Origin of the sequence: Flavobacterium aerium, from assembly GCF_030766725.1 — a bacterium.
In the GTDB taxonomy this organism is placed as follows: domain Bacteria; phylum Bacteroidota; class Bacteroidia; order Flavobacteriales; family Flavobacteriaceae; genus Flavobacterium; species Flavobacterium aerium.
In genome coordinates, this window is record NZ_JARQWR010000015.1 from 1 (window position 1) to 52032 (window position 52032).

At 32.4% G+C, this 52032-nt stretch carries 53 protein-coding genes, 4 tRNA genes and 1 riboswitch; of the genes, 30 read left to right on the forward strand and 27 right to left on the reverse strand.

Going from position 1 to position 52032, the window contains the following annotated elements; translation table 11 throughout:
* The first annotated feature begins 657 nt into the window (after positions 1-657).
* From P6733_RS17145 to rplT, 6 genes are all read left to right on the forward strand, one after another.
* Positions 658-1236: an NAD(P)H-dependent oxidoreductase gene (locus P6733_RS17145; protein ID WP_306354186.1), complete on the forward strand. Its 579-nt coding sequence runs from the start codon at positions 658-660 to the stop codon at positions 1234-1236.
* A 6-nt stretch (positions 1237-1242) separates the two neighbouring features.
* A complete protein-coding gene (locus P6733_RS17150; RefSeq protein ID WP_306354187.1) occupies positions 1243-1863 on the forward strand; it encodes a biopolymer transporter ExbD in 621 nt (206 codons plus the stop codon).
* A gap of 237 nt (positions 1864-2100) precedes the next feature.
* Positions 2101-4053 (forward strand): threonine--tRNA ligase, encoded by a 1953-nt coding sequence (thrS, locus tag P6733_RS17155; protein ID WP_306354188.1) that lies wholly within the window; start codon positions 2101-2103, stop codon positions 4051-4053.
* A gap of 16 nt (positions 4054-4069) precedes the next feature.
* The gene (gene infC / locus P6733_RS17160; RefSeq protein WP_372339314.1) at positions 4070-4624 is read left to right on the forward strand and encodes a translation initiation factor IF-3; all 555 of its coding nucleotides are present in this window, start codon (positions 4070-4072) and stop codon (positions 4622-4624) included.
* A 36-nt stretch (positions 4625-4660) separates the two neighbouring features.
* Complete coding sequence (rpmI, locus tag P6733_RS17165) at positions 4661-4858, forward strand: 50S ribosomal protein L35 (RefSeq protein WP_306354189.1); 198 nt, start codon at positions 4661-4663, stop codon at positions 4856-4858.
* 97 nt (positions 4859-4955) lie between these two features.
* Positions 4956-5300 carry a 50S ribosomal protein L20 gene (gene rplT / locus P6733_RS17170; protein ID WP_306354190.1) on the forward strand — a complete coding sequence of 115 codons (345 nt, stop codon included), beginning with the start codon at positions 4956-4958 and terminating at the stop codon, positions 5298-5300.
* Between the two features lie 94 nt (positions 5301-5394).
* On the opposite strand, the gene P6733_RS17175 is transcribed toward rplT, so the two are convergent.
* The 7 genes from P6733_RS17175 to tgt form a co-directional block, all read right to left on the reverse strand.
* Positions 5395-6306 (reverse strand): glutaminase, encoded by a 912-nt coding sequence (locus P6733_RS17175; RefSeq protein WP_306354191.1) that lies wholly within the window; start codon positions 6304-6306, stop codon positions 5395-5397.
* A 35-nt stretch (positions 6307-6341) separates the two neighbouring features.
* The gene (locus P6733_RS17180) at positions 6342-7619 is read right to left on the reverse strand and encodes an asparagine synthetase B (RefSeq protein WP_306354192.1); all 1278 of its coding nucleotides are present in this window, start codon (positions 7617-7619) and stop codon (positions 6342-6344) included.
* Between the two features lie 132 nt (positions 7620-7751).
* Entirely contained in the window at positions 7752-9296 is a 1545-nt protein-coding gene (gene dnaB / locus P6733_RS17185) for a replicative DNA helicase (protein WP_306354193.1), read from the reverse strand.
* A gap of 141 nt (positions 9297-9437) precedes the next feature.
* Positions 9438-10391 carry an acetyl-CoA carboxylase carboxyltransferase subunit alpha gene (locus tag P6733_RS17190; RefSeq protein WP_306354194.1) on the reverse strand — a complete coding sequence of 318 codons (954 nt, stop codon included), beginning with the start codon at positions 10389-10391 and terminating at the stop codon, positions 9438-9440.
* A 79-nt stretch (positions 10392-10470) separates the two neighbouring features.
* Positions 10471-11355: a DMT family transporter gene (locus tag P6733_RS17195; protein ID WP_306354195.1), complete on the reverse strand. Its 885-nt coding sequence runs from the start codon at positions 11353-11355 to the stop codon at positions 10471-10473.
* Positions 11342-12418: an LptF/LptG family permease gene (locus P6733_RS17200; protein WP_306354196.1), complete on the reverse strand. Its 1077-nt coding sequence runs from the start codon at positions 12416-12418 to the stop codon at positions 11342-11344. Before P6733_RS17200 ends, P6733_RS17195 begins: the two co-directional genes overlap by 14 nt.
* Before the next feature lie 22 nt (positions 12419-12440).
* Positions 12441-13571: a tRNA guanosine(34) transglycosylase Tgt gene (gene tgt, locus P6733_RS17205; protein WP_306354197.1), complete on the reverse strand. Its 1131-nt coding sequence runs from the start codon at positions 13569-13571 to the stop codon at positions 12441-12443.
* A 297-nt stretch (positions 13572-13868) separates the two neighbouring features.
* Here tgt and P6733_RS17210 point away from each other — a divergent pair, with 297 nt between their 5' ends.
* The 3 genes from P6733_RS17210 to P6733_RS17220 are packed head-to-tail and all read left to right on the forward strand — an operon-like array spanning position 13869 to position 16352.
* Positions 13869-14717, forward strand: a complete 849-nt coding sequence (locus P6733_RS17210; RefSeq protein WP_306354198.1) for a transketolase — start codon at positions 13869-13871, stop codon at positions 14715-14717.
* A gap of 1 nt (position 14718) precedes the next feature.
* Positions 14719-15387, forward strand: coding sequence for a hypothetical protein (locus P6733_RS17215; RefSeq protein ID WP_306354199.1), 669 nt, complete (start codon positions 14719-14721; stop codon positions 15385-15387).
* 11 nt (positions 15388-15398) lie between these two features.
* The gene (locus P6733_RS17220; RefSeq protein WP_306354200.1) at positions 15399-16352 is read left to right on the forward strand and encodes a transketolase family protein; all 954 of its coding nucleotides are present in this window, start codon (positions 15399-15401) and stop codon (positions 16350-16352) included.
* Between the two features lie 153 nt (positions 16353-16505).
* Here P6733_RS17220 and P6733_RS17225 read toward each other — a convergent pair whose 3' ends face one another.
* Entirely contained in the window at positions 16506-17459 is a 954-nt protein-coding gene (locus P6733_RS17225; RefSeq protein WP_306354201.1) for an FKBP-type peptidyl-prolyl cis-trans isomerase, read from the reverse strand.
* Between the two features lie 79 nt (positions 17460-17538).
* On the opposite strand from P6733_RS17225, the gene P6733_RS17230 reads away from it, so the two are divergent.
* Together P6733_RS17230 and P6733_RS17235 are read left to right on the forward strand one after the other, a co-directional pair.
* The gene (locus P6733_RS17230; RefSeq protein WP_306354202.1) at positions 17539-17931 is read left to right on the forward strand and encodes an RNA-binding S4 domain-containing protein; all 393 of its coding nucleotides are present in this window, start codon (positions 17539-17541) and stop codon (positions 17929-17931) included.
* A gap of 44 nt (positions 17932-17975) precedes the next feature.
* Complete coding sequence (locus P6733_RS17235) at positions 17976-18473, forward strand: phosphoribosyltransferase domain-containing protein (protein WP_306354203.1); 498 nt, start codon at positions 17976-17978, stop codon at positions 18471-18473.
* Here the strand turns inward: P6733_RS17235 and P6733_RS17240 are convergent.
* Positions 18465-18983: a shikimate kinase gene (locus P6733_RS17240; RefSeq protein WP_306354204.1), complete on the reverse strand. Its 519-nt coding sequence runs from the start codon at positions 18981-18983 to the stop codon at positions 18465-18467. The genes P6733_RS17235 and P6733_RS17240 overlap by 9 nt on opposite strands.
* Positions 18984-19111: 128 nt before the next feature.
* Here P6733_RS17240 and P6733_RS17245 point away from each other — a divergent pair.
* The 3 genes from P6733_RS17245 (at position 19112) to P6733_RS17255 (ending at position 19421) form a co-directional block, all read left to right on the forward strand.
* Positions 19112-19184: transfer RNA gene (locus tag P6733_RS17245), tRNA-Lys, on the forward strand.
* Positions 19185-19222: 38 nt separating this feature from the next.
* Positions 19223-19295 (forward strand) — tRNA-Lys (locus P6733_RS17250).
* 43 nt (positions 19296-19338) lie between these two features.
* Positions 19339-19421, forward strand: a tRNA-Leu gene (locus tag P6733_RS17255).
* A 149-nt stretch (positions 19422-19570) separates the two neighbouring features.
* On the opposite strand, the gene P6733_RS17260 is transcribed toward P6733_RS17255, so the two are convergent.
* Positions 19571-20506, reverse strand: coding sequence for a YncE family protein (locus P6733_RS17260; RefSeq protein ID WP_306354205.1), 936 nt, complete (start codon positions 20504-20506; stop codon positions 19571-19573).
* A 420-nt stretch (positions 20507-20926) separates the two neighbouring features.
* Positions 20927-21295 (reverse strand): winged helix-turn-helix transcriptional regulator, encoded by a 369-nt coding sequence (locus tag P6733_RS17265; RefSeq protein ID WP_306354206.1) that lies wholly within the window; start codon positions 21293-21295, stop codon positions 20927-20929.
* 194 nt (positions 21296-21489) lie between these two features.
* Between P6733_RS17265 and P6733_RS17270 the strand changes: the two genes are divergently transcribed.
* Positions 21490-22020 carry an NAD(P)H-dependent oxidoreductase gene (locus P6733_RS17270; protein WP_306354207.1) on the forward strand — a complete coding sequence of 177 codons (531 nt, stop codon included), beginning with the start codon at positions 21490-21492 and terminating at the stop codon, positions 22018-22020.
* 98 nt (positions 22021-22118) lie between these two features.
* Here the strand turns inward: P6733_RS17270 and P6733_RS17275 are convergent, their stop codons facing one another.
* Complete coding sequence (locus P6733_RS17275) at positions 22119-22967, reverse strand: hypothetical protein (protein WP_306354208.1); 849 nt, start codon at positions 22965-22967, stop codon at positions 22119-22121.
* 18 nt (positions 22968-22985) lie between these two features.
* Positions 22986-23348, reverse strand: coding sequence for a peptidase associated/transthyretin-like domain-containing protein (locus P6733_RS17280; protein WP_306354209.1), 363 nt, complete (start codon positions 23346-23348; stop codon positions 22986-22988).
* A 185-nt stretch (positions 23349-23533) separates the two neighbouring features.
* On the opposite strand from P6733_RS17280, the gene P6733_RS17285 reads away from it, so the two are divergent.
* The 5 genes from P6733_RS17285 (at position 23534) to P6733_RS17305 (ending at position 27893) form a co-directional block, all read left to right on the forward strand.
* Positions 23534-24067: a GNAT family N-acetyltransferase gene (locus P6733_RS17285; RefSeq protein ID WP_306354210.1), complete on the forward strand. Its 534-nt coding sequence runs from the start codon at positions 23534-23536 to the stop codon at positions 24065-24067.
* Between the two features lie 89 nt (positions 24068-24156).
* Complete coding sequence (locus P6733_RS17290; RefSeq protein WP_306354211.1) at positions 24157-25056, forward strand: MerR family transcriptional regulator; 900 nt, start codon at positions 24157-24159, stop codon at positions 25054-25056.
* Between the two features lie 58 nt (positions 25057-25114).
* On the forward strand, positions 25115-26575 hold the full coding sequence (locus P6733_RS17295) for a phytoene desaturase family protein (RefSeq protein WP_306354212.1): 1461 nt from the start codon (positions 25115-25117) through the stop codon (positions 26573-26575).
* Positions 26576-26596: 21 nt separating this feature from the next.
* Complete coding sequence (locus tag P6733_RS17300; protein WP_306354213.1) at positions 26597-27436, forward strand: phytoene/squalene synthase family protein; 840 nt, start codon at positions 26597-26599, stop codon at positions 27434-27436.
* A gap of 13 nt (positions 27437-27449) precedes the next feature.
* Entirely contained in the window at positions 27450-27893 is a 444-nt protein-coding gene (locus P6733_RS17305; protein WP_306354214.1) for a sterol desaturase family protein, read from the forward strand.
* A gap of 57 nt (positions 27894-27950) precedes the next feature.
* On the opposite strand, the gene P6733_RS17310 is transcribed toward P6733_RS17305, so the two are convergent.
* The 10 genes from P6733_RS17310 to P6733_RS17355 all read right to left on the reverse strand — a co-directional run bounded on the left by P6733_RS17310 (position 27951) and on the right by P6733_RS17355 (position 41744).
* Positions 27951-28499: a DUF4252 domain-containing protein gene (locus P6733_RS17310; protein WP_306354215.1), complete on the reverse strand. Its 549-nt coding sequence runs from the start codon at positions 28497-28499 to the stop codon at positions 27951-27953.
* Between the two features lie 5 nt (positions 28500-28504).
* Positions 28505-29032, reverse strand: a complete 528-nt coding sequence (locus P6733_RS17315) for a DUF4252 domain-containing protein (RefSeq protein WP_306354216.1) — start codon at positions 29030-29032, stop codon at positions 28505-28507.
* A 7-nt stretch (positions 29033-29039) separates the two neighbouring features.
* Entirely contained in the window at positions 29040-29477 is a 438-nt protein-coding gene (locus P6733_RS17320; protein WP_306354217.1) for a hypothetical protein, read from the reverse strand.
* Positions 29464-29973 carry an RNA polymerase sigma factor gene (locus P6733_RS17325; protein WP_306354218.1) on the reverse strand — a complete coding sequence of 170 codons (510 nt, stop codon included), beginning with the start codon at positions 29971-29973 and terminating at the stop codon, positions 29464-29466. The genes P6733_RS17320 and P6733_RS17325 overlap by 14 nt, the downstream gene beginning before the upstream one ends.
* A gap of 241 nt (positions 29974-30214) precedes the next feature.
* Entirely contained in the window at positions 30215-30682 is a 468-nt protein-coding gene (locus P6733_RS17330) for a hypothetical protein (RefSeq protein ID WP_306354219.1), read from the reverse strand.
* A gap of 4 nt (positions 30683-30686) precedes the next feature.
* The gene (locus tag P6733_RS17335) at positions 30687-37031 is read right to left on the reverse strand and encodes an FG-GAP-like repeat-containing protein (RefSeq protein ID WP_306354220.1); all 6345 of its coding nucleotides are present in this window, start codon (positions 37029-37031) and stop codon (positions 30687-30689) included.
* A gap of 3 nt (positions 37032-37034) precedes the next feature.
* Positions 37035-37490: a T9SS type A sorting domain-containing protein gene (locus tag P6733_RS17340; RefSeq protein ID WP_306354221.1), complete on the reverse strand. Its 456-nt coding sequence runs from the start codon at positions 37488-37490 to the stop codon at positions 37035-37037.
* A gap of 304 nt (positions 37491-37794) precedes the next feature.
* Complete coding sequence (locus P6733_RS17345) at positions 37795-38775, reverse strand: T9SS type A sorting domain-containing protein (RefSeq protein WP_306354222.1); 981 nt, start codon at positions 38773-38775, stop codon at positions 37795-37797.
* 73 nt (positions 38776-38848) lie between these two features.
* The gene (locus P6733_RS17350; protein ID WP_306354223.1) at positions 38849-39904 is read right to left on the reverse strand and encodes a YncE family protein; all 1056 of its coding nucleotides are present in this window, start codon (positions 39902-39904) and stop codon (positions 38849-38851) included.
* Between the two features lie 4 nt (positions 39905-39908).
* A complete protein-coding gene (locus P6733_RS17355; RefSeq protein ID WP_306354236.1) occupies positions 39909-41744 on the reverse strand; it encodes a TonB-dependent receptor plug domain-containing protein in 1836 nt (611 codons plus the stop codon).
* 29 nt (positions 41745-41773) lie between these two features.
* Positions 41774-42052: riboswitch (cobalamin riboswitch) on the reverse strand.
* Positions 42053-42147: 95 nt separating this feature from the next.
* Between P6733_RS17355 and P6733_RS17360 the strand changes: the two genes are divergently transcribed.
* The 4 genes from P6733_RS17360 (at position 42148) to P6733_RS17375 (ending at position 46071) form a co-directional block, all read left to right on the forward strand.
* Positions 42148-43290, forward strand: a complete 1143-nt coding sequence (locus tag P6733_RS17360) for an ABC transporter substrate-binding protein (RefSeq protein WP_306354224.1) — start codon at positions 42148-42150, stop codon at positions 43288-43290.
* 1 nt (position 43291) lies between these two features.
* Positions 43292-44323 carry an iron ABC transporter permease gene (locus P6733_RS17365; RefSeq protein ID WP_306354225.1) on the forward strand — a complete coding sequence of 344 codons (1032 nt, stop codon included), beginning with the start codon at positions 43292-43294 and terminating at the stop codon, positions 44321-44323.
* Positions 44323-45108 (forward strand): ABC transporter ATP-binding protein, encoded by a 786-nt coding sequence (locus tag P6733_RS17370; protein ID WP_306354226.1) that lies wholly within the window; start codon positions 44323-44325, stop codon positions 45106-45108. The genes P6733_RS17365 and P6733_RS17370 overlap by 1 nt, the downstream gene beginning before the upstream one ends.
* Positions 45109-45198: 90 nt before the next feature.
* On the forward strand, positions 45199-46071 hold the full coding sequence (locus tag P6733_RS17375) for a pirin family protein (protein WP_306354227.1): 873 nt from the start codon (positions 45199-45201) through the stop codon (positions 46069-46071).
* Positions 46072-46153: 82 nt separating this feature from the next.
* Here the strand turns inward: P6733_RS17375 and P6733_RS17380 are convergent, their stop codons facing one another.
* Both P6733_RS17380 and P6733_RS17385 read right to left on the reverse strand, forming a co-directional pair.
* Positions 46154-46660 carry a ClbS/DfsB family four-helix bundle protein gene (locus P6733_RS17380; RefSeq protein ID WP_306354228.1) on the reverse strand — a complete coding sequence of 169 codons (507 nt, stop codon included), beginning with the start codon at positions 46658-46660 and terminating at the stop codon, positions 46154-46156.
* Between the two features lie 128 nt (positions 46661-46788).
* On the reverse strand, positions 46789-47001 hold the full coding sequence (locus P6733_RS17385; protein WP_306354229.1) for a hypothetical protein: 213 nt from the start codon (positions 46999-47001) through the stop codon (positions 46789-46791).
* Between the two features lie 243 nt (positions 47002-47244).
* Here P6733_RS17385 and P6733_RS17390 point away from each other — a divergent pair.
* Both P6733_RS17390 and P6733_RS17395 read left to right on the forward strand, forming a co-directional pair.
* Positions 47245-47321 (forward strand) — tRNA-Arg (locus P6733_RS17390).
* Between the two features lie 153 nt (positions 47322-47474).
* Positions 47475-48695 (forward strand): tyrosine-type recombinase/integrase, encoded by a 1221-nt coding sequence (locus P6733_RS17395; RefSeq protein ID WP_306354230.1) that lies wholly within the window; start codon positions 47475-47477, stop codon positions 48693-48695.
* Here the strand turns inward: P6733_RS17395 and P6733_RS18010 are convergent.
* Positions 48675-48776, reverse strand: a complete 102-nt coding sequence (locus tag P6733_RS18010) for an IS3 family transposase (RefSeq protein WP_372339315.1) — start codon at positions 48774-48776, stop codon at positions 48675-48677. The two genes, P6733_RS17395 and P6733_RS18010, sit on opposite strands and share 21 nt — an antisense overlap.
* 54 nt (positions 48777-48830) lie before the next feature.
* Positions 48831-49598, reverse strand: a complete 768-nt coding sequence (locus P6733_RS17400) for an XRE family transcriptional regulator (protein ID WP_306354231.1) — start codon at positions 49596-49598, stop codon at positions 48831-48833.
* Between the two features lie 475 nt (positions 49599-50073).
* On the opposite strand from P6733_RS17400, the gene P6733_RS17405 reads away from it, so the two are divergent.
* From P6733_RS17405 to P6733_RS18015, 4 genes are all read left to right on the forward strand, one after another.
* A complete protein-coding gene (locus P6733_RS17405) occupies positions 50074-50424 on the forward strand; it encodes a helix-turn-helix domain-containing protein (RefSeq protein WP_306354232.1) in 351 nt (116 codons plus the stop codon).
* Positions 50424-50876 carry a hypothetical protein gene (locus P6733_RS17410; protein WP_306354233.1) on the forward strand — a complete coding sequence of 151 codons (453 nt, stop codon included), beginning with the start codon at positions 50424-50426 and terminating at the stop codon, positions 50874-50876. The genes P6733_RS17405 and P6733_RS17410 overlap by 1 nt, the downstream gene beginning before the upstream one ends.
* Before the next feature lie 14 nt (positions 50877-50890).
* Positions 50891-51217, forward strand: a complete 327-nt coding sequence (locus tag P6733_RS17415; protein ID WP_306354234.1) for a hypothetical protein — start codon at positions 50891-50893, stop codon at positions 51215-51217.
* A gap of 155 nt (positions 51218-51372) precedes the next feature.
* Entirely contained in the window at positions 51373-51474 is a 102-nt protein-coding gene (locus P6733_RS18015) for an HNH endonuclease (protein WP_372339316.1), read from the forward strand.
* The last annotated feature ends 558 nt before the right edge of the window (positions 51475-52032 follow it).

The window sequence follows — 52032 nt, forward strand, 5'->3', positions numbered from 1 at the left end:
TTCGGGTCGGCAAAGCTAAATCTTTTTTACATCTCTCGCAAATCTTTTTTTATCTTTTTTCTAAAAGCTAAATCCCAATCTGACTGCTGTATTTCTGATGAACTTGTGCGCTGTTGCGGGTGCAAAAGTAATACTCTTTTTGTTTTCTGCAAATTTATTTTGAAGTTTTTTCAAACTTTATTTTTAAACCCGCATTCCTCAGTATTTCTTATGAACTTCGCTCTTATTGCGGGTGCAAAACTACCACCTTTTTCTACATTTCCAAGCCTTTTTTTGAATTATTTTTAAATTATTTCAATAAAAAATCATAACTCACTGATTTACCGTTTTTTGAAACGCATCTTTTTCAAACAATATTATCAATTTAGCCCGCCTTACCCCGAATTCCTACCCATCGCAAGCAGACAGACAACCCAAAACCTATTCTTATTCTATACTATATAGGTAAAAAGCATAATATTCAATCCATACAACATACTCTCCTTCCTCCTATTATATAAACAACAAAGCTTATTTCCTCTCTTAATAACACCTAACCTTATTCTTCTACCTATATATAGGTAAAAGAATCTCTTTTCATATCACCACTTTTATAGACATATGTCTAATAGAATAGTACCCCTTCCAATATACTTTTGTTTTCAAATATTATCAAACATGAAAAAGATACTAATCATCAATGGACATCCTAATCCTAATAGCTTATGCTTCTCTTTAGCAAAAGCATATAAAGACGGAGCTATTGAAGCAAATGCAATGGTAAAAGAAATCACAGTTACAACATTAAGCTTTAATCCAAATCTTGCATACGGTTATCAGAAAAGAACAACACTAGAACCAGACTTAGAAGAAGCGTGGGAAAAAATACTTTGGGCACAACACATCGTTTGGATTCATCCTGTATGGTGGGGTGGAGTTCCAGCTGTACTAAAAGGTTTCATCGATCGTCTTTTCCTTCCCGGTAGAGCTTTTCAATATATTGAAAACTCTTATCAATGGGAAAAACTCCTCAAAGGAAAGACAGCACATATCATCACTACACTAGATCAGCCTGGTTGGTACTATTATTTATTCTACGGAAAACCAAGCGTCAATCAGCTTAAGAAATCAACTTTAGAGTTTTGTGGAATCACCCCAGTAAAAGTTACCTATATAGGTATTGTAAAAAACTCAACACAAGAGAAACGATCTAAATGGATTGCTCAAATAAAAAAGCTTGGTCAACAATTAAAGTAAAGCCTCATGAATACTAAAAAATCATCCACCAAAAAAAGCACTGCTATCGATATGACCGCAATGGTAGATATTGCTTTCCTACTACTGACCTTTTTAATATTAACTGCTCAAGCCAAAAAACCTGAAATTCTTCCAGTAGATTTGCCATTATCTGCCGTCAATTCTAATCTACCAAAAGAAACTGCTATTATAACAATAAGCAAAGGGAAACTATTTTTTAGCATCGAAAATGAACGCATTAGAAAAAGAGCTTTGGAAAGAATCTCTGAAAAATACAATATCACTTTTACGGAAGATGAAAAATCAAGCTTCAGTAAAATGGACGGACATGGTATTCCGCTTTCACAAATGAAGCAAGTTTTAAATCTGCCACATAACAAAAGACCCGAAGCTTCCTTTCACAATGGAATACCTACAGATTCTATAGGCACGAATCCATCCGAGCTTTACGATTGGATAAAAGAAACACGTATAGCTACAAAAGAAATCAATAACATACAACTAGAATTCGCAATCAAAGGTGATGCCAATGAATCTTACCCTACTGTTAAAAAGGTCATTGATATACTACAGAGCCAAAACATCAATCGTTTTCATTTAATCACAAACCTTAGACGCACAATGTAACCATCAAAAATAAAGCACATCAAAGCACCTTTTGAAACAACAAGGAAAAAACATAGCACCTTCACTATTACTCCTTATATAATAAGTAATCAGATTCCTTCATTATATCTATATACAATAAAGGCTAAAAATCATTTTATTTCATAAAAAACCAATAGAAATAATCACACATTCTGTGATTTATACATCTATTTTAGTAGATTAATATTATATTTGCGTTCATAAAATTTTGAATTAATGATAAAGATTACGCTACCGGATGGTTCGGTAAAAGAGTTTACTAAAGGTGTTACACCTATAGATGTAGCAAAGAGCATCAGTGAAGGATTTGCTCGAAATGTAATTTCAGCATCTCATAATGGTACAACAATAGAAACGACCACGCCTTTAACGGAAGATGGTGCACTCATATTATATACATGGAATGACAAAGAGGGTAAAAAAGCTTTTTGGCATTCTACCTCTCACGTATTGGCGCAAGCTTTACAAGAAACTTACCCTGGAATCAAATTAACGATAGGACCTGCTATAGAAAATGGTTTCTATTATGATGTTGATTTTGGTGAGCATACTTTTACAGATAAGGATTTTAAATCTATTGAAGATAAAATCTTAGCAATCTCGAGAGAGAAACATGAATTCAAAATGCGTTCTGCTACAAAAGCAGAAGCACTTGCTTTTTACAAAGAAGACAATAACCCTTATAAAACAGAATTGATAGAGAATCTTGAGGATGGCACTATCACTTTCTGTGATCATGCAACTTTTACTGACTTATGTCGTGGTGGTCATATTCCAAACACTGGACTTATTAAAGCTGTAAAAATCATGAGTGTTGCTGGTGCTTATTGGAGGGGTGATGAAAAGAACAAACAACTTACAAGAGTTTATGGTATTTCATTTCCAAAACAAAAAGATCTAACAGAATATCTTGAATTACTGGAAGAGGCAAAACGTCGCGACCACAGAAAACTAGGTAAAGAATTAGAATTATTTGCTTTCTCTTCAAAAGTAGGTCAGGGTTTACCTTTATGGTTACCCAAGGGAGCAGCTTTAAGAGATCGTCTAGAGCAGTTTTTGAAAAAAGCACAGAAAAAAGCAGGATACGAACAAGTTGTTACACCTCATATTGGACAAAAAGAGCTTTATGTTACTTCTGGTCATTATGCTAAGTATGGTGCTGATAGCTTCCAACCTATACATACTCCTAATGAAGGAGAAGAGTTTTTATTAAAACCAATGAACTGTCCTCACCATTGTGAGATATACAATACAAAACCTTGGTCTTATAAAGACTTGCCAAAACGTTATGCAGAATTTGGAACTGTATATCGTTATGAGCAAAGTGGTGAATTGCATGGTTTAACACGTGTTAGAGGATTTACTCAGGATGATGCTCATATTTTCTGTACACCAGAGCAATTGGATGAAGAATTTAAAAAAGTAATTGACCTTGTACTTTATGTATTTAGCTCATTAGGTTTTGAAAACTTTACTGCTCAGATTTCATTGAGAGATCAAGAGAACAGAGAGAAGTATATTGGTTCTGACGAAAATTGGGAAAAAGCTGAAAATGCAATTATCAACGCTGCCCGTGATAAAAATTTAAACACTGTTATAGAATATGGTGAAGCTGCATTCTATGGACCAAAATTAGATTTCATGGTAAAAGATGCTTTGGGAAGACAATGGCAATTAGGAACTATCCAAGTTGATTATAACTTACCAGAACGTTTTGACCTTACCTATAAAGGCTCAGATAACGAATTACACCGACCAGTAATGATCCATAGAGCACCTTTTGGATCGATGGAACGTTTTATCGCTATTTTACTAGAACATACTGGAGGAAATTTCCCACTTTGGCTGATGCCAGAGCAAGCTATTATATTATCTCTCAGCGAGAAATATGAGAAATATGCGAAAAAAGTTTTAGATTTGCTAGAAAATCACGAAATTCGCGCCCTGATTGATAACCGAAATGAAACTATCGGGAAGAAAATCAGAGATGCAGAAATGCAGAAAACCCCATTTATGCTGATTGTCGGAGAGGAAGAGGAGAAAAACGGAACGATTTCTATACGCCGTCACGGTGATTCAGGAAAAGGAAATATTAGCGTTACAATAGAAGAATTTGCTTCAATTGTGAACGAAGAAGTAAATAAGACATTAAAAACATTCAAAGTTTAACTTAAATTTTAAAGCCATAGCAATAAGAAACAACAGGGGTTACCAACCCCGAGTAGAAAAGAAAGATGCACACAGAATTAACAGTGCAATACGTGTTCCTGAGGTAAGACTTGTGGGAGAAAACGTGGAGCCTGGAGTTTTCAAAACTTCAGTAGCTTTACAAATGGCAGAAGGTTTCGAACTTGACCTAGTTGAGATTTCACCAAATGCTGAGCCTCCTGTATGTAAAATCATGGATTACAAAAAGTTTCTTTATGAACAAAAGAAACGAGACAAAATGCTAAAGGCAAAATCTACTCAAATTGTAGTTAAAGAAATCAGATTTGGTCCACAAACTGACGAACATGATTATGAGTTTAAGAGAAAGAATGCTGAGAAGTTCTTAAAAGACGGTGCTAAATTAAAAGCATTTGTATTTTTCAAAGGACGTTCAATCATCTATAAGGATCAAGGACAAATCTTATTATTAAGACTAGCAACAGATCTTGAAGAATTTGGAAAAGTTGAGGCAATGCCAGTATTGGAAGGTAAAAGAATGATTATGTTTATCGCTCCAAAGAAAAAGAAATAAAAATAAGTAAGTAAGATAAATTTAATAAGGAAGAAGATGCCTAAAATGAAAACCAAATCTAGTGCTAAGAAGCGTTTCAAGCTTACTGGTTCTGGAAAGATTAAAAGAAAGCACGCATTTAAGAGTCACATTTTGACTAAAAAATCTAAAAAGCGTAAGCTAGCGTTAACACACTCTGCATTAGTTCACAAGACTGATTTAAAAAGTGTTAAACAACAATTAAGATTAATCTAATTAATCTTATAGGTTAAAACAATTTAATAACCTTGGAGTATGGCTAATAAGTTTTTAGAATAGTCTAAAGCGCCTACTACAAAAAAAAAGTAAAATTATGCCAAGATCAGTAAATTCTGTAGCAAAAAGAGCTAGAAGAAAAAAAATATTAAAGCAAGCCAAAGGTTTCTTTGGAAGACGTAAAAACGTTTGGACAGTAGCTAAAAACGCGGTTGAGAAAGCAATGTGCTATGCTTACCGTGATAGAAAAGCAAAAAAGAGAAACTTCCGTGCATTATGGATTATGCGTATTAACGCTGGAGCTAGATTACATGGAATGTCTTACTCTCAATTCATTGGTAAAGTAAAAGCTAACGGAATCGAATTGAACAGAAAAGTTCTTGCAGATTTAGCGATGAACCACCCTGAAGCTTTCAAAGCTGTTGTGAATAAAATTAAATAAACGTTTGTAAAACACATTTATCTTACTTATTTTAAAAAAGCCATCAAATTTAGTTTTGATGGCTTTTTTTTATACTCTTTGTTTTATAAACACACTAAAAGATAGACATACCTGTTTTGGTGGTTAGCAACTCTAATGCTTTAATTCCAATAACTGAATTCCCTTTTGTATTTAATTTTGGACTCCATGTTGCCACGCAAAAATGATTCGGATACATCGCAACAATGCCTCCACCTATACCACTCTTTCCTGGTAAGCCTACCTTATACGTAAAGTCGCCAGATTCATCATAGAAACCACAAGTTTGCATTATAGCATTTAATCTTTTTACTTGACTTTTTGAAAGGATTGTATTTCCAGCCAATGTCTTCCCTTCATTTGCAAAAAACATAAATGATTGTGCCAATTCTTTACAGGTCATTTCAATAGAGCATTGATGATAATAGAAATCTAAAACTTTGTCTACATCATTTTCAATGTTTCCAAAAGACTTCAATAAATTAGCTAAAGCTGCATTTCTATATCCTGTATTCTTCTCTGATAAAGCTACATTGTAATTATAGTCTATATCTTGGCAGGCAGTACTATTTTTTACAAAGTTTAAAAATTCCTCTTTTGGGTTTTCAAATATTGAAACGAGCATATCTGCAATGACTAATGCTCCTGCATTAATAAATGGGTTTCTAGGTTTTCCCATCTCATATTCTAATTGCACTAAAGAATTGAATGGATCACCAGATGGCTCCACACCTACACGCTCCCATATTTTTTCACCTAAATAGGAAAAAGCTAATGACAATGTAAGTACTTTTGAAACACTTTGAATGGAGAATTTTTCATTACTATCGCCAATGGCATAGTTTTCTCCTTGTATTGTAATAATATGGATTCCGAATTTAGAAGGATCTATTTTAGCTAATTCTGGAATTGATAACGAAACTGCTCCTTCATTTTTAAATGTTTTCGTTTCTTGAGCAATTTCTTTTAAAATGATATCGTAGTTCATTTGTTGTATTCAATCAATTACTATGATTATTCTAATTATGTTTTTTGCTGTTTTTTACGCGCAGCTGGGAATAATACATTATTTAAAATCAATCTGTATCCTGGTGAATTTGGGTGTAAATCTAAAACTGTTGGTGCATCTCCTACTTTATGTTGGTAATCTTCCGGATCATGGCCTCCATAAAAAGTAAACATTCCTTTGCCTTTTGTTCCATGTATATAACGGGCTTCTCCATTTACAGCATTTTCACCCATAATTAAAACATTAGATTTAATTAGATTACTTGTAAAAGCAGTCGTTTGCCCCATAAACCCTTTGATTAGTTGGGTATGGTTTTGACATAGCATGGAAGGTATTGGATCCCATTTTGCAGAAAATTCCATTAATCCGAAATAATCTTTTTCGGGTGGGATGTTTCTTTTCTGTGTCATATCAATATCTGAAAACTCATATACCGTAGGACTGCGTTCTAAAATATAATCTTTAAATGCAAAAGTTTTAGCATAGTCTATTCTGGATTGATAATTAGGATCACTTTGATCACCATCAAACATCGGCTCACAAATATCAACTCCTTCAGCTGATAGGGCAATATCAAAACTATCAGTAGCAGAACACATCGCAAACATAAATCCTCCACCTATCACAAAGTTGTTAATCTTCTTTGCTACTGCTAATTTTTCTTCTGATACTTTAGCGAATCCTAACTTTGTTGCTAGTGCTTCTGCATCTTTCTTTTGTTCAATATACCATGGCACATTTCTATAGGCACCAAAAAATTTACCATATTGTCCCGTAAAATCCTCATGGTGTAAATGCAACCAATCGTATAACAATAATGCATCTCCTAATATTTCTTCATCATAAATAGTTACAAATGGTATTTCTGCATAGGTTAAAACTAAAGTTACAGCATCATCCCAAGGTTGTTTCCCTTTTGGTGTATAAACAGCAATTTTGGGTGCTTTTTCTAATACAACTGTTTCCATGTTTTGAGATGGACTACTAATTTCATCTAATATTGAATTGGTCTGTGCATCGGAAAGCTGTTCAAAGCTCACTCCTCTTATTTGGCATTCTTTTCTAATTTCTGGTGCGTCGGGCATTAAAAATGATCCTCCTCTATAATTCAATAACCAACTTACTTTATAATTTTTACTGAGTGACCAATAGGTAATCCCGTATGCTTTTAGATGATTTTGCTGAGAAGTATCATCCATAGGTAGTAAAATGAATGATGCCCAAGAAGATGTAGTGGTTAACAATACTAAAAAACATAGTATTGCTGTAAAATTTGGCTTAATCAACTTCATTTTTATTTTTAATTCGAAGATAAGCTTATTTATTTTTTCATGCAAAAAAGAAACCTCTAGTATAAAATCATATTTTATGCTAGAGGTTTCTCAATACAATATTACTTATTGTATTACTTTATAGTATTCTTGTTAGAATGGAACATCACTGTCATCATCAATACTATTCATATTACTTCCAAATGCGTCATTTGCAGATGGTAAATTTTTAGTCATAAACGGATTATCATCAAGATTCATTTTAGACGGCAAATCATCAAAGCCGCTTCCGTATTCATCAAGGTTATCGAACTTACCAAGATTTCCAATAAATTTCAAACGAATATTATCCAATCCACCATTTCTGTGTTTTGCAATAATAAATTCTGCTTGTCCTTCTGTTGGTGAATGTTCATCATCATCCCATTCCTCAATCTTATAGTACTCTGGTCTATAGATAAAAGATACAATATCCGCATCTTGCTCAATCGCTCCAGATTCACGAAGATCCGAAAGTAAAGGTCTTTTACTTGATCCACGGGTTTCCACCGCACGCGATAGTTGTGATAAGGCAATTACTGGAACACTTAATTCTTTTGCTAATGCTTTTAAGTTTCGCGAGATAGTAGAAATCTCCTGCTCACGATTTCCTCCGCCTTTTCCACCACCACCGGCTGTCATTAATTGCAAATAATCTACAATAATGAGTTTAATCCCGTATTGAGAAGCTAAACGTCTTGCTTTAGCACGTAAATCGAAAATAGATAGTGAAGGTGTATCATCAATGTATAAAGGGGCTTTTTCTAAATTTTTCACCTTAATACTCAATTGTTCCCATTCATGTTTTTCTAATTTTCCTGTTCTTAATTTTTCGGAAGAAAGTCCTGTCTCACTAGAAATCAAACGGGTAATTAACTGAACGGAGGACATCTCCAAAGAAAACAAAGCTACGGCATGATTCGTATCAATCGCAATATTTCTGGCCATTGATAATACGAATGCTGTTTTACCCATACCAGGACGAGCAGCGATAATAATTAAATCACTTGGTTGCCAACCTGAGGTTAGCTTATCTAATTTATCAAATCCTGTTGCAATACCACTAAGACCTTCCTTATTGGCAATTTCTTCAATTCTTTTTTTCGCTTGAATTACTAAACTTTGTGCTGTTTCAGAGCTTCTTTTAATATTTCCTTGCGTTACTTCATATAACTTTGATTCAGCTTTGTCAAGTAAATCAAAAACATCCGTACTTTCATCATATGATTCTTCGATAATCTCAGAAGAAATTTTAATTAAACTACGTTGAATAAATTTCTGTAAAATAATTCTAGAGTGAAATTCGATGTGTGCAGAAGATGAAATTTTCTGTGTTAATTGAATCAGATAAAAATCTCCTCCAGACAGCTCTAGTTTTCCACTTTTTTTCAACTGTGTGGAGACTGTTAATAAGTCAATTGGTTGAGAATCATTAAACAATTGAACGATCGCTTCAAAAATGTATTTATGCGCTTCTTTATAAAAGGCATCCGGTTGTAAAATATCGATCACCTCGTCAACCCCTTTCTTATCAATCATCATTGCCCCTAGCACCGCCTCTTCTAGATCAAGTGCTTGAGGAGGCAACTTGCCTTTTTCAAGATTTATTACAGCAGATCGATCTGCTTTCATTGGGTTTATATTCCTTAGGTTTTCCATATAGCGAAAGTAACTAAAATTTAAAAGTTTATGGGTTAGAGTTATTAATTAATAATGTTAACAACTTCGTTTTTATTGTTAACAACCAAAAAAAAATCCGAAACCACTGGGCTTCGGATTACATTTATTTATTGTAAGATTTTACTCTTTGAATTCGCCCATTTTGCTGTATTTGTCCATACGCTGAGCAATTAATTTCGCTGTTGATAAGTCTTTCAATTCATTGTATCCTTTTAAAATATATTTTTCAACAGTTTTAAAAGTTGTATCTCTATCATAATGAGCTCCTCCTAATGGTTCAGGAATAATATCATCAATCAAGTTTTGTTTTTTCATATCAAATGCAGTCAGTTTTAAGGCTTCTGCAGCTTGTTCTTTATATTCCCAGCTTCTCCATAAAATTGATGAACAAGACTCTGGAGAAATAACAGAATACCATGTATTTTCCAACATTAATACTCTATCTCCAACACCTATTCCTAATGCTCCACCTGATGCTCCTTCTCCTACAATTACTGTAATGATAGGCACTTTCAAACGAATCATTTCGAAGATATTTCTTGCAATAGCTTCACCTTGTCCACGTTCTTCTGCTTCTAATCCTGGATATGCACCTGGAGTATCTACAAGCGTTAAAACTGGAATACCAAATTTCTCTGCCATTTTCATTAAACGTAAAGCTTTACGGTATCCTTCAGGATTCGCCATACCGAAATTTCTGTATTGACGTGTTTTTGTATTGAAACCTTTTTGTTGACCTACAATCATAAATGATTGTCCTCCAATTTTACCTAAACCACCAATCATTGCTTTATCATCTTTGAATCCACGATCTCCGTGTAGTTCTAAGAATGTATCGCCACAAAGTGCTTTTACGTGATCTAATGTATAAGGCCTGCTAGGGTGTCTAGATAGTTGTACACGTTGCCAAGCAGTAAGGTTTTTGTATATATTCTTCTTAGTTTCTTCTAGTTTTTTCTCAATTTGCTTGCATGTATTAGTCACATCTACATCCGATTCTTGACCAATAATCATACATTTATCTAACTGATCCTCAAGTTCTTTAATAGGAAGCTCAAAATCTAAATATTCCATAGGATTTGTGCATTTTTAGTTTTAGTTCGAACCACAAAGATAAAATTTAAAATTGTGAACGAAAGTAATATTTAATAAATTAGTTTCTAACTTTTTTATAATTCTTGATAATCCCATTAATTATAACGGTTGAGAGTATTACAAGGGCTCCAATATAAAACTCAAAGCTCATTTTTTCTTTTTCTGGAAAAAAGATTACTGCGAGTATAATTCCATATATAGGTTCCATATTAATCGTCAACATTACAGTGTAAGGCGTAAGAAACTGCATCACCTTTACAGAGCCTATAAACGCATAGGCTGTACAGATTGAACTTAATACAAATAACCATCCCCAATCTGAAGTTGTTAGTGTAAAAAATTCTGCTTTGAAACTTCCCGTAAACAATAAAAATAAAGTCAGAAAGAAAACTCCACCAACTAATTCATAGAATGTAATTACTGTAGGTGAATATTGTTTTGCAAATTTCCCGTTGATTACAGAAAACAAAGCGGATAGAAATGCTGAGATTAAAGCCAGAATAATTCCTTCAATATAATTACCTTGTACGTTGAATATGATATACAATCCGAAGATTACTACTATTCCAAAAAGCACTTCATACCATATCACTTTTCTTTTATAGAAAATGGGTTCCAAAAGTGAGGCAAAAAATGCCCCTGTAGACAAACATGCTAGTGTAAGGGAAACATTTGAAACCTTAATTGCCATAAAGAATGTAAGCCAATGTATTGCAATGACTAATCCTGCAAAGAGAAAGCGAATCCCAGTCATTACTGGTATCTTTAATGAAATCTTTTTATAGGCTATAAACAACGCTATAAAGCCAACGGCCAATAGCATTCTATACCAAACTAACGGTAAGGCATCTAGCGATATTAAAGCTCCTAAAATAGCTGTAAATCCCCAAATAAAAACAATTAGATGAAGTTGGAAATAACTTTTGATATTATCGTTTTGCATTGCGTAATAGATAGATTGCTAATACCCCAAAAGTTAAGTTTGGTAACCAAACTGCTAATAATGGTGGTAAACTGGATTTTTCTGCCATAGTACCAAAAATCTTATCAAAGAAAATAAAAGTAAATGCTAAACCGATTCCCAGCGCTAGATTAACTCCCATTCCTCCTCTTCTTTTCATCGAGGATACTGCAACTGCAATAATTGTTAAGATAAATGCCGAAATTGGCAAACTGTATTTTTTATATTTTACAACTAAATAAATATTAATATTTGACGAACCTCTCATTTTTTCCTTCTCAATAAACTTATTCAAATCGGATAAATTCAGCGTTTCAGCCATATAAATTACTGGAGTCAAATCGTCTAAGTCAAAGTTAAACACCGTGTCTTTACTTTGCTCAGTTATTAAAACATCGTCAAACTCTCCTACTTTTCTTTTTGTAAAATTGGTAAGCGTATATGTACTATCATTCGGATTCCATTTAATTCGATCTGCCACTAATTTGTATTGTAGTTGATCGCCTTTGAATTTCTCCATAGAGAACTGAAATCCTATTTTTGAAACTGGATTAAAATTGTTTACGTGTATAAACTCATCATCACTAATTTGTCTGTACACGTCATTATTTTCTCGAACTTCATTGTTCTTTTTCAAATAGGTATACTTAAAATCATTGAATCCTTGGCTTGCCTTTGGCACTACAAAAAACCCCATTAATAAAGCAAAAACCGAAACTATTGTTGCTCCAATGATATAGGGTCTAAGAAATCGGTAAAAAGAGATTCCAGAACTTAAGATGGCAATGATTTCTGTATTATTGGCTAATTTTGAAGTGAACCAAATTACCGATAAGAATAAAAATATCGGAAACAATAGGTTCGCAAAATATATCGTGAAATTAAAATAGTATACTGCGACCGCAGCAAGGGGTACTTTACTTTCTAAAATTCTATTAATTTTCTCTGAAACGTCTATTACTATACCAATGGGTATAAACAGTAATAGCATTACTGAGAATGTAGCTAAATATCTTTTTAGGATGTATTTATCAATAATACTCATTGAAGTTCTACTCGATTTTTAGTTATAACCTTTGATCCATTTGTCTAACCATTTTGTTTTTCCACTCATGGAAATCTCCCTCTAAGATATGTTTTCTTGCTTCACGAACCAACCATAAATAAAAACCAAGATTGTGTATCGTTGCAATTTGTTTTCCTAAGTATTCATTTGCTGCAAATAAGTGACGTAAATAAGCCTTTGTATACTCTGTATCTACAAATGTAATTCCCATTTCGTCAATAGGAGAAAAATCTGCCTCCCATTTTTTATTTTTGATATTAATTGTTCCGTTTGCTGTAAAAAGCATTCCATTACGTGCATTACGTGTAGGCATTACACAGTCAAACATATCAATTCCAAGTGCAATATTCTCCAAGATATTAATTGGAGTACCAACTCCCATTAAGTAACGTGGTTTATCTACTGGTAAAATGTCACATACAATTTCGGTCATTGCATACATTTCTTCGGCAGGTTCTCCTACAGATAATCCTCCAATTGCATTTCCTTGTGCACCAGCATTAGCAATATATTCCGCTGATTGTTGGCGTAAATCTTTATACGTACTTCCTTGAACAATTGGGAAGAATGTTTGTTCATACCCATATTTGTACGGTAATTTTTCCAAATGATTAATACATCTGTCTAACCAACGGTGCGTCATGTGCATTGAACGTTGTGCGTATCGATAGTCACATGGATAAGGTGTACATTCATCAAAAGCCATAATGATATCAGCTCCGATTGTTCTTTGTATTTCCATTACACTTTCTGGTGAAAAGAAATGGTACGAACCATCAATATGTGATTTGAATTTTACTCCTTCTTCTTTAATTTTTCTATTACTGGATAAAGAATACACTTGGTATCCTCCACTGTCTGTTAAAATATTACGGTCCCAGTTCATGAATTTATGCAATCCTCCTGCTTTTTCAAGAATTTCTGTTTGTGGTCGTAAGTATAGATGGTATGTATTTCCCAGAATAATATCTGGATTAATATCTTCTCTTAATTCTCTTTGATGTACGCCTTTTACAGAAGCGACAGTTCCAACTGGCATAAAAATAGGTGTTTCAATAACACCGTGATCTGTTGTTATTTTCCCAGCTCTAGCTTTAGATAATGGGTCATTCTTTAATAAATCAAATTTCATAATAGCATTTTACAGTCGGCAAAGATAGCTTAATTACGCTATTGAGAAAGGTGTATTTCTGAAAATTGTAACATTAATTAACTGATATAATGTTCTATTCAAAATATTGTGTTGTTTCTAATTCAATTCTATACATTTCTTGCAATTGTGAAGAATTGTTCTGTTACTCTGGTGCATAATTATTTCTGGAAAGCACAATTTTTACCGTTTATATAAATCCTGAAGTTATTGATAAAACTTTTGCCGAAAGCCAAAATAAAAATTACTTTTGTGCTGGTTATAATTTAAAAACATAAAATGAAGCCTAACACACAACAATTAAACGATTTAACGATTCAAGTACGCAGAGATATTCTTCGTATGGTTCACGCTGTAAACTCAGGACACCCAGGTGGTTCTTTAGGTTGTACAGAATTTTTAGTAGCTCTTTACAACAATTTAATGGACCGCAAAGAAGGTTTTGATATGGACGGTAAAGGAGAGGATTTATTCTTTCTTTCAAATGGTCATATTTCTCCTGTATTTTATAGTGTATTAGCAAGAGCTGGATATTTCCCTGTAAGTGAATTAGCTACATTCAGGTTATTAAATTCTCGTTTACAAGGTCACCCTACTACACATGAAGGCTTACCTGGTATTCGTATTGCTTCTGGTTCTTTAGGACAAGGAATGTCAGTAGCTATTGGTACTGCATTAACTAAAAAACTAAATGGAGATAATCATCTAGTATATAGTTTACATGGCGATGGTGAATTACAGGAAGGTCAAATCTGGGAAGCTGCAATGTATGCTGCTGGAAATAAAGTAGACAATATCATTTCTACGATTGACTTAAATGGAAAGCAAATTGACGGTGCTACTGACGAAGTATTACCAATGGGTGATTTAAAAGCGAAATTTGAAGCTTTTGGTTGGGATGTATTAGAAATCAAAGAAGGTAACTCTATTGATGCAATCATTACTGGAATGACTGACGCTAAATCAAGAACAGGAAAAGGAAAACCAGTTTGTGTATTATTATACACTGAAATGGGTAATGGAGTTGACTTCATGATGCATACACATGCGTGGCATGGAAAAGCACCAAATGATGAACAATTAGAAAAAGCATTAGCACAAAACCCAACAACCTTAGGAGATTACTAATATGAAAAAGAATATCATTGCATCCCTATTTTTAGTGTTTTTAGCATTTACAGCTACCGCACAAAAAAGTGATTTTAAATTTGACTATTTATTAGAATATGATTCTTATGATGGATCAACATTGAATTATTATATTAATTCAAAAGATGCAAGTTATATACTTTCAGATGGTGCTGCACAATCACTAATTAAAGAAGGATATCAAGTTACTTTTAATATTTCCATAAAAGGAGAATTACGTCTTACAAATGTAATTCCTGATCCAACAACTGAGAATACAACAAAATTTGTTGCGGGAAAAACAGATAATTCTATTGTTACAATTAATGGGTTTAAATGTAAAAAATACACTTATACTACCGAATTAATAGATGATTATGATGAAACAATAAAACATCCTATCACCTACGAGGCTTACATTATGGAAGACAACAGTAATTCTCTTACTGCACTAAATAATTCGGCCATGGTTATCCCTGATTATATCAAGTACAAGAATTTTCCAAAAGGGACATTAGTAGAATTCAAAAATGTTGTTGATAGCTATTATGTGGCTCAAACTAATCTTTCTTTAAAAAAGATTACTCGTTTGGACCAACCTATTGAAATAGCAATTACTTCAAATCAGATTACTGATTATCTTATAAAAAATCAAAAAAAGGCATACTAAACACACAACTAATGAAAAAATATATAAATACAGGTAATAAAGATACTCGTTCTGGTTTCGGAGCAGGTTTGACGGAATTAGGACAAAAGAATGAAAATGTAGTTGCATTATGTGCTGATTTAATTGGATCATTAAAAATGGATGATTTCAAAAAGAATCACCCTGAGCGTTTCTTTCAAATTGGTATTGCAGAAGCAAATATGATTGGTATTGCTGCAGGAATGACTATTGGTGGGAAAATTCCATTTACTGGAACTTTCGCTAACTTCTCTACAGGAAGGGTATATGACCAAATTCGTCAATCTGTTGCTTATTCTGATAAAAATGTAAAAATTTGTGCTTCACATGCAGGTTTAACACTTGGTGAGGATGGAGCTACACATCAAATACTAGAAGATATTGGATTAATGAAAATGTTACCTGGAATGACAGTAATCAATACTTGTGATTATAATCAAACTAAGGCTGCAACATTAGCTATTGCGGATCATCATGGCCCTGTTTATTTACGTTTTGGTAGACCAAGTGTTCCAAACTTCACACCAGAAAATGGAACTTTCGAAATTGGTAAAGCTGTTCTTCTAAACGAAGGAACTGATGTTACCATTATCGCTACAGGTCACTTAGTTTGGGAAGCTCTTGAAGCGGCGGCGGCATTAGAAACTCAAGGTATCTCAGCAGAAGTAATCAACATTCATACAATCAAACCTCTTGATGATGCAGCAATTTTAAAATCTGTTGCAAAAACAGGTTGTGTTGTTACAGCAGAAGAGCATAACTTCTTAGGAGGTTTAGGCGAAAGTGTTGCACGTGTATTATCATTAAATCATCCAGCACCACAAGAATTCGTTGCCGTACAAGACAGTTTTGGAGAATCTGGAACACCAGACCAATTAATGGAGAAATATGGCTTAAATCGTCAATCTATTGAGAAAGCTGCTTTAAAAGTGGTAAAGAGAAAATAATCTATACTCAAAATATCAAAAGCCGTTTAATTTAAAATTAAACGGCTTTTTTATTCCTGAAAATATCTAAATAAAAAGCCCTATTCTTTCGAATAGGGCTTTTTATTTTATATAATACAATCAAATTATAATATAATTTGTTTGTCTAATTTTCTAATGACAACTTGGATCTAAATGTCTCTTTAATCCTCCAGTACCACCTTGGCAATTTGGGATTAAATCAAAAGGATATCGTACTCCATTAGCATCTTTAATTTCTTGTTTCGTTAAAAACCCATCACCATCATCATCAATATCTAAAAAGTTAGGAATACCATCTCCATCACTATCATCATCGTAAAGATCTCCATTTCCATTTAAATCTTCATTAATTGACAGTACACCATCTTTATCATGATCTCTATGTTTCAATTGATATAGATTAACAGAAAAAATAAGAGGAGAATATGCCTTTATAACATTTTCACCTGTACCTATTGCTTGATTAAAGTAACCTATTCCAGAAGGAATAAAAACAACTCCAGCACCATAACCACTAAATGTAATTGTACCGTCATTATTTTGTGTATAGGTTCCTGTTTTTAATTCTGGTAATAAATTTCTAAATCCTGAAATTGATTCTTCTAATTTGAACCATACTGGATTTACAGCTGCATCAAATTGTTTATTTTCTAAATCCCATCCTCTATATCCTACAAAAGTTGAATCTGCTTTAGTCGCCTTTGTTCCGGTTCCTTCATTCAATATTAAATAGTATAGTTTATAGTCAATATTATCATCAACTCTTACCCCTAAAATATCATTTTGTGATGCATAATTTCTATTATCATTTTTCATCATTTTAAATTGCAATGGGTAGGTCGTTTGTGTTCTGATAGATTGTTGAGTACCACCAGCAGGAATTTTAGTGAATTTTACATTAAAATTTTCATCTACCGATTCTATATAGTGCGTATCAAGATATTGATCTATTGCTATTATATCGTTACTATACTGCATTCCACGATCTCTAGGAGGTGCAACCGACACATCATCATCATTCTTTTTACAAGAAAACAAGCTGATACCTACAAGTAGTAAAAGAGAAAAAAACTTAAATTTGTTCATTATTGTTAATTTTTGAGCGCAAGATACAATTTTGATTTATTTTTGTATTAACAATTAACAGTGATTTTTCCAAAATAGTATGAGAATAGATAAATATTTATGGTGTATAAGATATTATAAAACCAGAAGTATCGCTACCGAAGCAGCTAAAAAAGGTCATTTTACTGTAAACGGACAAGCTGCAAAACCTTCCAGAGAAGTATTCCCTACTGATAAAATCACATTACGTAAGGATCAAATCATTTACACTTTAACCGTTTTAGATGTTCCTCCTAATCGTGTTGCGGCTAAATTAGTAGATATTTACCGAAAAGATGAAACTCCTGCTGAGGCTTTCGCTCATTTGGAATTATTAAAACTTACTAAGGAGCATTACCGCAAACAAGGAACAGGAAGACCAACTAAAAAAGACCGAAGAGAACTTGACGAATATGGTGATTCCTACGAAGAGGAAGAAAACGATCTAGACTAAAAATTAAAAAAACGAATACTTTTTACTAAAAAAACAACAAATTCATGAGCAAGAATATCATCCTGAATCATCAAGAAATTGAACATAAGACAAAACGTATTGCCTACCAAATCTACGAGACTTTTGTTGATGAAAAAGAAATCGTTATTGCTGGTATTGCAAAAAGTGGATTTATATTCGCTCAAAAAATCGCTACTGCTTTAAATGAAATTTCAGACATTAATGTCATATTGTGTGAAGTTTACATCAATAAAGAAAACCCACAGAATCCAATTACGACTTCATTAAGTCCTGACCAATATAAAAACAAAGGATTAATCCTTGTTGATGATGTTTTAAATTCAGGTACAACATTAGTATATGGTGTAAAACATTTCTTGGATGTCCCATTAAAGAAATTCAAAACAGCCGTATTAGTGGATCGAAATCACAAAAAATATCCTGTAAAAGCAGATTTCAAAGGCATTTCACTTTCAACCTCATCTTTTGAACATGTTCAGGTTGTTTTTGATGAAAAACAAGACTACGCTTATTTAAGCTAGTACCTTTATTATTTCCGCCACTATTTCATCGGGAGATTTTCCATCTACGGAAATCTTATGTTTTGCTTGGTTATAATAATAGCTTCGATCAAAAAGATGCTTTGCGATATACTCTTTTAATTCCTCAGCATCTTTAGTGGCAATTAGTGGCCTATTTTCCTTTTCTAGCAAAAGTCTTGCATAGAGCTCCTCTACGGACGCTTTTAAATAAATTGACACAACACCATCCTTTTTCAATAATTCGTGATTATTGGCATAACAGGGAGTCCCTCCTCCTATACTTAGAATCATCTCCTCCTCTGAACCCATCAAATTATTAAAAACCTGGCTCTCTATTTTTCTAAAATAAATCTCTCCTCGTTCTTTAAAAATATCCTTTATTGATTTTTCTTCTTTTTTTTCGATGATTTGATCCAAATCTAACGAGTCTATACTTACAGATTTTGACAATAATTGAGCAATTGTTGACTTACCTGAGCCCATATACCCTAACAATACAATTTTTAACATAACAATAAAACCCTACAAATTAAGCGGTTAAGAAATTTAATTAAAAAAAAAACAAATTTATGACAAAAATGCTTTGAAAAATAAATAAATAGGCCTTATATTTGCACCCGCATTCAAGAAACGAATATGACTCGATAGCTCAGTTGGTAGAGCACATCACTTTTAATGATGGGGTCCTGGGTTCGAGCCCCAGTCGGGTCACAAATTGTGACTTACAATATAAGTTTCTTGAGAGCAATGACTCGATAGCTCAGTTGGTAGAGCACATCACTTTTAATGATGGGGTCCTGGGTTCGAGCCCCAGTCGGGTCACAAAAAGGTCGAGTATTAATTTACTTGACCTTTTTTCATTTAAGGCCACGTGGAGAAACGGTAGACTTGCCATCTTGAGGGGGTGGTGCTCGTAAGGGCGTGTGGGTTCAAATCCCACCGTGGTCACAACAAAAAAGACTAAACAATTACTACTTAATTGTTTAGTCTTTTTTATTTCTAAATATAGTCGACATCTAGTCTAAAATTAAATATTCTAAGACACGAAAGTCTTATAAATTATACCTCTACTCTCCAAGGGACTATTTACATTGAGCTTAGCTCTTGATTTTTTCTATAATAACCTTCCCACTTTCAAACAGGGTAAAAATATAACAACTTTTATCTTCACTTATAAGAAAAGCCGGTGGCCCATCATATGCAGATACTTTAGTTAATCCTTTCAATTGTAAATTTGTAATTGTATTTTCTGAAATTGGCTTTATTGGAAAGGGAATAGCATGCACGTTATGGTTCCAATTTGTAAAATATATCATTTTATCATCACACTGTATTGCATCGAAGAAACACAGATCTGTACAATTCATTTGATAAATCAAATTTAATTTGCGACTTTTCCAATCTATCGCAAGAAGATTGGATGGAGAAGCATTGTTTTTATTTGCAGTAGCGTAAACTGTTCCGGTAGCACCATTCCATGTAAGCCCACTTACCCCATTTAGCATTGCAGCATCTGTAGGATCAGTAACAAAAGGTTTAAACGTTTTACCAGCAATATCTATCTCGTAAATCATTCCTTTATCTGTTCCAGACACTAACAGACTACCATTCGCAAACGTAAGATCATTGAGTCTTGTACTTCCTGGTATAGTAATTTCAAAAATCATTTTTCGAGAATCAAGATCAAAACCTACTACTCTATCATATGCTACTGCATATAACGTATTTTCGTGTACCTTAATTCCTAATGGACCCTGACTTTTAAGAATATCAGTACCTGTAGGCAAAAAATTAACTTCCTCTATCGTATTTGTTAGTAGATTGACTTTACTAATATAACCTTTACCATTTTTAACATTTGCTACATACAAATTATTGCCTTTCTGACTTAAACTTTCAGGTTGTGAAAAACCAATAATTTCACCCGGAATCATAAAGGAAGTTGTTTTAGCAGATTTTTGAGCTTGAATGCCTTGTACACCTAAAATAATTGATAAATAAAGCGCGCTCTTTAAAAGAAATGAAAATTTCATAAGAATATATTTTTTAAGTTGATTGATGGTCGTAAATTACAGAACTAAAAATACAATCTAAGTCATAATAATACCACTTTTGGTGTTTATTGACTACCTGATTTTTATCAATATTAATCATCAGTAGGTGGCTTTATAACTAAACTATTTGTTTGATATTGATTGTCAAGAGAAATATTAACAGATAAAATAACTTACTCCAATATGACTTCATGCATTATATTTTATCGGAAAATAGCACTCCTAACCCTAATCATCATCGTATTTTCGAGTTGCCATAACAATACTAAGGTATATGATGAAAGTCGGGAAATAGTTCCTAATCCAGAGGGATATCAAAAAGATACTTTTATCGAACCTATTCAGGACTCCACTCAAGTTCTAGATAGTGTACACAAAATAAAATAACTTTTCCTATGCTTATTTTAGTACTTCTGGAGCTTCTCTTTCCATGATTTTTTTCAACTGAGGAACAAAACCCTCTCCCCATTGATCTACCGCAGAAATTAATGGCAATAAAGATTTCCCTGATTCTGTGAGATAATATTCCACGCGCAATGGAACTTCTTTATACATAATCTTTTCTAAAAGCCCATGAAACTCTAGTTCTTTCAATTGATTTTGCAATACACGTTTGGTAATACCATTGATAGCATGTACTAAGTCTTTAGGTCGTTTTATATCTTTTGACACTTCATCTAGTATGCAAAATTTCCATTTAGAACCTACAACTTCCATCGCAACACTAAGACCGCATTCATAATCAATTGGAATTTTTCGCTGGTACATACTCTTTGTTTTTATGTTTTGATTTTACAAAAGTAAAAAGAAACTCACTATATCTACATGGTGATGAAATTATCACTATATGATTAATTTATCCCGTATTGTTCAATTCCTGAGCAAATTGGATCTTTGCATGAACAAACGAATCGAATATCAAAAACAAAAGTATTCGTCAACATTTACACTAACAATAAATCATGAAAATCCTTATAGTTATCATTCATCCAAATTTAGAAAATTCAGTCATCAACAAACGCTGGATAGAAGAATTAGAAAAATATCCAAATCGATATACTCTTCATAATCTACATCAAATGTATCCTGATGAGAATATTGATGTCCGAAAAGAGCAAGAATTAATTGAAGCTCATGATACAATTGTATTTCAATTTCCTTTTTATTGGTTTAATTCTCCTCCTTTTTTCAAAAAATGGCTTGATGTTGTACTCCTACACGGATGGGCTTATGGTACGAATAGCGGCTATAAACTTGCGGGTAAAAAAATTGCACTTAGCCTTACTGTAGGAATAAATGAAGAAGATTATACCGCATCAGGAAGATACAAATACACCTTAGAACAGCTGACTGCTCCTTTTGAAATAACGTTTAATTACATTAAAACAGACTATAAACCGCTCTTTGCTTTTTATGGAACAGAGCACAACGCAACATTAGACCGAATTGAGAAAAGTATACAGGATTATATTTCTTACCTTAATCAATTGTAACTATCGCAATAAAAAAAGCGACTGTTAGCAGTCGCTTTTTTTTATCTATGAAGAATCATATCCTGTATAATTCTGTTTCTTTTTATTTCTGTTTATTTTTATTTTTGTTTCGAAGGCTCATAATGAAATGGACCTGGATCGTAATTCTCATCACATTCATCGGTAAGAATCGATTTACCAGAAGCATCTATAGTCTTATAGGACATTTTGGCTTCAACTTTTTGAATCGGAACGTCTCCTAACCAACTATTTTCTTCTCTGAACTTTTCAATTTCTGCTTTTTTAAAGCGCTGCATTTGCACAGCTAGTACCTTTATAGCTGAATCATTCTTATTATTGCTCTTTTTCAGTTCCTCTATATTATTCAGAGTATATTTTTTATCCTTGAATTCAATTGTCCAATTTTCTGATTTAATATCCTTGCCTTTATTTGCTACAATACAAATACCTTCATATTTTTCCGGAATGGAATAGGTATACAAAGCATAGTCTTTTTTAGGTTCATCTATAGCAATGGTTACTTCATCCATTTCTTTTCGTGGAATTTTTATTGAAAGGTATTCTTTATAAGCGCATCCATCGCGTTGCTTTAGGATAGGTCGAAATATATTTTGATTTTTACTTTTCAGTCCCATATTAAAATAGAAATTTTGAAACCCGAAGTTTTGAAAATAAACTCGATCAGTTCCATCCCAATCAAAAACAAAAAGATCAATCGGATCATTACTGAATTTTAGGACAATTTTATTTTTCTCCACCAGCTCCCATATTCCTTTTAAACATTGGCCTTTCTTCAACATATGAAAACTCCCTTTTGTATCTAACACAATAAGAAGATTTTCAGGTTCTATTTCTCCTGTTTTTAAAGTATAATTACCAGTAAACTGGGAATACATATTGATACTCCAAAAGAATATCATTATTGATATAATTATAGCTTTTATCATGATACATGTTTAGTTCAACTATTCCATTATTGGTGCAAGAAAAATGGTATCTGGTTTCGGATTCAAAAACGTATATTCTAATCTTTCTCCATGCTGTGACCAAACCGAAGGTATCGTATCTTGTCTATATCTTGGAATACTGAAAACTAAATCCGTAATAGAATTTGTGTTGTTTTCTATTTTAAAATATCCTTTTACATCAGTTGTCGCCGATTGTGGATTGGTAACAAAACTCTCTTTCACCAAGACATTCATCAAAGGTTTTTTGGTTTCTTGGTCATATACATAACCATGATAGAAATTTTGTCGCTTACAGCAACATAACAAAAGAAGTATTACTGGTAGAAAAAACTTCAAGTAATAATTGATTTCTTTTTTCATAATTTAAACAATCTGTGTTTGATTTCTTTCCACTCTTTTCTTTGCTAATATAAAACCAAAATAAACAATATGTCTATTTATTGAATGCTAATATTGTCCTGCCAAAACAATTTATATATATTGAATTATCCTTATAAAACACAATTGAACTCTTGTTTTTAATATATTTGAAATAAACTTCAGTTATGAATACTATCACGTATAGAACAATGAAACCAAGTGAATTGATCAAAATAAAAGAAATTGATCGATCAGAATATATTCATGAAATCTATGTTTTTGAAAACAATGTGTTAGTACTAAAACCCGATCATTGTATTGTGAATTCATTTGATACCGAAGAACTTGAAGCCATGATTGAAAAACAGCATCATATCTTAGAAGGGCAAGGAACCGTTATCGGAGCTTTTGAAATGGATAAACTTATCGGTGTAGCTTCTGTAGAAAACAAAAAAAGAGGTATAAATGCGGACTATAGCAAAATGGATATTCTATATGTTAGTAACAAATATAGAGGAAAGAAAATTGGCCATAGTCTAATTGAAGCATGTAAAGATGTTGCTACAACATTTGGTACCAACAAACTTTATATTTCTGCAACTCCTACAAAAGCTACAGTTGATTTCTATCTTAGAGAAGGTGCTATTTTGACAAAGGAAATAGATTCAGAATTGTTTAAATTAGAGCCATTGGACATCCATTTAGAATTACAATTTTAATCTGAAGGAATTACTTTTCATCAATCCAAAACTACCAAGGCAACTCTTACTTAAATTGTCTATTTTTGTTTAAGCAATTTCGGTTTATCATGAACAGCATTAAAAACAAGTATAGCATTAAAGACCTAGAAAACTTTTCTGGAATAAAGGCACATACCATCCGAATCTGGGAAAAAAGATATAACATTCTTATTCCAGTACGTACACAAACTAATATCCGCTTATATGATTCCAAAAGTTTACAGAAACTACTCAATATAACTACCCTTCATAATTCTGGTTATAAAATTTCAAAAATTGCAGAACTTTCGACCGATAAGATTCATCAATTGGCGAGTGACCTTACGCAATCCAAAAAGGTAAAAAATTCTACATTGAATGATTTTAAACTTGCTATAATAAATCTTAATCAATCTAAATTTATTGAGATTTACAATCGATTGAGTGAGGAGAAATCCTTTCATAAAATTTTTATCGAAAACTTCATCCCATTACTTAATGAAATAGGAGTATTATGGCAATCCGGCACAATTTCTTCAGCACATGAACATTTTGTGAGTCATTTAATCAAACAAAAAATCATTAGCCATACCGATCAGTTGGTTCAAAAAAGTATCCCCAAGAGCAAAAAGATGTTTGTTCTCTATCTTCCAGAAAATGAAATTCATGATTTAGGACTCTTGTACCTCAATTACGAACTTATTTCACACGGATATACAACTTTGTATCTCGGTAATAATACCTCCTTAAAAAGCCTTACAGAGATCACAAAGCATCACTCTAACGTAACATTCGTAACTTATTTAACGAATGAGCCTTCGAAGGAGTATCTTAATGAATATATTTTGACTTTGTATAAAGAAATTTTACATCCGTTTCAAGCAACATTATGGGTTACAGGATTATTATCAAAATCTATTGCAACAGATAACCTCAACCCAACCACACGAATATTTTATTCTTTATCTGATTTTATAAAACACCTATAATTATTCTACTTTAAAAAAGATCAATTTGTTTATCTTTTTTGTAGTTTTGTTAAACAAAATGAAAAAAGACATCAAAATAATCGGATCTGGTTTTTCTGCACTTTCGGCAGCATGTTATCTTGCCAAAGCGGGTCATACTGTCACAGTATTTGAAAAGAACAGCACCATTGGTGGTAGAGCAAGACAATTAAAAAAAGATGGATTTACATTTGACATTGGCCCAACATGGTATTGGATGCCAGATGTATTTGAACGTTTTTTCAATGATTTTGGCAAGAAGCCATCAGATTATTATCAGCTTCAAAAGCTTTCTCCCGCATATCAGGTTTATTTTGGAATCAATGAATTTGTTCTTATTGCAGATCATCTGGATCAAATTGTATCTACTTTTGAAAGTATTGAAAAAGGCAGTGGTGTAGAATTACAAAAATTCATGTCGGTAGCCCAACACAATTATGAGGTGGCCATAAAGGATTTAGTCTATCGTCCAGGTATATCACCTTTGGAATTAATTACATTTGAAACGGCTAAAAAAATTGATCAATTCTTAGGAACCATTCATAAAGATGTCCGTAGAAAATTCAAAAACCCAAAGCTTATTCAAATTCTAGAATTTCCCGTTTTATTTTTAGGGGCTAAACCATCTGATACTCCTTCGTTTTATAGTTTTATGAACTTTGCTGATTTTGGTTTGGGCACATGGCACCCTAAGAAAGGAATGTATAGTGTCATTTTAGCCTTGGAAGCTTTGGCTAAAGAACTAGGCGTAACCATCGAAACGAATAGCCCTATAGAACAAATAATTGTTGAGAATAATCGAGTAATCGGTTTTATTGTAAATGGAGAAAAAATTCCAGCTGATATTATCCTGAGTGGTGCCGATTATCATCATACAGAATCATTACTTCCGATTACTCACAGAGTCTATTCAGAAAAATACTGGGAAAGCCGGGTGTTTGCTCCTTCTTCTTTGTTATTTTATGTAGGGTTTGATCAAAAGGTTTTAAATGTAGAGCATCATACCTTATGTTTTGATGTTAGTTTTGATACCCATGCCAAAGCTATTTATGATGATCCAAAATGGCCAGAAGAGCCACTTTTTTATGCGAGTTTCCCTTCGAAAACAGATCCAAGTACTGCACCAGATGGGAAAGAAGCAGCCATTTTTCTAATCCCAATTGCTCCAGGATTAGAAGATACAGTAGCCATTCGAGAAGAATATTTTGAAAAAATAATTCGGCGTTTAGAACAACTTACACAACAAAGCTTAAAAAATAACATTATTTTTAAAGAGTCGTTTTGTGTTACTGATTTTATCAAAGAATATAATTCTTATAAAGGGAATGCGTATGGTATGGCAAATACCTTATTTCAAACTGCTTTTTTAAGACCTAAACTAAAAAGTAAAAAGGTGAAAAACCTCTACTTTGCAGGGCAACTTACCGTACCTGGACCTGGTGTACCACCAGCATTGATATCGGGTAAGTTAGTCGCCGAACTAATACAAAAAGAAGAATAAGATCCTTTAGAAAGCAACGATATGAAATCAATATTTGACAATGTTTCTTTTGAATGCAGTAGGAATGTAACGAAATCATACAGTACCTCATTTTCTTCTGCTGTAAAAATGCTTTCTCCTACTATCCGTCAGGATATCTATAATATTTATGGCTTTGTACGATTTGCTGATGAAATTGTAGATAGCTTTCATGATTATGATAAGGAAACTTTATTTTTCATGTTTGAGGATAATCTTACACAGGCTATAACACAAAGAATAAGTTTAAATCCGATTCTGAATGCATTTCAACATACGGTTCATAAATATAGTATTCCTGTAAAATTGATTCAGGATTTTATGGATAGCATGAAATTAGACTTGCATAAAACACACTATCATACTCCTAAAGAATTAGCGGATTACATCTATGGTTCTGCCGATGTTGTAGGTTTAATGTGTTTAAAGGTATTTGTTCAGGGAAATGATAAACAATATGAAGAGCTCAAGTATTCGGCTATGCGGTTAGGTTCTGCTTTTCAAAAAGTGAATTTCTTAAGGGATTTAAAAACTGATCTTGATCATTTGAATCGCAGTTATTTTCCCAATACTAATTTGAATGAATTAAATGAAGCTAGCAAATTATCGATTATTGAAGAAATTGAAGCTGATTTCAAAGCAGGTTATGAAGGAATATTAAGGTTGCCTCTAGAAGCTAAATTTGGTGTATATACAGCTTATGTCTATTATCGAAAATTACTTTCTAAATTAAAAAAGACACCTTCTCTTGAAATTAAAAATACTCGTATTCGAGTTCCCGATTATCAGAAAATCGGGTTATTGGCTAAATGTTACTTTAATTACCGATTAAGAATTATATAAAACTGAATTTATTATGTGGTTACATTTCGTCATATTCATACTCACCTTTCTCATCATGGAATTCATGGCTTGGTTTACCCATAAGTATGTTATGCATGGATTTTTATGGCGTTTGCATCGTGATCATCATAAAAAAGACCATGATTCATGGTTTGAACGAAATGATACTTTTTTTATTTTTTATGCCTTCGTAAGTATTGGTTTCTTTCTCTTATGGGACTATGATATCTTAGCTATCGGATTGGCTATTGGTCTAGGGATTTTTGCTTATGGATTAGCTTATTTTTTAGTGCATGATATTTTTATTCATCAACGTTTTAAGCTTTTTAGAAATGCAAATCATCGATATGCTAAAGCGGTAAGAAGAGCACATAAAATGCATCATAAGCATACAGGAAAGGAAGATGGAGAATGTTTTGGGATGTTGATTGTCCCGTTTAAATACTTTAAGAAATAACGAAAAAGAGGCTCAGTAAAAAATCACCAAACCTCTTCCTCATCAATACATTTATTTTTATTGCTTTCCTTGTTCCAATAAACCTTTTAGCGGTTTTAATTGTTCCATGTCAATATTTGATTTTTTTAGTAAGCCTAATACAGTCATCATTTGGTTTACATTCATATCTTTTCCTAAAACGCGTACAATAGCAAAACCAAAATCCTTACTATTACCAAATAACACAAACTCTTTGATATGATCGTCTTCTCCAACAAACTGAACCGAAGCTCCTTCTTTACCGGATCCTACTTTGAATAAATCCTGATATTTTGGATCTTTCAAAATCGCCTTAACTTCTGCTCTTTCTTTATCAAACTTAGGTTGATTTAAGCTATCAGCTTTATAGGCTAAGATATTCATCTTATCGATTGCGGCTAATGCTGACTTTTCTTGAGCCGTTAGCTGCTTTTCATCCAATTTTAAAATGCTTGGTGAAAGATCAAGTGCAATGAATTCTTTAGAGTCTGTATTCTTCACAAAGTATTTTTGTAAACTTGGTGAATTATCACAACTTACGATTAATAAGCTGCATACTAATGTCAATGTATAGATGATTTTTTTCATGATGTTTATTTTTTAGCTGCTTTTTTTAGTTCTTCACCACCTGGTAAATTCATTTTTTTAGTCAATACTGATATTTCATTGATATCAAAATCACCTGTTAAAGACATTAATACGGTATCGTCACCTTTGGCACTTCCACCTTCAATGAACATTAAAAGTTCTTTAATTTGTGTTGTAGAACCTCCAGATTTTACGTAGATTTTAACGTTTTTACCACTATCATTTACACGCATTAATTCTTCCAATGCATTTGATTTTAGGTATTTATCTACAGAGCTTCTCATATCTGCTGATACTTTATTATTTTGTGTTACAAACACTTTTAGGTTATCTAGTTTTTTAGCCAGATTTAAATATTGTTGTGCTTCTTTGTCTTTTTTATCCACTTCAACCTTACTCATCATTTCAAACATCTTTTTACTTACGACTACAGATGTTACATTATCTTGTCCATCAAACTTATCAAAAGCTGATTGTGCAAAAAACAAAGTCGGCATTAAAGCGATTACTAGGGTAATTATAAACTTTTTCATGGTGTTCTTATTTAAAAATTATTTTTTTCGATTTTTCATATTCATTAACGTACTTTACACTTTCTATGCCAATATTTACATTCTCTGACAATAGAGACAATGCTTTTTGTGTCTCTTGGAAAGCTTCTTCCGGATCATTGAATGTTCCTAAATCCTGTGAAGGCTTATTGTAATTGTTATACACTGTAAATACACCGAGCATTACAACAATCGTTGCGGCAATTGATAACCACGCTACTTTACGTTTACGAGTTTGTAGTGGTACTTCTTGCTCAAACTTCTGTTCTTTTGCAACGTTAAAATAACCAAACATCGCTTTATATTCTTCTAAATGCGGCGCCACATCTAGTCCGGAAAAATAGTTCTTCAACTCTTTTTCTTCAGCAATACTTGTCATTCCCTGAAAGTATTTTTCTAATAGTTCTTCTATTTTATTGGATTCCATAATTATGCTTTTTTGTCAATTCTTCTCTTATCGTTTTTCTAGCTCTTGAAAGTGCTACACGCACGGCTGTTTCATTCATTTCCATTATTTTGGCAATCTCTTCAAATTCGTACTCTTCAACATCTCGCATTTGAACAATTAACCGCTGTTGTTCTGGTAAAAAATTCATTATTTTCTCTACCCAATTCCAACTATCCCGATCTTCTAACTTCTGTTGCAAACCAGCTTCGCGATCTGTAAAATTATTATGTACGATTTTCAAATTACCGGCTCTTTTCGATTTCAACTGATCCAAACAATAATTCTTCGTCATGGTCATTGCAAAAGCTTCTACACTTTTATAATCGTCTAAGGTTTCATTCTTATTCCATAATTTCACCAATACCTCCTGAGTTGCATCCTCAGCTTCTTCCGTACTTACTAGCAAACGTTTTGCTAATCTAAAGACTCTATCTTTAAACGGGTTGATTAGATTTATAAACTCTTTTTGGTTCATCGGGCTACTAATTATGCTTGTATAAAATTAAGACGAGGGACTATTTCTTTTGTTACAAAGAAAATTACATTTTATTAAAATTAATCTTTTTATCGAGAATTGCAAGTTGGATATATTACTCCATAAACCTTTAGAACTCCAATAATACGAAGGAATATAACAAAAAAAGGCCTACTAAAAATAGTAGACCTTATATATGAATAATTCGATTTAAATACAGTACCGCGCACTAAACTCAAAATTATTTCTTCCTATTCTTATTTTCAAAAGCTCCGATCAACTCATTTAAAAGAATAACTTCTTCCTCTGTTATCATTTTTTCTTGCTGATAAGGAACTAATACATCAATAACAAAATCATATTCAATATCGTTTTTTATCTTTTTCCTTTTTAATATTTTGGCCAGCTTATTCTCTCTTTTATACGGTAATCCCAACTCTTTTATTTTCTCCCAAAACTTATCTACTGTTTCTCCACTACCTTCTTGGAAAAAAGTAAAAACACCTTCGATATTATAACTCAAACTCTTTAAATTACTAAATTTGGGAAGTGGATTTAAAGTATATTCTTTATATTCAGAATACACGTCGATAATTATGTTAATATCTTTTTGGCTCATATCCTTAATCTGATATTTTTTAAAAACATCTATAGCAACATCTATAGCTTTTGCTAAGTTACCTGCAGCTTCTTTATATTTTTCTGTCATATTGTTAAAATTTTAATTTCCCTCCCCACTCTAAGTATTTTAATAATGAAATATTTACAGGACTAATTCCATTTCTGACATTTCCTGACCGTCCTTGTTCCCGATACATTTCTATTTGTAATTGTTCGACACCACGAATAGTCCAATATGAAGAATCAAATTCTCTCCTTACAAATCCTGCCATTGTAGCTGGTAACGAAATCGATAATTTTGCAGGTCCATAGCCTTCTTTATTCATATGATGGTTAACATCCCGTTTTGCCACAATTTCTTCTGGACTTCCATAACCACTACTTCTACCTACATATACAAACCCTTCTTTATTAACTTTAGTATATGTGACATACTTAAACCCTTGTGGATCAAGACTCTCTTTTACTGCATCTACAGTTTTGGTAATTGTATTAGCAACAACAGCTCTATTATCATACAGCCATACACCTGTAGCAACTCCAAATACCACAGGAATTAAACCGTTATCAAGAACTAAAACTGGATCAATATCATCTGCGATTAATCCTCCAATAATGAAACCGGCATAAGCATAGGCTCTATTGTTATATCCATCAGGATTAATATATGTAACGTATTCATGATTCTCAATATTATGAGTAAAACTACTTGTACTTGAAATTTCAGGATGACTACCATAACTTTCCAAGTAATTATTCGCATAGTTTGTTGCTCCTAATGAAACCACCGTTGAAACACTTGATAAAGCAGCATTTGCCCAAATTCCAGCATTCCAATTAAATGGATTTCCATCTCCACTCGCTTGAGCACCATGAATATACGTAGAAAACAAATAACCTAACACATTTCCCCAAAATTCACCACTTGGATCAATATATTTTGTAGGGTTATTCATTCCATAACTATATCGATTATAGTTCTGTGTATTAAATGGATCTTGTAAATTATTATCCGGTTGTAAAAATCGATGTAGCTTGGGATCATAAATACGTCCATTCATATTTATTAATCCTACACCTAAGAGATGCTCATGCCCAGTATATCCTCGATCTAAAAATAGGCCTGTTGATGTAGTTGGTACAGGCTTACTTCCCGCATTATCTGCATATTTGACTAATGCACCCCATGGATCAAATAACCTTTTTTCAACAACAGTACCAACATTATCAGTAATTACTAAAATTGATCCTTGATAATCTCTATGTAGATAAAAATAATTTTGAGTTGTGCCATCACTTTTTAAAATTACGGGCGCTGAATATCCATCACCACCAATATAAGTCACAAATTCTACAGAAGTAGGTGAGGACGTTTTATATTTTATCTCAATTGTACCATCCGCAGAATAAAACTTTCGATAAGGTCTTTGATTCTTATCTGATTGTAATCCTCCATAATACATTGTGGATCTACCTTCAAAAGCATTATAGTCAAAATCAATATTTTCCCTATTTTCTTCTTTAATTGTTATTGGGCTTTTAAATAAATTATAAGTAATATTTTGCTCTCTTCCAGTATAATATATCAAATCGTTTGACGGGTTATCAAGAGTTATTTTAGATACTTGATAGGGTTTCCCTAATGCTGTATTATAGGAGTAAGTACCAATACTATTACTTAATATTGTTCCATTCTCATTATACGTTTGTGATCCTTGTTCAATTGCGTTAGACATCAAGCTAAGACTCTCATCATTAGCATTTTTACCCAATTCAACTGGGGGGGCTATAATTAAACCATTATCACTAAAAGAAGTTAATCGATCCGAATTATCATATGTAAATTTCTTCTTCCAATTAAGAAATGTATTATAAGACAGACTTGTTAAATTACCATATTTCGGTTCAAAAACAGTCTTAAGTGTCATAATATTAGTATTACTTTTATCATGTTTAAACTCAACTGGAAAACCAAAAACATCATATTTGTTTGTAATTGAAGTCCCATTACCTAAATTAGCAGTAAGTACCTGATTTTGTGAATTCACTGTATTCACCTGAGACAATACGACACCGGAATCATTATCTAAAATCTGCCATCTGTATCCATTTTTATAAGTGTATTTTATCCACTTAGAAGAAACTTTCATATCTGCAGTATTTGTAGCAGCATATAATTCTTTTTCAGGCCTTCCAAATTGATTATACTGAATAGCCTGTTGAAAATAGGCCTGAAATCCACTTTCGTCTTTAAAACTTAATCTTTTATAATTATCATAGCCATAGTTATACAAGGAGAATGAGCCTCCAGCATAATCATCCAATCGAATATTGGTTAATAATTTTGTTTCAGGATTATAAGTATAGGTATTTTTTGAAATAATATTACCGCCTGTATCCTTACTAATTTTAAAATCAATTTTCCCAACATTATTTATTGTATATACTGTTTCTCCTTTTCCAGTAACTTTTTCTTTTGTTGTTTCACCAAAAAGATTATATTCATAATTATAAGTCCCTGCAGAAGGGTCAATTAATGTCTTTTTCCTACCCCATCCATCTTGCTCAATCTGTGTTACTACCCCATTATAATTTGTAGATTTCAAAGTTCCATTGGCAAAATACTCATATGATACTGTTCCTCCTGGTGTCTCAGTAAAGGAAATCACATTTCCTGTAGCATTTTTAGTATACTGTTTTGTTTTTAATGCTTCACTCTCTGTTGCTACTAAACCTGAATAGGTATAATTCACTACTTTACCTTCGGAACTAGCTGATTTTAAAGATATCGCACGAAGTAATCTTCCATAAATATCATACGACATTTCATCCCATACTTCTGGTTGAGATACATACGGTTGACTTTGAGTTTTTAATCTATCATAGATATCGTAAGTGAAGTATGTTTGTACAACATTACCCTCAACATTTTTAATCTTTTTATAAATTTCTCTACCCAATTTATCAAGAATAATTTGTGCATATCCCCCCTCATCATTCGTAGTAATCTTTGTTGTACCACCCTCAAAATTTAAGTATCCATAATATTCACTCTTACCTAGATAATTTGCTTTTTGTGTCATTTTCCCCCATTTATCATACCAAAAAGTAGTTTTTAAAGGGTAAGAAGCAATTGACGGCAAAGTTTCAGTTATTAATAGTCCACTATTTTGATCGTAAGTATAAGAAGTTTCTAGCCCCTCAACATCTATTTTTTTAGTTAAGAATCTATGGGTACTGTCAAACTCATAATTTTCAATCCTAGGAGCTAAGCCAGCAGCAGATAATGTTTTTTTAATCATATTACCATACGCATCATATACATGATCTAAAGTAAGATAGTCTGTTGTGGAATCTCCTTTTTTCTTAATTTGAGTTAACAGATTATTACTATAGGCATATAATTCCTCTGATATACTTGTATTATTACTAGGGAGTATTTTTGTATTCTTCTTTTTACTTTTTAATCTTCCAATAATGTACGGTGAGCTAGCTAATGCTTCATATTCAAAAATATCATTTGAAGTTTGTTCAAGACTACTTCCGTTCAAGGCATTTGTTTCAACTTTTATTGGATTATTATAAATATTATAATCTGTGTTTACAATTACACTTGTCCCGTCCAAACCATCAACAGTAATCGATTTGGTATTTTTTAATTTAAATACCTTGTTCGACAATACTGGATTTTCTGCGTTAGCTGTATTCTCATAATTATAGTATTGTGTACTTCTATCTATAAATTGATCATTTTGAGATAAAGTAAGCATTGGAGAAGCTAAGCCTACTACTGAAAAATTCTCGATTGACATTCCTCTTTTGCTAGGATCAAACTTATTAATTGTTGAAATTATTTGAGAATCATCAGCAAACCAATTTGTTGTTAATATAGCTCTAAACCCTAGAAAACCTAATCCATCGGCATGTGAACTTGCTGCGTAATATTTATACAATTGCTTTGCATAAACCTCTGGGCTATTTTTCTCAATTTTAGAAACCACATTAAAACTAGAAGCAGAGCCTACGTCATAATATGGATAATAATTTACGGCCTGATTTGCACTTATATATACGTCATTTCCACTTTTCAGTGGTGCATACGTTATTGTTTTTGTTACTCCATCCCCAGTTGAAATCTGTTTTAATGCTTTCATTTGGAAAGTAAGCGCATCTTGATTCACAAAAAAACCTATTTTATGAGAATCTATATATGACTGCGTTGGAGGATTATTTAATCCGTTTCCATATCCAAAGCCTGCTTCCGCTTCATATAAAAGAAGTTCTGGTCTTTGACCATATACTTTACTTGGTATCACCATAATAGGATTGATCCCAAAATTATAATATTTCGAATTTCGATTGGCAAATGTATTAACTTCATTAGTCCAAATACCACCGTGAAACCTTTTCATATAATTAATTGTCAAAACAACTTCACTGGTCGGTTGTAGATTTCTATAATTATTAGATTTTAATGACAAAATATCTGTCTTACCATCATTATTAAAATCTACGGCTAATAAATTATTTAAATCATGGGATGCTTGAAAGTTTGCTGGTAATGCCTCACTTACAAATCCAAGTCCAGTTGATAGTAAAAGAGTTCTTTCAAGTCCTGCTAGAATTATATCTGTTTTACCATCTCCATTAAAATCACCTGTTATTACTGGGTAATCGTAATTTATCGGGTCAACATCATAGACAACATTTGAAAAAGGATCAAAATGTGGATTTACACCTGGCACATGTTCAAAAAATATTTTGTCTTTACCATCATGATTTGTATGAACAAAAGCATAAGGCATTTCCAAAAGTCTAACTAAATTATCATTATTATCTAATGAATAAACTGAAATTGAGTTTATATTACCTCCTCTAAAAACAATTAAATCTGTTTTACCATCTCCATTAAAATCACCTGTCTTATAAAATTTTTCATCAAGACTAGCATCATTAGTAATGCCTAAATCCTTAACATAATTTGTCTCAATCCTACGGTCTAAATTGACAAAATATAAATTGGCTGGTCCAACTGAAGACGAAGAATTTTGTAAAACTAATTTATCAGTTAATCCATCTCCATTAAAATCTCCCTCAAACCAACTAACTCCTCCAGTATTTGGTAATATTATCTGTCTATTATATTCGTTTTTAATGGTATTGTTTATTAGATCTTTTGAATAAATATTAAAGGTTAATCTTTTCTGATTTTGTGGGTCAAAGCTGTCTCCACTCCAGGCATCACGATTCATCATTTTAAATCCAGTACCGTCATGTTCAAGACATCGTATTGTACTTAAATGTCTATAATTTGGGAAATTTGAAAATATATTTTTTATAGGTGTACTTCCATCATCGTATATTTTTGTATATAGAGTAAGATTATTTCTGGTTGTTAACATATCTAAATCTCCATCTCCATCAAAATCTCCATTAATAATTGTTGGCCTATAATAATTTGAGTCTCCTAAATTGGATTCAAGATAAATTGGATTTTTAGCATGTATTCCTGTCCCTCCAGAATTTTCTCCATATGCAAAAGTTGTTGAGGTATAGCTTTTACTATTATCCCCTGTTTTTTCTGTAATACTAGTTAACCGTTGGTAACCTACTGCCTGTTGATCATGAATTAAATCATAGTTTCTATATCCTTGTCCATTACTTACTACTTTTATCTGACTTAGAATCTTACTATTTACGACACTACCATTAGCCACATAAGATTGTGTTACTATAGACCTATCTTTATAAACAAATTGAATTTCATTAATTGGTATATTTGTGCCAGTACTCCCGTATTGAATGGATGTTAAGTATATATAATTTCCAATAGAAACATATTTATAAGTGATCCTTACACCTTGTGGATTTTGCCAATAGTTTAAAACAAAACCAGGACTAGACAATCCATCCAGTCCATACTGAGCTATAGACCCATCAGGATACTGAACAAAAAAGCCATTCGTTGTATAAGGATTATTAGGATTTGCACAGGATGATGTTACTTTAATATTAGAAAATTTTTCTGTCTCATAAACTGTACCATGTCCTCCATAGATAGAATTTCCACTATCTGTTTTCATGATTAATCTTTGCCCATCTAAGGCAAAACGATCAAAAAGGTCTAAGTCAACAGGATCAATATTATTATCATGAAATTTTGTAGAGGGTATTCTAGTAATAGCTGATAAACCCGAAATCCCCCATCCTAAACCAGCTAAACCATCTCCTGACTGACTAGTATAGGAAAGACCAATTTGAGGAACTATCCCATCTATTCCAGGCGGAACAGCTATAGGAATAGAATAAGTTGCAGCACCTGTTAATGAAACGGATAATGATCCATCAGTAAAACCAACTTCGCTTGAATTCGATACTTGTGCTTGTGCTAAAAAACTATATAACAATAGAATTAAAATAAATTTCAACTTCATCATAACTTACTGTTTAATAATTTTTAATGTTTTCTTTTCCCCGTTTGAATAAAGCATAACTAAATTGTAATGACCTATTGAATAATCTCTGAAATTGATGGAACTTAGCTCCACATTTTGTAAATTATTTGTCATTTTTATTTGTTGTCCATTCATTGAAAAGAGCGTTATACTTATCACTTGATTTTCTCTAGTATTCTCCCATTTTATATATAACTCTTCGACAACTGGATTTGGATAGTAAGAAATCCCTAAAGAAATATCTTCTTTGAAATAATCATCCTCCGATATAGTTTCTAATGTTTCATATTTTTCAAATGTATCTCCTAGTAACATACAATTAATACAGATTTTTCTTGTTATTTGATTCCCAGCACTGTCATAATTAAATTGTAATGCTGTCGTTTGGCTATATGTCATGCCATAGGCAAACATAAACAAGAATAAAATTTTGTTTTTCATAAATTATTTTAACACTATTGATTGATATTAATCTGTAAAAGATGGCGTTTGTTACATTTAAAACCATACTTTAATTCCTTTTTTTAAGAGAAAAAGATTATAGATATCTCTAATCTATATTTAATTCATTGATTTTTAATGTTTTTTGCAAAATAACAAAAAATAATTAAGTAATTAATAACAAATAAAAGATTACATATTAACAAAATGCTTCTTGACTTATATATAATATAAATTTCTCCGTAGGGAGAGTACATTAAAATGTTTTATAATCTATGGAGAGAAATTTGTGCGAAAAATTCGACTATTTTATTACTAGACGCTTTGTAGAGGTTCTATTTCCCACTGAAACTTCAAATAAATATAATCCTGTATTCAATATAGAAACATTTACCCCTTCTTGGTTTACTCCTTTTTGTTGCAAAACAATTCGACCCGAAACATCATATACTTTCACATCTGCTGTTTCTAATCCTTTAATGTAAACTTTATCGGTAGTTGGATTCGGATAAATATAAAAGTCCAATTCATTAGTAACTTCATCAATCCCCAATGTCGATTGATTGATTACGCCCACTCCGGCTAAATCGAATCCTCCAGAATTAAATGGTGTTGGATATGGATCATTCACTTTATTACCAAAACTATCTAAGGATGCAAATTCAGGAATAATAGTTCCTACCACATCAATCACTTTCACATGAGTAATTCTATTCTTGTTTAATAAAGGATTATTGGGTAATTCATCAATATCAAATGGGGTTCCAAAGGTTCCTCTATATTTCCCTGCTAAGTTATTTAAGTAAGTACAATCTAATGAACCAAAGCCTCCAACTTGTGTAGCTGTTTGAGTTTGGCTATGTGCTGGGAAACGGAAAAAATTTATACCATCTGAACTGACCTCAACAAATGCTAATTCTAAGAAAAAATCTGTACCATTTTCAAAAACAGCGAAATCAAATCCTGGTCCATTCGTAATCGGCTTTGCAAATGTCAATGTTGCTGTTCCAGCATCACCTAAACTCACAACACCATTTTCTCCTGCAACACCTAATGGTGAAGAAGAAGAACCAATGGATGCTCTATTACTGCCATTGTATGTTTTTGTCGTATCTGAAATCTGGATATATCCTCTTACAATTTCCGCTCCGGTAGCCCAAGCAACAAATACAGCATCGTCTTTATATAGGGCTGTAGAACCTGGTTCTTCTGCTTTAGGTGGATAAGATTGTGCATTGGATATGAAGGTAAAAAAAATAGAAGCTAAAAGTAATGTTTGTTTCATATAATAATATTTAAGATTATAATAAAAAGACTTTCCAAACGGAAAGTCTTTTTATTGATTTATTTAGTTTGAATTAATCGTTGAAATAACAACTATTAGGTCCAACTCCTACAGTGACTGTACCTACTAAAGTTCCAGCAGTTGTATAAACGTGAACTTTACTATCTGATTCAAAATCGCCTGCATCAACAGCATAAATTCTATTTCCTTTCACATTAAAGCCATACATCGCTCCATATAGTGAAGTTGAATTATAATCAAATAATGGTGTTGTTGAAGGTGCAGTTGCTGTTAAATTCATCACATAAGCAGCAGAATTAACTGTGTAGTATATTTTCCCATCTTCAATGTTTAAGTTTGAAGCTAAATTCAATGATGTAGGGAATACAATTTCGCTTACGATTTGATTGGTTGCCGTACTGATTTTTACAATTTTACTTGGTGCAGAATAGCTATTACATAAAACGTATAAAATACCATTTTCTTCTTCAAATGAATTTGGAGATTCTCCTAAGTCGATAACTTTTTCAATAGTATTTGAAGCAGGATTAATAACGGTTACAGAACTTCCATTACCGTAGCTTCCATTAGAAACATATATTTTTCCGTTTTCTTCAATAATTTTATTTGCTACTGTATTCATTGGAATAGTAGCCTCAACCGTTAAAGTGTTCAAATTCACTACTGCAACAAAATCATCATTATTTACTGTAACATTCGCAGCATTGCTTACATACGCTTTTCCATTTTTTACCACACCATACATTGGCACCAATAAACCCGTTTGTATTTTACCTAATAATTTAAATGTATAACGATTCACTACCGTAATTATACTTGAACCATTGGCAATAACATATGCTTTGTCTCCATCAAAAAATATGGATTGCACATATTTACCTAGAGCATCTCCATTATTTACCTGTCCGTAAACATTTTGTTCAACTTTAGTTAAGTTATCACTAACAAAAGTTACAGTTCCTAAGCTATTCCCGTTTCCTTCATTTGTAACAAAGAAACCTTTTTCATAAGCTCCTAAAGGTAGAGTTGCTTCGTCGTCATTATCACTACAGGATGCAAAGAAAAGTGAGCCAACAAGCGCTACTAAAAATAATTTATTCAATTTCATCGTATTAAAAATTAAAGGTTAGATACATATTAAAATTTCTTCCTGGTAGAGGTCTATTCTCTACGCTTTGGTATTTTTCATTCCACAAATTCAGAACTTGTGCACCAATTTTATAGGAATTGGTTTTCCCAAAATTATAATCCAGTCCTACATTAGCGACTTGATATGATTTTATATTATAACGAGAATTATTATCTGTTCTTGTAAACACTTCTCCATTGTATAAGAACTGGTAATAAGCGGACCATCTTTGATATCCATAGGATACTGCTGCTGTAGCTTTATGATAGGGTACATAGGTTAATTGCTTATCTAGTCTTTCATCCTTAGAAACAGTATAAGCATAGGTTCCACTGATATCTATATAATGATTCCCGTATTTCTTTTGCCAGTTCAATAGAGCTTCTAATCCATAGATTTTAACTTTATCCGTATTCATCGGTTTCCATACGGTTCCCGTAGGTAACCAACGCAACATATCCTTGACCTTTGTGTAGTATCCCGTAACTGTAAGTTTGAATTCTTTGTAACGGAATTCATTTTCTATTTCACCTTGATATGAACTTTCTGGTTTTAAATCTGGATTCCCCGCTCCTTGCCAGTATAAATCATTAAAAGTTGGAATTCTAAAGTTTTTGGAAGCATTGATTTTTAGTTTATAAAATTTTGTGAATCCATATTCTGCCCCTGCAGAGAATAAGTAGGGACTTTTATAATTGTCTGTCAATTCTTTTCTTGCACTTAATTCGTAATCAAATTTATCCGTGACTTGGTGCTTCATCAATACAGTAACTGATCCTATATTTCGTGTATTCTCTGGAACGTTACTTCCAAAACCTTTTGTACGAGTATAGTCTAGAATGGCATTCAATCGAATATTTTCTCCCAATTGATAGGCTAAATCATATTTTGCAATCAGACTTTCGGCTTTGCCTTTAGAATAAATATCTTCTTGTTCTATATTATCAAAGTATTTATAGCTTTCGCTGATAAAAGCTACTTTTAATTTAGATGTGAATTGGTTTTGAAAACTTACCCATTCCAACATATTTCTCGAATTCACATCTTGGTATTTTGTCTTCGGTTCATTGGGTGTTATTAAAGAGAAATGACGTTCTCCATCAAATAACTGACTGTAAAATTTCAGAAAATTAGAATCGTTTATTTTGTATCCAAAATTGGCACTTATACTTGTGTTATAGAATGCCCCGTTCAGATTCTTTCTATCAGTTCCTATATAATCGTAATCATTATCCGAACTATTATGGGTAATACTAACTTGTGCACTAAATTTTTCGTTTGAAGCCTGCATTCTATAATGACCACCATAGGTATTGAAACTACCATATTTTATGGAAACGTCATTATTAAAAAAATTCCCAAATACTAAATCATTATTCAAGTGTATACTACCGCCTATTGCACTACTACCGTAAATGGAACTTCCTCCACCGGCACGTACGGTAATATTATTAAAATCGTAGGTATTGATGACATTAAAATCTGTTTGCCCAAGCAACTGAGAATTGATATTAATTCCATTCCAGATTACAGCGGTTTGTTGCGCTGTTGTTCCTCTAAAAGAGGGAGAAGAAACCATTCCTAATCCATTTTCTTTAAAATAGATAACGGTATTATAATTCAATAACGAAGTCAGGGAAGATTGGTTTTTTCTCAGAATAGAATCATTCAATTTCAATACAGATTGTGTATTGGAATTGTTCTTCAACTGCGAATCGGACACAACAACTTCCTTCAAATGAATTGCAGGGTTGTTTTGGGCTAAAACCAATTGGCTAACCACAAGGAAACAGAATAATACTATTTTTTTCAAAGTCATCATTTTCTAAACTTTTTTCCCGAAAGTTTGATCATTGTTATACTAAGGCAGGTCTCCTGGCTTGCGTCTTATTGTTTACCTTCCCATTAGTTTATCACTAACAGTGGTTTGTGGAGATAACAACAAGCATTCTAAATACAGAACTAAGCTTACAGTTGCGGGAACAGCTCAAGACTTCAAAAAATATTTTTTATTACATTCAAAAAACAAATTCATTTTTTGAAGTAGTATATCAATATTTCAGGCACTTGATTCCCTTTTAATGTGATTTGTAAATCAAATTCACAACCTTAATTTTCGCTGCAAATATAATGTTATCATTCGGATATTTGAATAAAATTGAGAATACTATAAAAAAAAGCCACTTTCCTTATACCTTTGTAGTATTCCAACTGATTATAAAATGAAACATTTATTTCTTAAAGTTTTCTTTTGCCTTTGTCTAATTTCTTTAACAGGGTGTAAAAAAGAAGCTGAAACTACAGTAGCAAAATCATCTATTGTCAATAATACTATTCAGTATGCAAAGGGATTGGAAATCTATCCATATGCAGGTTACAGTATTGTAAAAATAACCAATCCATGGCCCAATGCGACCAAGCAATACATTTACGTTTTACAACAAAAAAATGGGATTGTACCAGATAGTTTACAACAATACACAACGATACAAGTTCCTATTCAAACGGTTGTAGCCACTTCAACTACTCATATTCCTTCTTTGGAAATGCTTGGTGTAGAGCATACTTTAGTAGGTTTTCCAAATACGAGTTATATTTCTTCAGAAAAAACAAGAAAATTAATTGATGCTGGAAAAGTTAAAGAAGTGGGAAATAATGAAAGTCTAAACACCGAAGTCTTAATTGATCTAGCCCCACAATTAATTGTAGGATACGGAATCGATGATAATAATCCGGCCTTAGATAATCTTCAAAAAAGCGGATTAAAAGTAATCTTGAATGGCGATTGGAATGAACAAACTCCACTAGGAAAAGCAGAATGGTTAAAATTCTTTGGTGCCTTATATGGCTTAGAAGACAAAGCGAATTCATTATTTCAAAATATAGAAAAAGAATACAAAGATGCCTTGGTACTAGCACAGAAAGCTACCACCAAGCCTACTGTTTTAAGTGGTGCTTTGTATAAAGACCAATGGTATTTACCAGAAGGAAACAGTTGGGCAGCAACGTTTTTAAAAGATGCCAATGCAGAATACATGTGGGCAAACACAACTGGGACAGGTAGTTTATCGCTTAGTTTTGAAACTGTATTAGACAAAGCGCAATCTGCTGATTTTTGGATTGGTCCAGCACAGTTTTCTTCCTTGGACGAAATGTCAAAAAGCAATCCACATTACAGTCAATTTAAAGCTTTTAAAAACAAGAATGTTTATTCTTCTAGTATCAAAAAGGGAGCTACAGGCGGTGTCATTTATTATGAATTATCGCCGAATCGACCTGATATTGTTTTAAAGGATATTATCAAAATTACGCATCCCGAATTACTAACGAATTACGAACCATTTTTCTTTCAAAAATTAGAATAATTTGACGCTAACTCGTAAAAATACTTTTCTTTTTGGTGGTTTAGGTCTTTGCTTAATCCTCCTCTTTTTAATCAATATTAGCTTAGGATCTGTTTCTATTCCATTAAAAGAAGTTTTTAATAGCTTAACGGGTGGAACAGCGAGTAAGTCTACTTGGGAATATATTATTGTGAATTATCGATTACCCAAGGCAATCACGGCTGTTTTAGTCGGAATTGGTCTTTCTATTGGTGGATTATTAATGCAAACCTTATTTCGTAATCCATTAGCTGGACCTGATGTTTTGGGATTGAGTTCGGGGGCAAGTTTGGGTGTAGCATTTGTTATTTTGGGAACAAGTCTGGTTCCTGTCTTTCTAGCAGGTTTTTTGCTCTCTCCCTATGGAATTATTTTGGCCTCTAGTCTTGGAAGTTTTTTTGTCTTATTAGCCATTTTGTTTGTTTCAAAACGGGTAAGAAACACATTAGCTATCCTAATTATTGGATTAATGTTTGGGAGCTTTACTAGTGCAATAGTGGGAGTACTTACCTATTTCAGTACCGCAGAGCAATTGCAAAAATTCACCTTTTGGGCATTGGGCAGTCTAGGAAATTTATCTTGGTCTTCTTTATTGATTTTAAGTATTTGTTGCCTTATCGGATTAATATTAAGTATTATCAGCATAAAACCATTGGATGCACTTTTATTGGGCGAAAACTATGCAAAAAGTATGGGATTAAATTTCAAAAGAAATAGACTCATCCTCATTATAGCAACAAGTATTTTCACGGGTAGTATTACCGCTTTTGCTGGCCCTATACTATTCATTGGACTTGTTGTACCACATATTGCCAAATTGATTTTTCAAACCAGTAGTCATACCATATTATTTTATGCCACACTATTGATTGGAGCCATGATTATGCTAATTTGTGATACCGTTTCACAAATGCCCGGAAGTGACTTTACGCTTCCCATCAATGCGATTACCTCTTTGATTGGTGCTCCAATTGTAATTTGGTTATTAGTTAGTAAACGTAAAATGATGACCTAATGAAAACAAATCAATCTCTTTTAGATGCATCGGCTATTACTATAGGCTACCACCACAAAAAGCAAAATATTGTTATTGCTAAGGATATTTCAGTGGTTCTCGATAAAAGTAAACTTATCACTTTAGTCGGGCCAAATGGAATTGGAAAATCTACTTTGCTTCGAACATTAACGGGGATTCAAAAACCGATTAATGGACAAGTGGTGTTGAATAATAAAAATATCGATCAATATACTCCATTAGAATTAGCACAAACGCTAAGTGTTGTATTAACTGAATCTTTACCTCCTAGTAATTTGACGGTATACGAATTAGTTGCCTTAGGAAGACAACCTTATACCAATTGGCTTGGGACACTCGCTCCCGAAGATATTGAAAAAGTGAATCGAGCCATTGAAATCACTCAGATTGATTACATAAAGCACAAAAAGCATTATGAGATCAGCGATGGTCAATTGCAAAAAGTATTAGTCGCAAGAGCTTTGGCACAGGATACTCCTTTGATTATATTGGATGAACCTACAACACATTTGGATTTATTTCATAAAGTCTCTCTTTTCAAATTATTAAAAAAACTGACACAAGAAACGGATAAATGTATCCTCTTTTCTACCCATGATATTGACTTAGCAATACAGCTTAGTGATGAAATGATTATCATGACCAAAGATGATTTCATTCAGGATACGCCTTGCAAGCATATTGAAAAGGGTACCTTTAATACTATTTTTAAAGATGACGCCATCATTTTCGATGCTGAAAAAGGGAAATTTATCATCTCCTAATTTTATCACAAAACACGGTTTCATAACCCCCACTCCTTCCTTTTTTCCTAAATAATTAGTACCTTAGACGTCAATCTAAAAGCATTATTTATGTCAAATACTGACCTTATTATTGAAGAAAGAAGTAGAGATATTGGAGACTTTCTAGTAGGCCGACTTATTCCGTTTAGAAAGAAAAGAATGGTAGGTCCCTTCATTTTTATTGATCACATGATCCCTACTAAACTTGGTCCTGAACACTATATGGATGTAAATCAGCATCCACATATTGGCTTATCTACCTTAACCTTTTTATTAGAAGGTGAAATTATGCATGAGGATAGTATTGGTTCAAATCAACGTGTTACACCTGAATCTGTAGGATGGATGACTGCTGGAAAAGGAGTTACCCATACGGAACGTACACCTGATGATTTGCGTCATGGAAACGAATTCACAGTACATGGTTTTCAGATTTGGGTAGCATTACCAAAAGCATTAGAAAAAATGGAACCTGAATTTCATTATTTTGAAAATACTGAATTACCAAAATGGTCTGATGGCCCAGCTAATTTTACCTTAGTTGCAGGAAAAGGTTATGGAAAAGTATCTCCTGTACCTGTACATTCGGAGCTTTTCATGATTGAAGTAAAAACAAAAGAAGAATACCACTTAAACACGAGTGACAATCTTTTTGGTGAAATTGGAATTTGTGTTGTAGAAGGTGAAATTCAAGCGTGTGAACATACTGTTGAAAAAGGAAATATGTTAGTCTCAAAAATTGACGGCCAATGTGCTGTTGTTTTAAAACCAAACACGCATCTTTTATTATTTGGTGGGGAACCATTTCCTGAGGAACGACAAATTTTTTGGAATTTTGTTTCTTCAGATTTAGATACTTTGGAAGAGGCTAAAAAACGTTGGAAAAACAAAGAGTTTCCAAAAGTTCCAAATGACAACACCTATATTCCGATGCCGGAATAAATAAACAGGATTGGATTAAGCATTTTGTAAATAAAGCTATAACAGACTGCTTAATCCAATTTATATTTCAAATGTTTTGATATTACGCTTTTTGTTTTAACCACTTTCGAAGTCTTGAACGTGCATTTTTATAGGGTGAAGCAGTATTAAACTGAATCATTCTTCCTCTTGTCCATTGATTATACCATGTTACTTCATATAAATCATGTGTGTCATAATGCATCACTATTTGTATAATTTCATGAACAACTTCATCCAGTTTTGTAAGCAATTCTGAATAGCTGTATGTTTCATAATCTTGGTAAAATTTCTGAGCTAATTTCCCTAATTCATTCCATTTAAAATCCGTCTCAGGGAAATCTATCGCTATACCATTTGCTTCATTTCTATGCCATTTCAGTACAAGTTCTCCCCAACCAATTAGATATGAAACAAGATTTTTAACGCTAATGAATGTCTCTGCAACATGTCCCTCAATTTCAAAATCATCTTCCCATTCCAACGGAACTAAATCCAAATCCTTTTCCAGTTTTGCATAAGAATCTTCAATTGCCGAAAGTAATTCTTGTTTATTCTGTGGAACTGCCATAGAGTTATTTTTATAGATTGTTTAGACAACTTAAATATAAATATTTATTCATTATCTCCATCCAAAAAACAACTATTTATTCCTTTACTTCCAGAATGGTTTCGTTTTTAGCTGTGTCGAATTCCATTCTAGTTCTCCTTTAAAATAATTATGTATTTTGATGCATACTGCGGTATTCCCAAGAATATAGGCAATACCATTCCGAATTGATTTCCTGAAAAAATTTCAATTGTAAGACCTTCAATGTAATTGATGTAATTCAGGTCATCACATTGAATTTTTAAATCCCAAGTATGACTTGCAATCTGATGAATACTCTGTATTTCTGCTTGATGTGCCATAACTTATGAAAAAGTCTAGTCTTGATATAAGTCAAAAAATGATTTTATTCCGTAATTTATTTTTCGCTTCTCTTTTGCATAATTGGACCTAACCTACTCAATTTCACGCATTTTAATTGGTATTAGAATAACCAAACTCAGTGTTTTCAATGGGCCAATTCTCTTGTAAACCCAATAAAAGCTGAAAGTATTTGCTTTTCTTCTTTAAAAACAGTTATTTTGCGCCATAATTGAGAAATTATTGGTCGCGTAGCTCAGCTGGATAGAGCACCTGCCTTCTAAGCAGGCGGTCATAGGTTCGAATCCTATCGCGATCACCATAAAGAACCCTTGTAAATCAAGGGTTCTTTTGTTTCTACACGTTTTTATATTCAAATTTTATTTAATTTTACCGAAAGAAAAAGCAAAATTTTAGAAGGTTTTTGCACCTTTTTTGCACCTTTTTTTATTTATTAATTTTAGAAATATAAAAAATGACTATAGAAATAAAATTATTGTCTTTTAGACCAGAAGTCAAAGGTGGATTTCCAATTGTTGTAATGATTTCGCATAATTCTAGTAGAAAGAAAAAAACAATTGGTCATTCATTGATTGCTCAATTTAATCAAGGGGAATCAAATGTTTCTAAAAAGCATCCGGAATATGATTTTTTATATCCTAAGATTATTGATTTAAAATATAAAGCAAAGAGATTACTTAATGAAAATCCGCAGGATGTTAATTATGTATATAATGAATTGTTTAGAGTTAAAACTGGGTCTTTAGTTTTTTTTGATTTTGGTACTCGTTTGATTGAGGAAATGAAAATGATGGGGAAAAAATATGAGAAGAATAACGATTTGGTTAATAGAAATAAAATAGTAGGAAATGCTTTAGTTTATAAGGGTGCTTTAAATCAGTTTAATGATTTGTATCCTGGACTTTCTATTGTAAAGCTAGATTATAATTCATTAATGGGCTTTAGGAATTTTAAACTAACTTCGGGTAATGAAAGAAGTACTGTCGCTTTGTATTTAAGAACTTTAAGGGCGATCTATAATAAAGCTATATTGATTCATAAACTAGAAGATACAAAGCCATTTAAAGGGGTCTTTATGGGTTTAAGGATTAAGAGTTTTGAGAGTAGAAAAAAATATATAACAAAGAGAAATGTCCAGTTAATTGAAAATTATTTTCATAAATCTTTGATTACTGAAAAATACACGGAATTGTGGTTACTCCAATTTTATTTTGGAGGGGCTGATTTAATTGATGTGTATTTTCTAAAAAGGTCTCAGATTAGAAATGGAAGAATTTTGTTTAAAAGATCAAAAACTAATACTAATCTCCCAATTGATTTAAAAATAACCGAAAAGGCGCAATTAATTATAGATAAATATTCTTTTCATGATGATAAAGAATATTTATTTCCTTGGAGGAAAGATACTAATGGTTACAAGACCTTTAGGAGGAATTTACAAGAGTTTATTATAAAAATTCAAAAAATATTAGAAATTGAGGTTCTTCCTGATGGAGGCAATTTAGGTATAAAAGTAGCCCGCCATACGTTTGCTAACATAGCAAAAAATTTGAATATTGAGCCTGATTTAATTCGTGAACTTATGGGGCATGAACGAGATGCTGTAGATAATTATTATAAAGATCGTTTTCCACAAATTGTAAGGGATAAAGCTTTAATGAAAATAATTGAATAAATAAAAAAGACCTATATGGCTCATTCTTTTTAGATTAAGTTTAATCCTCTCATTATTATAGTAATTTATATAGTCGATTATTTCTTTTAGATTGTCTGTTTTTAGTCATAATCCTGTTAATTAGGATATTTAATTTTAAAAGGACCTTTTTATAACATTGAAGATTCGGTAAATATCATTTATACTTATCTCAAAATCTTTTTCAATAGGGTTGCGAGACCTTAGTGTTAGCATTCCAGTGTTGATATTATAATCTTGAATATCTTTATGATAAATTGCTTTTTTGGTCAATAAAACAAAGCCATAATTGGTTTTTCTAAAGCCATCTTGCCATAAATCTTTACCTATTTCTCTAGCTAATAATTCTGCTCCGTCTGGAGTATCATATAGGCCGCCTCCATTCATACTGTCTCCTTTGGCATCAAATGCTAAATAATTTCCGCGCCCTATTCGGTCAACTGAAAATTGAGTTTTTAAAAATTCTCTATCTAGTTTTTCTTCATCATTGTAGGCTTCTAGGTAGGAAGCATATGCGGGGAAAGGGATTTTTAAGACTTCAATTTTAATAGTTCCATCAGGATATTCATAGAAAACATTCCCGTTACTGTTTGTGAAAATTTCTATTTCATTACTATTATCAATGATTGATGCATTTGATTTTGGTATATAGTTATGTGTTGTGGGTGTTATCATATCGCCAATGCCTGTTAAAAGCCAAGTAGGATTAATTTCAGCGTATTTATTTAAGATATTTTCTAATTTATCTACACCAATTGTTTTGCCTTTCTTTAATTGGCTAGCAAACGAACCGTTTGACATACCGACCTCTTTTTCAAAAAACATTACACTAATCCCCTTGTAATCAATATATTTCTTTATTCTTCGTAATGTGTTTTCTTCCATGTAATAAATAAATTTATAAAATATCTTAAATTTTATTGCTTGTTTAGAATATATCTTATTATATTTATATTTGACAAGACACAACAAATATAATAAAGTTTAGAATTGAACATTATGGTTTCCCGTAATAAGAAAATTTTAGAATGTTAGAGCAGCTAATGAGGATAGTCATAAGAAATCGAAATTCTGTAAATAAAAAATTTGAAACAACTCATGTTCAAATTTTGAAACAAATAAATCCCTAAGATCAAAGTAGTTGAGATAAATGAGTTTATGCGGGTTCTGAAAAGTAAGGACTTGATAATAGTGTGATAATTAAACCCGTTGATTTAATTAAAAATGTAGATGTCTCTTTTAAATCACTTACGCAAAATAGTACGTTGAGTAGAGATCAAGCAGTACGATTAGGGAATATTCTCAAGGAGAATAAGCAAGAATCAAAAAAAATAAAATTAAATCTTAAAAAAAATCGAGTATGAAGCAGTCTTTTTACGCCATCATTCCAGCTACTGTTAGATATGATAAATCATTGAAGGCAAATGCGAAACTTCTGTATGGAGAAATTACGGCATTATGCGGTAAAGAGGGCTTTTGTTGGGCAGGTAATAACTATTTCGCTGAATTGTATCAAGTCGATATTAAGACTATTTCAAGATGGATTTCTCAGCTTGCAGATGCTGGATATATTAGTGTGGAATTATTCAAAAATAAAGGAAATAAACGTAAGATTTTTATAGGCAATTCTCTTAAAAAATATAATCAAAAAAATGATTTACCTAGTGCTAAAAAAGACACTACCCTAGTGACAAAAATGACACTAGGGTAGTGACAAAAAAAGCAATAGCTAGTGACAAAAAAGGCACCTCCAATATAAGGATTAATAATACAATTAATAATACAATGAATAAGAGAGAGAAAGCTCTTTCATTTTTAATTGAAAATTCGCCATTGGAATATGAAAATTTCATGATGCGATTTAGAAAGAAATTTGATGATAAAAAGTTTGAAAAATTCACGGAGATATTCGACTGCAAATTTGATGAAGAAGGAAATGAATTTACAACTAAAATTATTTCTGCCAGGTTGACTCGTTTTGCCCTGAATTATATTTCAAGTCTGGATAAAAACAATAAAGCTGATCAATCTAATTCTCTTGAATCAATCCCAACTTATCTAAAAAAATATCGTAATGAGACAAACAATGATTTTATCACAAGCTATTCAGATAGAAGAATCTGTTCTTGGGAAATTAAGAACGATAGGGAACTAAGAACTTAGATCCGTTAAATGAAATGGCAATCTCGGGTAAAGAACTAAAAACATACGCCGAATTGTTAGATGGGGTTGAAAAAGGGGTTGAGTTTCTTTCGCATAAAAAAGAAGATGCTTTAACCGGGGCTTATACTGGATTTAAGAAGATAGATGAGTTTACAGGGGGGTATCAACCTGGAGTTGATATAATTTCATTAGAAATGAGTGCGCATCAATTGGTTACTAGAACCGTTGCAATAGATACAAATTTTCACCTAAATCAGTTGGTTAAAACGAGATTTGATAAGGATGAATATTTTATCACTTTAAGCAAGCATAAGCATAGAATGGAAGGGTATCCTTGTTGATCCTGATGAATTATCAGAACATGGTGGAGAAAGCAACTCGGAGTTTTATAATTCTAGAAGTTGGAGAAAGTTAAGAAGTATTTTTCTAATTGCAAACCCGTTATGTGTTCATTATCTAATAGAAGGATTGAGCGTAGTTGCGACGTTGGTAGATCATATCCTTCCGATTAAAAAAAAGTGGAGCAGCTATGGATAAATTGAACTTACAGGCCTTGTGCTGCTCCTGCCATAATAGAAAATCGGCAACGGATAAATAATTAATATTATCAGAAGGGATAGGGGGTCAAATCTCGATGCTTGCTCTCGAGCGTACATCGCTGTTTAGTTGGAATTTTACTCAGTCTTATTTTTTAGGGGGGGGGGTATAAATGTAGAGAAGTAGAGAAATATAAAAAAAATAGAATATGAGTTTAGATAATTCAAATATCGTGTACACTGTACTAGACTAAGATATAATAACAAAAGAAACAGTAGCGAAAATTTTGATCGTCTTTTAGGTGAAAAACGTTATAATGAGCGGCATGCAATTGAAAGAACAAATGCGCGGAGATAGTTTTAGCTCATTACTCGATAGATTTGATACATCTCTAGCAAGTTGATTAGGCTTTAATTATCTAGCTTTCATTATAATTGCTCTAAAAAGTTTAACAAAATAAAAATTTAAACGACTTTATCCTTACATTTGGTTCCCCTACAGATTAACAATTTTATTTTTCATCTTATCATTTTAAAATTTATGACTAAAAAATTACTTACTGTAATCCTTTTGCAGCTAGGATCGCTAACTGTTTCTGCACAAGATGTTCTTTGGGAGA

Excerpts from the sequence above, each read along its gene's own strand:
- P6733_RS17145 (WP_306354186.1), top strand. The coding sequence starts at position 658 with ATGAAAAAGATACTAATCATCAATGGACATCCTAATCCTAATAGCTTA.
- P6733_RS17150 (WP_306354187.1), top strand. The coding sequence starts at position 1,243 with ATGAATACTAAAAAATCATCCACCAAAAAAAGCACTGCTATCGATATG.
- thrS (WP_306354188.1), top strand. The coding sequence starts at position 2,101 with ATGATAAAGATTACGCTACCGGATGGTTCGGTAAAAGAGTTTACTAAA.
- rpmI (WP_306354189.1), top strand. The coding sequence starts at position 4,661 with ATGCCTAAAATGAAAACCAAATCTAGTGCTAAGAAGCGTTTCAAGCTT.
- rplT (WP_306354190.1), top strand. The coding sequence starts at position 4,956 with ATGCCAAGATCAGTAAATTCTGTAGCAAAAAGAGCTAGAAGAAAAAAA.
- P6733_RS17175 (WP_306354191.1), bottom strand. The coding sequence starts at position 6,306 with ATGAACTACGATATCATTTTAAAAGAAATTGCTCAAGAAACGAAAACA.
- P6733_RS17180 (WP_306354192.1), bottom strand. The coding sequence starts at position 7,619 with ATGAAGTTGATTAAGCCAAATTTTACAGCAATACTATGTTTTTTAGTA.
- dnaB (WP_306354193.1), bottom strand. The coding sequence starts at position 9,296 with ATGGAAAACCTAAGGAATATAAACCCAATGAAAGCAGATCGATCTGCT.
- P6733_RS17190 (WP_306354194.1), bottom strand. The coding sequence starts at position 10,391 with ATGGAATATTTAGATTTTGAGCTTCCTATTAAAGAACTTGAGGATCAG.
- P6733_RS17195 (WP_306354195.1), bottom strand. The coding sequence starts at position 11,355 with ATGCAAAACGATAATATCAAAAGTTATTTCCAACTTCATCTAATTGTT.
- P6733_RS17200 (WP_306354196.1), bottom strand. The coding sequence starts at position 12,418 with ATGAGTATTATTGATAAATACATCCTAAAAAGATATTTAGCTACATTC.
- tgt (WP_306354197.1), bottom strand. The coding sequence starts at position 13,571 with ATGAAATTTGATTTATTAAAGAATGACCCATTATCTAAAGCTAGAGCT.
- P6733_RS17210 (WP_306354198.1), top strand. The coding sequence starts at position 13,869 with ATGAAGCCTAACACACAACAATTAAACGATTTAACGATTCAAGTACGC.
- P6733_RS17215 (WP_306354199.1), top strand. The coding sequence starts at position 14,719 with ATGAAAAAGAATATCATTGCATCCCTATTTTTAGTGTTTTTAGCATTT.
- P6733_RS17220 (WP_306354200.1), top strand. The coding sequence starts at position 15,399 with ATGAAAAAATATATAAATACAGGTAATAAAGATACTCGTTCTGGTTTC.
- P6733_RS17225 (WP_306354201.1), bottom strand. The coding sequence starts at position 17,459 with ATGAACAAATTTAAGTTTTTTTCTCTTTTACTACTTGTAGGTATCAGC.
- P6733_RS17230 (WP_306354202.1), top strand. The coding sequence starts at position 17,539 with ATGAGAATAGATAAATATTTATGGTGTATAAGATATTATAAAACCAGA.
- P6733_RS17235 (WP_306354203.1), top strand. The coding sequence starts at position 17,976 with ATGAGCAAGAATATCATCCTGAATCATCAAGAAATTGAACATAAGACA.
- P6733_RS17240 (WP_306354204.1), bottom strand. The coding sequence starts at position 18,983 with ATGTTAAAAATTGTATTGTTAGGGTATATGGGCTCAGGTAAGTCAACA.
- P6733_RS17260 (WP_306354205.1), bottom strand. The coding sequence starts at position 20,506 with ATGAAATTTTCATTTCTTTTAAAGAGCGCGCTTTATTTATCAATTATT.
- P6733_RS17265 (WP_306354206.1), bottom strand. The coding sequence starts at position 21,295 with ATGTACCAGCGAAAAATTCCAATTGATTATGAATGCGGTCTTAGTGTT.
- P6733_RS17270 (WP_306354207.1), top strand. The coding sequence starts at position 21,490 with ATGAAAATCCTTATAGTTATCATTCATCCAAATTTAGAAAATTCAGTC.
- P6733_RS17275 (WP_306354208.1), bottom strand. The coding sequence starts at position 22,967 with ATGATAAAAGCTATAATTATATCAATAATGATATTCTTTTGGAGTATC.
- P6733_RS17280 (WP_306354209.1), bottom strand. The coding sequence starts at position 23,348 with ATGAAAAAAGAAATCAATTATTACTTGAAGTTTTTTCTACCAGTAATA.
- P6733_RS17285 (WP_306354210.1), top strand. The coding sequence starts at position 23,534 with ATGAATACTATCACGTATAGAACAATGAAACCAAGTGAATTGATCAAA.
- P6733_RS17290 (WP_306354211.1), top strand. The coding sequence starts at position 24,157 with ATGAACAGCATTAAAAACAAGTATAGCATTAAAGACCTAGAAAACTTT.
- P6733_RS17295 (WP_306354212.1), top strand. The coding sequence starts at position 25,115 with ATGAAAAAAGACATCAAAATAATCGGATCTGGTTTTTCTGCACTTTCG.
- P6733_RS17300 (WP_306354213.1), top strand. The coding sequence starts at position 26,597 with ATGAAATCAATATTTGACAATGTTTCTTTTGAATGCAGTAGGAATGTA.
- P6733_RS17305 (WP_306354214.1), top strand. The coding sequence starts at position 27,450 with ATGTGGTTACATTTCGTCATATTCATACTCACCTTTCTCATCATGGAA.
- P6733_RS17310 (WP_306354215.1), bottom strand. The coding sequence starts at position 28,499 with ATGAAAAAAATCATCTATACATTGACATTAGTATGCAGCTTATTAATC.
- P6733_RS17315 (WP_306354216.1), bottom strand. The coding sequence starts at position 29,032 with ATGAAAAAGTTTATAATTACCCTAGTAATCGCTTTAATGCCGACTTTG.
- P6733_RS17320 (WP_306354217.1), bottom strand. The coding sequence starts at position 29,477 with ATGGAATCCAATAAAATAGAAGAACTATTAGAAAAATACTTTCAGGGA.
- P6733_RS17325 (WP_306354218.1), bottom strand. The coding sequence starts at position 29,973 with ATGAACCAAAAAGAGTTTATAAATCTAATCAACCCGTTTAAAGATAGA.
- P6733_RS17330 (WP_306354219.1), bottom strand. The coding sequence starts at position 30,682 with ATGACAGAAAAATATAAAGAAGCTGCAGGTAACTTAGCAAAAGCTATA.
- P6733_RS17335 (WP_306354220.1), bottom strand. The coding sequence starts at position 37,031 with ATGATGAAGTTGAAATTTATTTTAATTCTATTGTTATATAGTTTTTTA.
- P6733_RS17340 (WP_306354221.1), bottom strand. The coding sequence starts at position 37,490 with ATGAAAAACAAAATTTTATTCTTGTTTATGTTTGCCTATGGCATGACA.
- P6733_RS17345 (WP_306354222.1), bottom strand. The coding sequence starts at position 38,775 with ATGAAACAAACATTACTTTTAGCTTCTATTTTTTTTACCTTCATATCC.
- P6733_RS17350 (WP_306354223.1), bottom strand. The coding sequence starts at position 39,904 with ATGAAATTGAATAAATTATTTTTAGTAGCGCTTGTTGGCTCACTTTTC.
- P6733_RS17355 (WP_306354236.1), bottom strand. The coding sequence starts at position 41,744 with ATGACTTTGAAAAAAATAGTATTATTCTGTTTCCTTGTGGTTAGCCAA.
- P6733_RS17360 (WP_306354224.1), top strand. The coding sequence starts at position 42,148 with ATGAAACATTTATTTCTTAAAGTTTTCTTTTGCCTTTGTCTAATTTCT.
- P6733_RS17370 (WP_306354226.1), top strand. The coding sequence starts at position 44,323 with ATGAAAACAAATCAATCTCTTTTAGATGCATCGGCTATTACTATAGGC.
- P6733_RS17375 (WP_306354227.1), top strand. The coding sequence starts at position 45,199 with ATGTCAAATACTGACCTTATTATTGAAGAAAGAAGTAGAGATATTGGA.
- P6733_RS17380 (WP_306354228.1), bottom strand. The coding sequence starts at position 46,660 with ATGGCAGTTCCACAGAATAAACAAGAATTACTTTCGGCAATTGAAGAT.
- P6733_RS17385 (WP_306354229.1), bottom strand. The coding sequence starts at position 47,001 with ATGGCACATCAAGCAGAAATACAGAGTATTCATCAGATTGCAAGTCAT.
- P6733_RS17395 (WP_306354230.1), top strand. The coding sequence starts at position 47,475 with ATGACTATAGAAATAAAATTATTGTCTTTTAGACCAGAAGTCAAAGGT.
- P6733_RS17400 (WP_306354231.1), bottom strand. The coding sequence starts at position 49,598 with ATGGAAGAAAACACATTACGAAGAATAAAGAAATATATTGATTACAAG.
- P6733_RS17405 (WP_306354232.1), top strand. The coding sequence starts at position 50,074 with ATGAAGCAGTCTTTTTACGCCATCATTCCAGCTACTGTTAGATATGAT.
- P6733_RS17415 (WP_306354234.1), top strand. The coding sequence starts at position 50,891 with ATGGCAATCTCGGGTAAAGAACTAAAAACATACGCCGAATTGTTAGAT.